General features: G+C 70.9%; 45 protein-coding genes (1 of these 45 only partly in view). 19 read left to right on the top strand and 26 right to left on the bottom strand.

The genetic code is table 11. The features are described from left to right. Nucleotides 1–166: 166 nt before the first annotated feature. The 3 genes from AHOG_RS27615 to AHOG_RS27600 all read right to left on the bottom strand — a co-directional run bounded on the left by AHOG_RS27615 (nt 167) and on the right by AHOG_RS27600 (nt 6,862). Nucleotides 167–2,458, bottom strand: coding sequence for a (Fe-S)-binding protein (locus AHOG_RS27615; protein ID WP_093943918.1), 2,292 nt, complete (start codon nt 2,456–2,458; stop codon nt 167–169). A 412-nt stretch (nt 2,459–2,870) separates the two neighbouring features. Then, nucleotides 2,871–4,916, bottom strand: a complete 2,046-nt coding sequence (locus tag AHOG_RS27610; RefSeq protein ID WP_157737076.1) for an Ig-like domain-containing protein — start codon at nt 4,914–4,916, stop codon at nt 2,871–2,873. Between the two features lie 1,403 nt (nt 4,917–6,319). Further along, the gene (locus AHOG_RS27600; protein WP_093943915.1) at nt 6,320–6,862 is read right to left on the bottom strand and encodes a TetR/AcrR family transcriptional regulator; all 543 of its coding nucleotides are present in this window, start codon (nt 6,860–6,862) and stop codon (nt 6,320–6,322) included. A 134-nt stretch (nt 6,863–6,996) separates the two neighbouring features. Between AHOG_RS27600 and AHOG_RS27595 the strand changes: the two genes are divergently transcribed. Both AHOG_RS27595 and AHOG_RS27590 read left to right on the top strand, forming a co-directional pair. Then, a complete protein-coding gene (locus tag AHOG_RS27595; RefSeq protein WP_245856484.1) occupies nt 6,997–8,211 on the top strand; it encodes an MFS transporter in 1,215 nt (404 codons plus the stop codon). A 319-nt stretch (nt 8,212–8,530) separates the two neighbouring features. Beyond that, complete coding sequence (locus AHOG_RS27590; protein ID WP_093943914.1) at nt 8,531–9,175, top strand: HNH endonuclease family protein; 645 nt, start codon at nt 8,531–8,533, stop codon at nt 9,173–9,175. 239 nt (nt 9,176–9,414) lie between these two features. Here the strand turns inward: AHOG_RS27590 and AHOG_RS27585 are convergent, their stop codons facing one another. The 8 genes from AHOG_RS27585 to AHOG_RS27550 all read right to left on the bottom strand — a co-directional run bounded on the left by AHOG_RS27585 (nt 9,415) and on the right by AHOG_RS27550 (nt 15,464). Then, nucleotides 9,415–9,666: a hypothetical protein gene (locus AHOG_RS27585; protein ID WP_093943913.1), complete on the bottom strand. Its 252-nt coding sequence runs from the start codon at nt 9,664–9,666 to the stop codon at nt 9,415–9,417. A 274-nt stretch (nt 9,667–9,940) separates the two neighbouring features. After that, entirely contained in the window at nt 9,941–11,035 is a 1,095-nt protein-coding gene (locus AHOG_RS27580; protein ID WP_245856483.1) for an FUSC family protein, read from the bottom strand. Between the two features lie 39 nt (nt 11,036–11,074). Next, the gene (locus AHOG_RS27575) at nt 11,075–11,695 is read right to left on the bottom strand and encodes an SRPBCC family protein (protein WP_184451052.1); all 621 of its coding nucleotides are present in this window, start codon (nt 11,693–11,695) and stop codon (nt 11,075–11,077) included. A 4-nt stretch (nt 11,696–11,699) separates the two neighbouring features. Then, nucleotides 11,700–12,113 carry a DUF3151 domain-containing protein gene (locus AHOG_RS27570; RefSeq protein ID WP_093943912.1) on the bottom strand — a complete coding sequence of 138 codons (414 nt, stop codon included), beginning with the start codon at nt 12,111–12,113 and terminating at the stop codon, nt 11,700–11,702. Between the two features lie 151 nt (nt 12,114–12,264). After that, nucleotides 12,265–13,299: a class II fructose-bisphosphate aldolase gene (gene fbaA, locus AHOG_RS27565; protein ID WP_093943911.1), complete on the bottom strand. Its 1,035-nt coding sequence runs from the start codon at nt 13,297–13,299 to the stop codon at nt 12,265–12,267. 77 nt (nt 13,300–13,376) lie between these two features. Beyond that, nucleotides 13,377–14,336 (bottom strand): DUF998 domain-containing protein, encoded by a 960-nt coding sequence (locus tag AHOG_RS27560; protein WP_093943910.1) that lies wholly within the window; start codon nt 14,334–14,336, stop codon nt 13,377–13,379. A gap of 100 nt (nt 14,337–14,436) precedes the next feature. Continuing rightward, the gene (locus AHOG_RS27555) at nt 14,437–14,724 is read right to left on the bottom strand and encodes a YciI family protein (RefSeq protein ID WP_093943909.1); all 288 of its coding nucleotides are present in this window, start codon (nt 14,722–14,724) and stop codon (nt 14,437–14,439) included. 479 nt (nt 14,725–15,203) lie between these two features. After that, nucleotides 15,204–15,464 (bottom strand): hypothetical protein, encoded by a 261-nt coding sequence (locus AHOG_RS27550; RefSeq protein WP_157737075.1) that lies wholly within the window; start codon nt 15,462–15,464, stop codon nt 15,204–15,206. Nucleotides 15,465–15,951: 487 nt separating this feature from the next. Between AHOG_RS27550 and AHOG_RS27545 the strand changes: the two genes are divergently transcribed. From AHOG_RS27545 to AHOG_RS27530, 4 genes are all read left to right on the top strand, one after another. After that, nucleotides 15,952–16,551 (top strand): SigE family RNA polymerase sigma factor, encoded by a 600-nt coding sequence (locus AHOG_RS27545; RefSeq protein ID WP_093943907.1) that lies wholly within the window; start codon nt 15,952–15,954, stop codon nt 16,549–16,551. A 276-nt stretch (nt 16,552–16,827) separates the two neighbouring features. Then, nucleotides 16,828–17,808: an ROK family protein gene (locus AHOG_RS27540; protein ID WP_245856482.1), complete on the top strand. Its 981-nt coding sequence runs from the start codon at nt 16,828–16,830 to the stop codon at nt 17,806–17,808. After that, nucleotides 17,805–18,977 (top strand): N-acetylglucosamine-6-phosphate deacetylase, encoded by a 1,173-nt coding sequence (gene nagA, locus AHOG_RS27535; protein WP_093943905.1) that lies wholly within the window; start codon nt 17,805–17,807, stop codon nt 18,975–18,977. The genes AHOG_RS27540 and nagA overlap by 4 nt, the downstream gene beginning before the upstream one ends. A 393-nt stretch (nt 18,978–19,370) precedes the next feature. Next, a complete protein-coding gene (locus tag AHOG_RS27530; protein ID WP_093943904.1) occupies nt 19,371–19,577 on the top strand; it encodes a hypothetical protein in 207 nt (68 codons plus the stop codon). A gap of 367 nt (nt 19,578–19,944) precedes the next feature. On the opposite strand, the gene AHOG_RS27525 is transcribed toward AHOG_RS27530, so the two are convergent. The 4 genes from AHOG_RS27525 to AHOG_RS27510 all read right to left on the bottom strand — a co-directional run bounded on the left by AHOG_RS27525 (nt 19,945) and on the right by AHOG_RS27510 (nt 25,401). Continuing rightward, a complete protein-coding gene (locus AHOG_RS27525) occupies nt 19,945–21,354 on the bottom strand; it encodes an FAD-binding oxidoreductase (RefSeq protein ID WP_245856481.1) in 1,410 nt (469 codons plus the stop codon). Nucleotides 21,355–21,619: 265 nt separating this feature from the next. Beyond that, entirely contained in the window at nt 21,620–23,026 is a 1,407-nt protein-coding gene (locus AHOG_RS27520) for a serine hydrolase domain-containing protein (protein WP_093943903.1), read from the bottom strand. Nucleotides 23,027–23,512: 486 nt separating this feature from the next. Then, nucleotides 23,513–24,169 carry a response regulator gene (locus tag AHOG_RS27515; protein WP_093943902.1) on the bottom strand — a complete coding sequence of 219 codons (657 nt, stop codon included), beginning with the start codon at nt 24,167–24,169 and terminating at the stop codon, nt 23,513–23,515. Further along, nucleotides 24,166–25,401, bottom strand: a complete 1,236-nt coding sequence (locus AHOG_RS27510) for a sensor histidine kinase (RefSeq protein ID WP_093943901.1) — start codon at nt 25,399–25,401, stop codon at nt 24,166–24,168. Before AHOG_RS27510 ends, AHOG_RS27515 begins: the two co-directional genes overlap by 4 nt. Nucleotides 25,402–25,635: 234 nt before the next feature. Here AHOG_RS27510 and AHOG_RS27505 point away from each other — a divergent pair, with 234 nt between their 5' ends. The 3 genes from AHOG_RS27505 to AHOG_RS27495 all read left to right on the top strand — a co-directional run bounded on the left by AHOG_RS27505 (nt 25,636) and on the right by AHOG_RS27495 (nt 29,416). Continuing rightward, nucleotides 25,636–26,364, top strand: a complete 729-nt coding sequence (locus AHOG_RS27505) for an ABC transporter ATP-binding protein (protein WP_093943900.1) — start codon at nt 25,636–25,638, stop codon at nt 26,362–26,364. Then, nucleotides 26,361–28,688: an FtsX-like permease family protein gene (locus AHOG_RS27500; RefSeq protein WP_093943899.1), complete on the top strand. Its 2,328-nt coding sequence runs from the start codon at nt 26,361–26,363 to the stop codon at nt 28,686–28,688. Before AHOG_RS27505 ends, AHOG_RS27500 begins: the two co-directional genes overlap by 4 nt. Nucleotides 28,689–29,197: 509 nt before the next feature. After that, nucleotides 29,198–29,416 carry a hypothetical protein gene (locus AHOG_RS27495; protein WP_093943898.1) on the top strand — a complete coding sequence of 73 codons (219 nt, stop codon included), beginning with the start codon at nt 29,198–29,200 and terminating at the stop codon, nt 29,414–29,416. A gap of 239 nt (nt 29,417–29,655) precedes the next feature. On the opposite strand, the gene AHOG_RS27490 is transcribed toward AHOG_RS27495, so the two are convergent. From AHOG_RS27490 to AHOG_RS27455, 7 genes are all read right to left on the bottom strand, one after another. Continuing rightward, on the bottom strand, nt 29,656–30,672 hold the full coding sequence (locus AHOG_RS27490; protein ID WP_245857113.1) for a nitric oxide synthase oxygenase: 1,017 nt from the start codon (nt 30,670–30,672) through the stop codon (nt 29,656–29,658). 225 nt (nt 30,673–30,897) lie between these two features. Next, a complete protein-coding gene (gene trmB / locus AHOG_RS27480) occupies nt 30,898–31,611 on the bottom strand; it encodes a tRNA (guanosine(46)-N7)-methyltransferase TrmB (RefSeq protein WP_093943895.1) in 714 nt (237 codons plus the stop codon). A gap of 146 nt (nt 31,612–31,757) precedes the next feature. Beyond that, nucleotides 31,758–33,773, bottom strand: a complete 2,016-nt coding sequence (locus tag AHOG_RS27475) for an Hsp70 family protein (RefSeq protein ID WP_093943894.1) — start codon at nt 33,771–33,773, stop codon at nt 31,758–31,760. A 353-nt stretch (nt 33,774–34,126) separates the two neighbouring features. Beyond that, nucleotides 34,127–34,819, bottom strand: coding sequence for a hypothetical protein (locus AHOG_RS27470; RefSeq protein ID WP_093943893.1), 693 nt, complete (start codon nt 34,817–34,819; stop codon nt 34,127–34,129). Between the two features lie 262 nt (nt 34,820–35,081). Beyond that, entirely contained in the window at nt 35,082–35,849 is a 768-nt protein-coding gene (locus tag AHOG_RS27465) for a hypothetical protein (RefSeq protein ID WP_221438869.1), read from the bottom strand. Then, a complete protein-coding gene (locus AHOG_RS27460) occupies nt 35,846–36,817 on the bottom strand; it encodes an ABC transporter ATP-binding protein (protein WP_093943892.1) in 972 nt (323 codons plus the stop codon). Before AHOG_RS27460 ends, AHOG_RS27465 begins: the two co-directional genes overlap by 4 nt. Nucleotides 36,818–37,248: 431 nt before the next feature. After that, on the bottom strand, nt 37,249–38,112 hold the full coding sequence (locus AHOG_RS27455) for a TetR/AcrR family transcriptional regulator (RefSeq protein WP_169725913.1): 864 nt from the start codon (nt 38,110–38,112) through the stop codon (nt 37,249–37,251). 226 nt (nt 38,113–38,338) lie between these two features. Here AHOG_RS27455 and AHOG_RS27450 point away from each other — a divergent pair, with 226 nt between their 5' ends. After that, complete coding sequence (locus tag AHOG_RS27450) at nt 38,339–39,532, top strand: DUF418 domain-containing protein (protein WP_093943890.1); 1,194 nt, start codon at nt 38,339–38,341, stop codon at nt 39,530–39,532. Here the strand turns inward: AHOG_RS27450 and AHOG_RS27445 are convergent. Beyond that, on the bottom strand, nt 39,507–40,547 hold the full coding sequence (locus AHOG_RS27445; protein ID WP_093943889.1) for an ABC transporter ATP-binding protein: 1,041 nt from the start codon (nt 40,545–40,547) through the stop codon (nt 39,507–39,509). The genes AHOG_RS27450 and AHOG_RS27445 overlap by 26 nt on opposite strands. 367 nt (nt 40,548–40,914) lie before the next feature. Further along, nucleotides 40,915–42,087 carry an FAD-binding oxidoreductase gene (locus AHOG_RS27440; protein ID WP_093943888.1) on the bottom strand — a complete coding sequence of 391 codons (1,173 nt, stop codon included), beginning with the start codon at nt 42,085–42,087 and terminating at the stop codon, nt 40,915–40,917. A 172-nt stretch (nt 42,088–42,259) separates the two neighbouring features. Here AHOG_RS27440 and AHOG_RS27435 point away from each other — a divergent pair, with 172 nt between their 5' ends. From AHOG_RS27435 to AHOG_RS27420, 3 genes are all read left to right on the top strand, one after another. Further along, nucleotides 42,260–43,261, top strand: a complete 1,002-nt coding sequence (locus AHOG_RS27435; protein WP_093943887.1) for a pyridoxamine 5'-phosphate oxidase family protein — start codon at nt 42,260–42,262, stop codon at nt 43,259–43,261. A 53-nt stretch (nt 43,262–43,314) separates the two neighbouring features. Beyond that, nucleotides 43,315–43,821, top strand: a complete 507-nt coding sequence (locus AHOG_RS27430; protein WP_245856480.1) for a MarR family winged helix-turn-helix transcriptional regulator — start codon at nt 43,315–43,317, stop codon at nt 43,819–43,821. Between the two features lie 1,057 nt (nt 43,822–44,878). Then, nucleotides 44,879–46,351 (top strand): MFS transporter, encoded by a 1,473-nt coding sequence (locus tag AHOG_RS27420; RefSeq protein ID WP_093943885.1) that lies wholly within the window; start codon nt 44,879–44,881, stop codon nt 46,349–46,351. A gap of 291 nt (nt 46,352–46,642) precedes the next feature. On the opposite strand, the gene AHOG_RS27415 is transcribed toward AHOG_RS27420, so the two are convergent. Beyond that, on the bottom strand, nt 46,643–48,292 hold the full coding sequence (locus tag AHOG_RS27415) for an alanine/glycine:cation symporter family protein (RefSeq protein ID WP_093943884.1): 1,650 nt from the start codon (nt 48,290–48,292) through the stop codon (nt 46,643–46,645). A gap of 286 nt (nt 48,293–48,578) precedes the next feature. Here AHOG_RS27415 and AHOG_RS27410 point away from each other — a divergent pair, with 286 nt between their 5' ends. Next, nucleotides 48,579–50,135, top strand: coding sequence for an SLC13 family permease (locus tag AHOG_RS27410; protein ID WP_093943883.1), 1,557 nt, complete (start codon nt 48,579–48,581; stop codon nt 50,133–50,135). Nucleotides 50,136–50,327: 192 nt separating this feature from the next. Here the strand turns inward: AHOG_RS27410 and AHOG_RS27405 are convergent, their stop codons facing one another. Then, on the bottom strand, nt 50,328–51,194 hold the full coding sequence (locus AHOG_RS27405; protein WP_093943882.1) for an alpha/beta fold hydrolase: 867 nt from the start codon (nt 51,192–51,194) through the stop codon (nt 50,328–50,330). Between the two features lie 646 nt (nt 51,195–51,840). Here AHOG_RS27405 and clpB point away from each other — a divergent pair. From clpB to pyrE, 5 genes are all read left to right on the top strand, one after another. Beyond that, nucleotides 51,841–54,438 (top strand): ATP-dependent chaperone ClpB, encoded by a 2,598-nt coding sequence (clpB, locus tag AHOG_RS27395; RefSeq protein WP_093943880.1) that lies wholly within the window; start codon nt 51,841–51,843, stop codon nt 54,436–54,438. Between the two features lie 325 nt (nt 54,439–54,763). After that, on the top strand, nt 54,764–55,495 hold the full coding sequence (locus AHOG_RS27390; protein WP_245856479.1) for a type III secretion system chaperone family protein: 732 nt from the start codon (nt 54,764–54,766) through the stop codon (nt 55,493–55,495). Nucleotides 55,496–55,767: 272 nt separating this feature from the next. Beyond that, nucleotides 55,768–56,541: an SDR family NAD(P)-dependent oxidoreductase gene (locus AHOG_RS27385; protein ID WP_093943879.1), complete on the top strand. Its 774-nt coding sequence runs from the start codon at nt 55,768–55,770 to the stop codon at nt 56,539–56,541. A 24-nt stretch (nt 56,542–56,565) separates the two neighbouring features. Next, nucleotides 56,566–57,249 (top strand): hypothetical protein, encoded by a 684-nt coding sequence (locus tag AHOG_RS27380; protein WP_093943878.1) that lies wholly within the window; start codon nt 56,566–56,568, stop codon nt 57,247–57,249. Between the two features lie 185 nt (nt 57,250–57,434). Further along, on the top strand, nt 57,435–57,671 hold the 5' end (the start) of the coding sequence (pyrE, locus tag AHOG_RS27375; protein WP_245856478.1) for an orotate phosphoribosyltransferase. Its footprint extends 333 nt past the window's final position; 237 of the gene's 570 nt are visible here — the first part of the coding sequence; its start codon is at nt 57,435–57,437; the stop codon falls past the right edge of the window.

Below are 57,671 nucleotides of genomic sequence, written 5' to 3'. Positions count from 1 at the left end.
TGGCGACGGTCGCCTGTCTGCGACGGTCGGCGGCTGCCGAAGCGGAGCCGCCCGCGGCTCACTCGGCGTGAGCCGGGCTCTGTCGCCTCCCGCCGCGGGCATCCCGTAAGGACGAACGCCCTCCGCCGTAGGTCGGCGAAGGGCGTCTGGGTCGGTGGGACGGCCGTCAGCGAGCCGCATCCTGCTCGGGCAACGGGGTCCCGGTGCCGACCTCGTCGGTCGGTACGTCCGCCCTGGCGTCCGCGCCGACCCCGCCGACCTCGCCCTCCGACCGTGCCGTGCCGCGTCGGACCGCGCTGAGCAGCAGCTGCGCGACGTCCACGACCTCGACGTTCTCGCCCTGTCCCTCGCTCTGCTTCGCGGTGACGCCGTCGGTGAGCATCACCCGGCAGAACGGGCAGCCGGTCGCGATCTTCGTCGGGGCGGTGCCCAGCGCCTCGTCGACCCGTTCCACGTTGATCCGCTTGCCGACCCGCTCCTCCATCCACATCCGCGCACCGCCCGCGCCGCAGCACATCGAGCGGTCGCCGTGGCGGGGCATCTCCCGCATCGCGGCCCCGGAGGCGCCGATCAACTCGCGCGGCGGCGTGTAGACCTGGTTGTGCCTGCCCAGATAGCAGGGGTCGTGGTACGTGACGTCCTCGGCGACCGCGGCGACCGGGACCAGCCTGCGTTCGCGGACGAGCCGGTTCAGCAGCTGGGTGTGGTGGACGACCTCGTACTCCCCGCCGAGCTGCGCGTACTCGTTGGCCAGGCTGTTGAAGCAGTGCGCGCAGGTCGCGACGATCTTGCGCTTGTGCTTCTCCCGGCCCTCGAAGACGGCGTTGAGCGTCTCCACGTTCTGCTGCGCCAGCATCTGGAACAGGAACTCGTTGCCCGCCCGGCGAGCCGGGTCGCCGGTGCAGGTCTCGTCCGGTCCCAGCACCGTGTACTTGACGTCGGCCAGGTGGAGCAGCTCGGCGACGGCCTGCGTGGTCTTGCGGGCCCGATCCTCGAAGGCGCCCGCGCAGCCGACCCAGTAGAGGTACTCGACGTCCTCAGCCAGTTCGCCGTCGAAGACGGGGACCTCGAAGTCCAGTTCCTGGGTCCAGGCCAGCCGGTCCTTGGCGTTCTGGCCCCAGGGATTGCCCTTGTTCTCCAGGTTCTTGAACATCCCGCCGAGTTCACTCGGGAAGTTCGACTCGATGAGCACCTGGTAGCGCCGCATGTCGACGATGTGATCGACGTGCTCGATGTCCACCGGGCACTGCTCGACGCAGGCGCCGCAGGTGGTGCAGGACCACAGGACCTCGGGATCGATGACGCCGAGTTCGTCGACCCCGCCCACCAGCGGGCGCTCCGCCTCGGCGAGCACGTCGCGGTGGATCGCGGCGATCCTCGCCTCCGCGTCGTCGCCGACGATGCCGACCTCGTCGCCCGCCATGTCCTTGCTGCCGCCCGCGAGCAGGTACGGGGCCTTGGCGTAGGCATGGTCGCGCAACGAGGTGATCAGCAACTTCGGGGAGAGCGGCTTGGCGGTGTTCCACGCGGGGCACTGCGACTGGCAGCGGCCGCACTCGGTGCAGGTGGAGAAGTCCAGCCAGCCCTTCCAGCTGAAGTCCTCGACCTTGCCCGCGCCGAAGACGTCCTTGTCGGGGTCGGCCTCCTCGAAGTCGAGCGGCTTGCCCCCGCTCATCATCGGCTTCAGCGCGCCCAGGGCGACGGCGCCGTCGGCCTCGCGCTTGAAGTAGATGTTGAAGAAGGCGCTGAAGCGGTGCCAGGCGACGCCCATGGTCAGGTTTCTGGCGATGACGATCGCCCAGGCCATCGAGATGAGGACCTTGATCGTCGCGACGATCGAGATGCCGATCGCGGAGGCGGGCAGCACCGCTCCGAGCGCGTGGGAGATCGGCGCGGCCCACACGGGATAGGGGAGGTGGTCGGTGGCGGCCTTGAAGCCCCTGATGAGCAGGATGCACAGGCCGACGCCGAGGATGACGCCCTCGACGAAGTATGCCTGCCAGAAGCTGGAGCCGGCGAACCGTGACTGCAGGTCGGCGCGGCGGGGATGACTGCGTTGGCGGATGACGATCAGAACGAGGATGCCCAGCACCGTCGTGGTGGCCATGAACTCGACGAACAGGCCCCACAGGCTCCAACCGCCCACGATGGGCAGGCTGAAGTACGGGTTCCACGTCTCGCCGTAGGCCTCGATGAGCATCGGGATCAGCGTCAGGAAGCCGACCATCACGAACCAGTGCGCGGCCCCGACGACTCCCCATTTGAGCATCCGGGTGTGCCCGACGATCTCGATCAGCATCGTCCGCAGCCTGCGGGGCAGCGGGCCGTTACGGGTCGGGTCCGGCTGACCCAGCCGAACGGTGCGCACGATGCTCACGACCGCCCTGATCAACAGGACGAGCGCGACCGCGGTCACCGCATAGCTGATCGTCGCCAGGGCCAGGTGCAGGACGTCCATCCCCGAAGCCTCCAGTCCGAACTTTCGAGTGTGGGCAGCGTACGTCAAGTTACCGGTCGGTAACCACCGTAGGGGTCAGCGGTACGACGAGTGTCCCCTGCCGGGGTCGCCTGAGGTCGACCGCATCGACATCCGAGACCGTCTCGCCTGACTCTCGCGGGCCGAGCGACGTGCGGGCGAGCGCGGACTCCCTCGGCGATCCTGCCTCGGCCGTCGCCACCGGTCGGAATCCAGCGGCGAGCGGCCAGGTCCCCGGGGCGGGACCCGGCTCGACAGGAGGGTCAGGTGCGATCCGCCGCCTGTGGTCCGATCCGAGGGCGACGACCGGGACGCGAAAGGGCGGCCACTCCGATCTGGAGTGGCCGCCCTGTTCGTCGTCGATCAGCGGTTCATCGAACCGGTGTCACCTGGATCAGGCGACGCCGTCCGTGCCCGCGGCGTTGCGACGCCGGAACTTCAGCGCCAGGAAGGTGCCGCCCGCGAGCGCCACGCCGCCGATGATGATCAGCGGGAGGATGAAGTTCGCACCGGTGTCTGCCAGGTCGTCCTCATCCTGGTCGGGGGCACCGGCGTCCGGGCCCTCGCCCTCACCGTCGCCGGGCGGCGTGGTGGGGGGAGGAACCTCGCCGTCTCCGTCCAGCACGATGTAGGTCACACTGGCGGCCGCGGACTCGGCACCGTCGATGACCTGCACGGCCGTGATGGTGTGCGAGCCTGCGGGCAGCTCGTCGACCAGGTTGACGGCCCAGTTGCCGTCGGCGTCGGCGTCGGCGCTGCTCGCCTCCTTGTCGTCGACCGAGACGGTGACGATCGCACCGGGCTCAGCGGTACCGCTGACGGTCGGCGTGGCGTTGTCGCTCTCGGTGCCGTCGGCGGGCTCGAGGATGCTCGGAGCCGCCGGGGCGACGTAGAAGGTGAGGCTGGTGTCCTCGGAGCTGTAGGTCTGGCCGCCCACCGTCAGCGACTGCGAGGCGGTGACGGAGTACTCGCCCACCGGCAGCGCGGAGGCGGGACGAAGCTCCCAGGCGCCGTCCGCGTCGGCCTGGACCTCGGCGGACTGGTCGTTGATCTGAGCGCTGACCGTGGCGAACGGGTTCGCGGTGCCACGGATGACCTGCTCGTCCTCGCCGATGCGCTGGCCGTCCTCGGGGGACTCGATGACCGGCGCGTTGACCTCGGTCAGCACGGCGACGTCGTTCAGGTGGGGGAGCACGTCGGCGGTCAGGGAGACGCCGAGCGAGATCGGGTCGATCGGGTTGCCCTGACCGTCCGTGATCTCACAGCCGCCGTCGGCGTTGCCCGCGGCGGCGGAGGTGATGCCCACGGCGAGCGAGCCCGCGACGATGGCACCGCCACTGTCACCGCCCTCGGTGCAGGCGCTGTGCTCGAAGCCGTCGATGTCGACCAGGTTGCCCTGGCCGTCGTTCACGCCCTCCCAGGTCGTCGCGGCGTGCGTGATCTCGCCACAGGTGTACTGGGTGGTACGGCCCGACTTGCAGACCTCCATGCCCTCCAGCGGCGCGACGACGCCGGTGAGGGTGGTCGTGTCGCCGTTCCAGGTGTTGACGGCGGGCGCGATGGAGTCGCCGGTGATGTTGATGGTGGCGAAGTCGTTGTTGTCCTCGCCGAAGGACACGGTGCCGAAGTCGCCGAGGCGCTCCAGCGGCAGGGACGGCTGCTCGTTGGGGATCTCCCGGTAGGCGACGCTGTTGTCCTCGTCGCCGTAGCAGTGTCCTGCGGTCAGGTACAAGGGGCTGCCCGCGGCGTCGTACGCCGGGAAGCCGAAGGAGCAGACGCCGATGATGGCGTCCTCGGCCTGGTTGCCGGTGAAGTAGCCGTCGCCACCGTTGATGTCGACGAGCCTGCGCTCGGCGGTCTGCTGCTGGGTGGTGACCTCGACGCCGACGTTCGGGACCTGGCCCGCGAGGCTTGCGGCCTCTTCGCCGTTGACGAGGGTCACGACGACCGAGCTGCTCTGGACGTCGACCGAGACGCCTGCGACGAGGCCGTTCTGGTTGGACGCCCACGAGGCGAGCTCGGCGCTAGCCGCGTCGAGCTGGCCGAGGCTGGGCCCGCCCACCTCGACCTCGGCACCGAGGTCGACGGCGACCTGTGCCGCCACGTTGTCGGTGACCTTGACGTGGAGAGAGTTCGTGTCCGAGTTGAACCACGCGCCGCCGAAGCTGTCACCCAGCTCGCCCGCGAGGCGGGTGCTGGTGATCGAGGCGTTTCCTGCCGCAGTGGCCTGCTCCGCGTACGCCTCGGCGCTGATGCCGAGGTCGCGCTCGATGGCGACCCGCATCTCGGAGGGGATCGACTCGACGTTCACGTCGGCACTGTTCAGCGGGGACGCTTCCTCGGTCTGGGCGCTTGCGACGCCCCCGAAGGCCCCCAGGGTGACAACGCCTGCGGACAACGCCGCGGCGAGCAGCCCCCGACTGGGACTTGCCTTGCTCATTTAGCTCCTTCCCCAGTGCCCCAGCCCCCCGGTTGGGGTCACACGTTCAGGTGACGAGGGGACCGTAACCTCACGGAAGGTCGACTCGGGTCGGGCTCGTGAAAATAGGTACTAAGTTGACCTCTTCGTTATATGCGCAGCGTGCGGGATCGTTGACCCTGTGTCGACCTCGGGGCGATGCGTCCGAAATGTGCGCGTATCCTGCACGTTTATCCACAGGCCGCTCATTTTGACTCCATAGAGTTAGCATGTCGGTGCCGGTAGTGAGCGCCGGGTGCGGCCGGGGCCTCTGCGGCCTCCGGGTCGGAAGGGGCAGGTCGACTGCGTGGGGCGGCCGGGGCGCCCCGTCGAACGCTCGGCATGATCTGCCCGCTCGTCGTCCGGCGAGGGAGCGCGCCGGTCGGCGGCCGCGGCGGGGAGCCGCGCGGGTGCCCACGTCCGTGAGGCCGAACCCGAGCCGTGCGGTCCGTCGATGGCGGGTGGACCGTGGGCAGCGGCGATCTCGGACGGACCGAGCTTGGGCTGTCGAGGCTGTGCGGACATCGGCACGCGGCGCCGACGGTCGCCGAAGCCGATACCCGTACCGATGTGGACGGCCGGGCTCCGCTCGGACGATCTACGCCCGCGGGACGGGCTCTGCTTGACGTCGCGACGAGGATCACGGGCCGCCGGGCGCGCAGGCCTGTGGCCTGCGTCGTGGAGCCTGTCGACCAGCGCATCGCTTGACGGGCGGCGCGATCCTCAACGCGGAGGAGATCGTCCGTTCGCGATCGCGGGCCGCTCGTCGCCGCACCGACCGGATGCCGTGGACAGGCAGGGAGCAGGGATTCGGGGAGGGATGACGCCCTCGACCGGCACACGGGAGACGGTCCCCCGTGCCGTGGCGCGCGAACGCCGCCGAAGTCCGGCGGGCGACGGAACGGACGTCCTCGGCGCCGCGCCCCGCATCGAGTCGACCAGGCCTGCGCCCGACCGCTCTCGCGATCCGGCAGGTCGACACCGACCGCACCGTCTACGAGTTCGGCGCCGTCGGGCACGGCCACCAGGCGCACGCGACGGCCGATCGCCTGAGTTCCGAGATCGACGCCTGGCATCGACGACACCGAGGACATCGAGCCGAGTTCCGCGCCCACCCGGCCGGCGCATGCCCGGACCGAAGCTCGGGTCTGGTCTTGGACACGTCGGTCCCGGTCACCATCTCCTGGCCCGCGACGTGAGCGAACAGCCAGGCGGCACCACCCGACAGGAGGAATCGCAATGGAGATCGACGGAGATCACCCGACCGCATTCGATGACTTCGACCTGGATCTGTCCTTCGCGCCGAAGGGGACAGCCATCGCAGCGCTCATGAACACCACGTCTGACCCTTGCGTCCACAGTGGACCGACCCGGTGCGGTGGCGTTCACCGCTCCAGGATCGCCAGGGCCATGGTCTTGGCCTGCCGGGCGGCTCGATCGGATCGTTCATAGAGTTCGGTGACTGCGGCGCCGTCCATCAGGAGCAGGAGCTGCCGGGCCAGGTCGGTGTCGTCGGGGTATCCGGCCTCGGCCAGCAGCAGGCGTAGGTAGTCGACGACGGCCTCCTTGTGCTGATTGGCCATGGCGCGGATCTGACTGTCCGGTTCGGCGACCTCGGCGATGGCGTTGATGAAGGCACAGCCTCGGAAGCCAGAGGTCTCGGCATATTCGATCAGCGCGTCGAAGGCCGCGATCGGGGTGCCGCCGAGGGCCGTGGTTCGTTCGGCCAGCCACGTTCGGTAAGCCTCGTCGTAGTTGCTCAGCATGGCCACGACCAGGTCGTCCTTACTGGCGAAGTGACGGTAGAACGAGGCGCGCCCGACTTCGGATTCGGCGAGTAGCCGCTCCAGGCCAACGGCCTGGATTCCTTCGGCATAGAAGAGCTTCTCCGCAGCGTCCAACAGTCGCTGACGAGCGTTGGTGGCCATCGTTCGACTCCTTCAGGATGCATCCTTGACACAGATGGTACCGGTCGGTACCGTCCAAAACGGCACCGATCAGTACCATTTTAGCAGTGCGGATGGTCGTGTCGACCCACTCCGCGCAGGGAAGGACGCAGCACATGACGCACCCGCCGCAGGCTCCGAGCGAGCAGACCTCTACCGGAGGAATGGGACGGGTGGCGGTCCTGGCCCTGGGTGTGTTCGCGGTCGGCACCGGCGAGTTCGTGTTGGCCGGGCTGCTGCCGATGTTGGTCGAGGCATTCGAGATCTCCGTGGCAGGCGCGGGGCAGATCGTGACGGTGTTCGCGCTGACGTGCGCGGTGAGCGCGCCGGTGCTGACGGCGCTGACGGCGGTGTGGCGGCGTCGCACCGTCTTGGTGATGGCGACGGTCATCTATCTACTCGGAGCGGTCGGCACGGCGTTGGCCGGTTCATACGGTCAGATCCTCGCCGCCCAGATCGTGGCCGCAGCCGGGGTGGGGTTGTTCATCCCGAACGCCTCGGTGACCGCCGCGACCTTGGTCGCGCCGCGCTTGCAGGGCCGGGCGATTGCGTTGGTGGTGACCGGCTTCACTGCCGCGGTGGCTTTCGGTGCTCCGATCGGGACCGCGTTGGGCGGTCTGTTGGACTGGCGGGCGACCATGTGGTTCACCGCCGCCCTGGCGGTCATCGGCCTGGTCGGTGTCTGGGTGCTCGTGCCCGAGCACCTGCACGTTCCCTCGGCCGGTGGGCTTCGTGCGCAACTCCGCCCGTTAGGAGACCGTCGTGTCTTGCTGCTTCTGGTGACGACATTGGTGGCCTTCACGGCCGTGTTCGTCCCCTACACCTACATCGGTGTCATCTACGCTCCGGCAACCGGCGGCAGCGGTGTGGCACTGGCGGTGCTGATGCTCACCGGCGGCATCGCCGGTGCGGTCGGCAATCTCGCCGCCGGATTCCTGACCGATCGTCTCGGCGGGGCTCGCGTGGTCACTATCGCGCTCAGCTGGTTGACGGCGGGGCTGCTCGTAGTGCCCTTGGCGGTCGGGCATTTCGGCGCCGCGCTCGCGGTCGTCGGGTTCTACGTGGTGGGCGCCTTCGCGATCACCACCCCTCAGCAGCATCGGCTGATCGGCCTACGGCCCGATGCCACACCGATCGTGATCTCGTTGAACCAGAGCGTGCTGTACCTGGCAATCGCGATGTCCGGGCTCGTCGGAGGGGCCGGGATCGAACTCCTCGGCAGCCGGTATGTCAGTCTCGTCGCCGCCGCTCTCGCACTGCTCGCCTTGGGAGCGTCCCTCTGCGCGCAACGCCTGATGCGACCGACGAGTGCGAGCGGCGCCGGAGTGTGAACGAACAATACGCCCGTGCCGGCGCGAAGCAGTTCGGTGATCCACGCGCAGTAGCGGCGCTCGGCGCCCCCGAGCCCCGCGTCGGCACCCGAGCAGCCTCACCGGAGCCGGCGGCGAGGTTCCCGGGGTCCTCGACGGTGCGCTCGACATCGACGCTGCCCGGCAGGCGACCGCCGCGAGATCCGGCGCGTCGGCTGCCGACCACCCCGGCGCGACTCTTCCGCACGCGGTGATCCGTTGTTCATTCACGGGTCTTGCCAGATCAATGTGGACAGGTAACGGTGGGCGGGTCTTCCCACGACGGGGATAGGAGCGCCCGATGACGTCTCGCCGTTCGACCCGGTTACGCAGGCTGAGCCTGCTCGCCCTACTGACCTCTCTGCTGTCGCTGGCCCTGCAGGGGCCCGCCTCCGCCGCCCCGCCCGGCATCCCGAGCGAGACGACCGCCCGAAGCCTGCTCGCGTCGCTGACCGTGGCCCCGGAGGGGTCGATGGACGGCTACTCCCGAGACCTCTTCCCGCACTGGAACGCGGTGGAGGGCAACTGCAACGCCCGCGAGATGGTGCTGCGTCGCGACGGCGACGACGTGCAGGTGGGCAACGACTGCTATCCCACCTCCGGCAGCTGGTACAGCGAGTACGACGGCCAGACGCGCACCGTCCCCTCCGAGATCAGCATCGACCACGTCGTGCCGCTGGCCGCCGCCTGGCGTTCCGGCGCGTCATCGTGGAGCGCCTCCCGCCGGACCGCCTTCGCCAACGACCTGACCAACCCGCAGCTCATCGCCGTCACCGGCAGCGTGAACAGCTCGAAGGGCGATCAGACACCCGACGAGTGGGTTCCGCCGCGCACGGCATACCACTGCACCTACGCCCGGATCTGGATCGGCAGCAAGCATGCCTGGGATCTGACCGTCACCTCCGCTGAGCGCGCCGCGCTGACCCGGCTGCTCGACACCTGCTGAGCACCCGTCGACTTCGCAGCCGGCCGGCGGTCCGCCTGGGCACCCGCGCCGTGTCCAGCGCGCCGTGTCCGAGGTGCCGTGTCCGGGGTGCCGTGTCCGGGGCACCGTGTCCCGGTGACTCCGTGTTCCAGGGCGTCGTGTTCAACGCTGTGTCCCGGCGGCTCCGTGTCGTGTGCCGACAGGACAGGACGTGTGCCGACAGGGACGTGTGCCGACAGGGACGTGCGGAGCGCCGGGGCTCAGCCCGCCGGCCGGTTCAGCACGCCGACGAGCGACTGATGCAGCGCCTGGTGATCGCGGGCGTCGTGCAACGTGCAGTCCGCCGCCGAGAGCGAGTACAGCTCGTCCGCACCGAGGTAACGCACGGAGACCCGCACGCGGCCGTCCTCATCACAGGAGGTGCACAGTTCCAGTTCGCCGGTGATGACGCCCACCTCGTCGGTCATCACGCCGCCCCGAGCGACGGTGATCTTCGTGCACAGTTCCGCCATGGGAGCCTCCCCGCCTCGGATGCCTCGGGCCGCCTCGCCGGGCCGCGCGAGACGTCGAGAGCCACGGTAACGGCCGATGCGCGGAGCAGGAGCGGTTCACGGGCCCGCGCCCTGGCGTGTCGCGGGATGACCTCGGTCGGCGCCGACGTCGTGCGGCTCGCGTGAGCACCGCCGGACCCGGCCGCCGGCATCGGTCCAGGGCGGGCCCGACCACGGGCGGCGGCCATTGGAGTTGATCAGTCGCGATGGTCCCGCCTCGGCGCACTCGCCGGGGTCACTCGTCGGAGCGACCGCTGCGCAGCGGCGGCAGCGCGGCCACCGCCTCGTCACGGGTGAGGCCTCCTGCCTGCAGCAGGTCCACCGAGATCGACCGCAGCTGGGCGACGACGACCCGCATCGAGAAGCCGCTGCCGCCGATCAGGTCCGCCGCCGACAGTCGGGCGACCGCCCGCGTGGCCGCCCTGGCCTGGACCGGGTCGCGGCCCGCCGACAACTCGTCTCGGAGCAGGACGACGGCGCCCGCCAGCTGTTCGAGCAGGATGGGCAGCCGCTCGGGCACCCGTTCGCCGTCCCGCAGCGCGGCCTGCGCCCGCCGCGCCAGCACCCTGGTGTTGCGCAGTGCGTGATCCAGGCGCACCGCCGCGTTCTCATAGCGGTCGAGGTCCGTGCGACTCCGCCAGCGCAGCGGCGAGATCCTGGCGATCTCGGTGCCCGCCGCCAGCGCGGTGGTGAACTCCTCGATGGAGTCCTGAGCGTCGCGCGCGTCGGACAGCACCGCGCCTGCTCGTGCCGGGTCTCCGATGGAGACCGCCACCGCCGTGGCCCGCAGCGCGTCGGCGAGCACACCGAGGACCACCCGGCCCTTCTGATGGACCACGACCAGCGGATTGGCGGGCAGCAGGGCCGCGACCGCCAGCCCGACCAGCCCGCCCACCAGCGCGTCGATGAAGCGGTCGAAGCCGCCGACGGCGCCGGGGGGCAGCAGGGTGGCGATCAACACGGCGGAGGAGCCTGCCTGCAGGGCGATGACCGTGCCGCTGTCCAGCAGCACGGCCACCGACATCGCCAGCGCGACGACGAGGGCGATCTGCCAGGTGCCCGAACCGATCACCGAGATCAGCAGGTCGCCGACGAGGATGCCGACGCTGACGCCGACGACGAGTTCCGCCACCCGGCGCAGCCGTTCGCCCAGCGACACGCCCAGGCTGATCACCGCCGCGATGGGGGCGAAGAACGGCCGTTGGTGTCCGATGACGTGAACGGCGATGAACCAGGCGAGTCCGGCGGCCACGGAACACTGCAGGACGGGGATCAGGTTGCGCAGCAGTCTGCGCAACCGCCGTGTCGCCTCCACACTCACCCGGTTCACGCATCGATTGTGCGCTCCCCCGGAAGATCCGCAGGATGACTAGCCGTCCGAGCGAGGGCGGCGTGCCCTGCGCCTGTCTCCCGCGCGTCCGATCAGGACCGCCGCGCCCGCCGTCAGCGCGACGGCGCCGCCGGCCGCGAGCAGGACCGATGAGGTCGGAGTCGGCGGGCGAGGCGGCGGGACGGCGTCGCCCGCCCGGCGGCGGAGTTCGAGCATGAGGCTCTCCTCGCCCATCCGCATCGCCCAGTCGTGATTGGCCTCGAAGACCGGCCGCAGCCAGTTAGGGCTGCTCCGTAACAGGGGTTTGTCCGCGCGGATCTTCCAGGTGAAGTCCACCTGAGTGCGGTCGGCGCCGAGCTCGGACAGGTGCCACACGCCCCGCCCGACGAAGTCGCCGGTGGCGGTGAAGGAGCAGCCGAGTTCGGCGACCGACTCGACATGGAGCTGCCACCGCAGGGTGTACGGGAGCCTGCCGGTGGTGAACAGCTCGTAGGACGAGCCGACGCCGCCGTCCTCGGCGCGGCGCAGCGTCCGCACGTCCAGATAGACCGACGGCCACCAGCGGGACAGATCGGCCGGGTCGAACAGGGTGTCCGCCACCTCCGCAGGCGATGCGGGGATCAGCCAGCGGGTGTGGAAGTCGTAGGCGCTGTCCGCCATGGGTTCAGGCCAGTCCGACGGCGGCAGGCGCCTTCGGGTCGGAGTCCGCGAGGAACGTCCGGCAGCGTTCGTGCTCGTCGGTCTCGCCGATCGCGCCCGCGGCCCTGGCCAGGGCGCCGAGGCAGCGGAGGAAACCCTGGTTGGGTCGGTGCTCCCACGGCACCGGGCCGTGGCCCTTCCATCCGGCGCGACGCAGCGCGTCGAGTCCTCGGTGGTAGCCGGTGCGGGCGTACGCATAACCGGCCACCGTCTGTTCCTCGGCCAGCGCCGTCTCGGCCAGCGCGGCCCAGGCCTCGCTGAAGGACGGATACCGGGCGGCCACCGTCGCGGGATCGGTGCCCGCGTCCAACTCCTGCTGCGGCCCCGGCAGATCGGGCAGCAGTGTGGGCTCCGGGCCGAGCAGGTTCGCGTGGGTCATGCCCTCATTCTGCCAACGTCCGCGCGGTCGGTCCCGTCGCCTCCGCGGTCACCGCGGTAGAACAGCTCCACCCCGCGAGAACGCGGGAGGGGCGCCTCGGCGGTATGCCGAGACGCCCCCTTCGTGCGGCCGTGCGGACTCGTGGTGCGGTTCAGCCCGCGAGCATGCGGCCCGAGGACCGCAGGTTCTCGCATGCGTGCGCCACCCGAGCCGCCATGCCCTGCTCGGCGGCCTTCAGGTAGCTGCGCGGGTCGTAGACCTTCTTGTTCCCGACCTCGCCGTCGATCTTCAGCACGCCGTCGTAGTTGGAGAACATGTGACTGACGACCGGACGGGTGAAGGCGTACTGCGTGTCGGTGTCGATGTTCATCTTGATCACGCCGTAGCTCAGCGACTCGTGGATCTCCGAGAGCAGCGAGCCGGAGCCGCCGTGGAAGACCAGGTCGAAGGGCTTCGATCCCGCGGGAAGACCGAGCTTCTCGGAGACGACGTCCTGACCCTGCTTGAGGATCTCCGGACGAAGCTTCACGTTGCCCGGCTTGTAGACGCCGTGCACGTTGCCGAAGGTCGCCGCGAGCAGGTAGCGGCCTCGCTCACCGCTGCCCAGCGCGTCGAGCGTCTTGAGGTAGTCCTCCGGCGAGGTGTACAGCTTGTCGTTGATCTCGTTGTCGACGCCGTCCTCTTCGCCGCCGACGACGCCGACCTCGATCTCCAGGATGACCCTGGCCTTCGCCGAGACGGCGAGCAGCTCGGCGGCGATCTCGAGGTTCTCGTCGACCGGCACGGCGGAGCCGTCCCACATGTGCGACTGGAACAACGGGTTCTCGCCCCGGTCGACGCGCTCCTGGCTGATCGCCAGCAGCGGCCGGACGAAGCCGTCGAGCTTGTCCTTCGGGCAGTGGTCGGTGTGCAACGCGACGTTCACCGGGTACTTCGCTGCGACGACGTGAGCGAACTCGGCAAGGGCGGTGGCCCCGGTGACCATGTCCTTGACCTTGGTGCCGGAGGCGAACTCCGCGCCGCCGGTCGACACCTGGATGATGCCGTCGCTCTCGGCTTCCGCGAGTCCGCGCAATGCCGCGTTGAGGGTCTCAGACGAGGTGACGTTGATGGCCGGGTAGGCGAACTCGTTCGCCTTGGCCCGGTCGAGCATCTCCGCGTAGACCTCGGGGGTTGCGATGGGCATCGTCTTCCTCCTGTGGTGCCCGGCGCAGCGTGTCCGCGCTGATGGCTGTCGTTCGGCTACCGGTGAGCATCCTACGATCAGACCCGCTCGCGGTCTGCTGCCGGCTGAGGATCATCGGCCCCCGCCGCGACCAGCGACTCCCCCGCGGTGGATCGATCCAGCGTGATCTGCTCGATCCGCCTGCCCTCCGCCGGGGGTGCGCCCGGCTCCGCGCCTGCCGTCGTACCTGGGGTGACGGCGCCGACCAGGTCCCGCGCCCGGGTCGCGGACTCCGAGGTGACCACCAGGCCGAGGGCGGGCTCGACGTGATCGTCTCCGCCCGCGGACACGAACGCGGCGGGCGAGCGGCGGACCTGGGTGAGGTAGATCAGCCTGCCGATCCAGAGCACCAGCATGGCGACCTGGGTGCCGAGCATGGTGCGCTCGACGAAGCCGCGGACGAGGAAGTCGGCGAAGAGCTGTGCTCCCCACAGCCGAGGCGTGACGACCGGCATCGAGGCGAGCAGGAAGACGATGAACTGAACGAGGGTCACGGCGCCGAGCACGCGAGTCCAGCCTGCGACCAGCCGCCAGAGCGTGTGGTCGCGGAAGCGCTCCGACATGATCAGGCCGGCCACGGCCAGGCTCAGGAACGCGACACAGGCCGAGATCCGGTGCGTCCAGCCGGAGAAGGTGAGTGCCGCGTCGGGCAGGTCGGCGGGGAAGAACGCGCAGAGGACGAGGCCGACGCCCCAGAGGCCGATCAGCACCGGGAGCAGCCTGCCGTCGAGCGCGCCGCTGCCGCGTAGCAGCGGCAGCAGCACGAGCGAGCCGAGACCGAGGGTGACCATGCTGATAGGGATCAGCGAGGCGCCCCCCTCGACGTAGACGAGTTCGCTGAGTGTCTGGCTGACGGCGTCGAAGCCGTCACCGAAGCCGACGTGCATCGCGGTGAAGGCGATGGCGGAGAGCAGGATTCCCAGTAAGGAGAGCCCGGCCACCGCACGCACGGCAGGAGCCGGCCAGTGTTCCGTGTCGGCCACGGTCGCGTCACGCATGCCGACGATTGTTGACGCTGAGACCACCGGTCGGCTCAGGGTTTGTCCTGATTCCAGCCCTGACTCGCCGCACCTCCGGCGCGTCGTGGCCGACACGCCGTCAGTCGGTCGTTAACCAGGACCCGATCAGCGGAGTCCACTCGGTGATGATCACCTCCGCCACCACCTCGGCGGGCCAGTAAGGGTCGTTGTCGAGCAGTCGTCGCAGCTCGGCCTCGTCCGCCACGTCGTACACGAGCAGTGCGCCGGTGTCGTCGGCCCAGGGCCCCGCCGCCAGCAGCGAGCCCTTCTCCGCGAGCGTGGTGAGGTAGTCCCGATGCGCCGGTCGGACGGCGAGTCGCCGCTCGGTGTCCGAGGTGAAGACGAGCTGGACTGCGAATCTGGCCATGCCGTTGCCGCTCCCCGCTAGGTCGACGGTGTGTCCTGTCGGCGTCGACGCTACCGCCGATCCCGAGGCTCGGACGCCGCCGCGGCGGCGCCGCCCAGGCCCGCTGGAGCGTGTCGGGACCGGTCGCCGTCGCACCCGTGCGGACGGGGTTCTCGGCAGGAGTCGGGGGGTTCGTCCGGGCGTTCGCCGAATGGCGCGGCGGAGAACGCGGATCGCCCCGGACGGCGGCGCAGGGAGGGGGCGCGGCCGATCCGGGGAATGACGATCAATTGCCGGCGAAGGCCCTGGACATGCCGCGAGAAGCGGATTTCGAGCAGCGGACGTCGACTGGCGGCTCCTCCCCGGAACACGCCGTCGGAGTCGATCAAAGAAAGATCGAGACGGTCGGAGACCGTTATCTTGAATCAGGGTGGAAAAAACGATCTCGGCGAATCAGAGAATCGATTCGCCGAGATCGTCTCAGTGCTCTATGGGATTGATCAGAAGTCGATCGAGGCGAACGCGAAGTCGCCGCCTTCGAACTCGAAGCCGGTCTTGAAGTCGACCTTGACCTCAAGGTCGCTGTAGATCTTGTAGGTGTTCCACTCGCCCACGTCGAGGCGGAACTCCTGCCCGTTGTCCTTGCTGTGGCCGTGGCCCTTGTCGTGCTCGCCCGCCATCGCGGGAGTCGCGGCAAGAACGGGGGCCACCACGATGGCGCCTGCAACGAGAGTCTTGGCGAGCATCTTACGAATCTGCACGGTCTGACCTCCGTATTGATTTTCTCCGACCGGCTGGTCCCGAATCCCAACCGAGCACAATGTTGGGCCCGTCCCGGGGTCGTCGCCACAGCATCGAAGCCGGTTCCCTCCAGAAGGTGAATCTGACTCGAAGTTGCGCGAATTCGCGGAAATGGCAGGATGAACCGCCGGAAGAAATGATCTCGACCGCCGATGGGTCGAACTCCAGGTCAGGGGGCGGGCGGCCGGATCGCGGTGGCCGACGCCGCCGGACGGCTGAGATCCAGACCTCCATGCTACTGCGCAGTAGTGCCCCGAAAGAGACCTCTTCGGCGCGGCGAACCTCGGCCCGCGCGGCCCCGAAAGGGCCGAGATCCTGTTGACAGCTCCGACGCCGTGTGTCCGTTCGATCACGGAGAGCTGACGAAGGCATGACGAAGCCCGGCGGCCCGGCGCCGGAGCTCACACTGCCTACGAACGGGGGCCGTCTCCTCGGTACCTTGCTCCAGTGGCGGCGGACAGATTCCACCCAGGAGTCGGCGATGGGAGCAACAACCCGGTCGAACGGACGTTCGGCCATCTGAGAACACTCGACTCGCCCCTGCCGCGCTCGGGCGGTCAGCAGCCGTTGACGCTCGAAGACCTCTACCGCCGGCACCGGATGCGGATGGTGCGCCTGGCGATCCTCCTCGTCGACGACATCTCCACGGCGGAGGACGTGGTTCAGGAGGCCTTCACCGGCCTGCATCGCAACTGGTCCGGGCTGCGCGACGCCACCGCGGCGGTGGGCTATCTGCGCACCGCCGTGGTCAACGGCAGCCGTTCGGTCCTGCGCAGGCGCAAGACCGCGCGGGAGTACACGCCGCCCCACAGCCCGAACGCCCGTTCCGCCGAGTCGCTGGCCATGCTGACGGCCGAGCATCAGACCGTCGTGCGAGCACTCGCGCAGCTCCCGCCCAGGCAGCGTGAGGTGCTCGTCCTGCGCTACTACGGGGACCTGTCCGAGGCCGAGATCGCCGAGGCGACCGGGATCTCGCGAGGAACTGTCAAGTCCACCGCCTCCCGCGCGCTGGACGCCCTCCAGTCGATCATCAGCTCGGGCCGCTGAGCCGGACACGCCGGGATCGTCCTTGCTCATCCGCCGCGAGCCGTCCAAGGTCCGCGCCGGACGGCATTCGTGCTGCGGCTCCGCAGGCTTCCAGCGTCGAGTCATCCAACACCGCGCTGGTCAGGGCGCCGGGTGAGCCCCGGCCTCCGGCATCGTCGAGACCGAAGGAGAATCCGGCGTCCCGCCGGGTCGCCGTGCGCTTCGATCCGATGACGAATCCAGATCTTTCGCGGGTTGTATAGACCAATGCGGGGTGCGTGGCGCAGGATCTCGCTCGTGGGCATCACCGTGGAAGACACCCGTCAGGTGGTCGCCGTCGACGTGGGCGGCACCGAGATCAAGGCCGCGCTCGTCTCCGTCGGCCCCGCGGACGCCGTCCCGCTCCGCCGTCGCCGCCGACACACCCCGCGAGCCGCGATCGCCGAGGGCGCCTCGGCCGAGGAACAGGCCGCCGCCGGGACGCGGACGGTCGAACTGGTCGTCGACGCGGTGCACGAGCTGATCGACGAGCTGCGTGCCGAAGCCACCGGTCCGGTCCACGCGGCGGGCGTCGCGGTGCCGGGAGTCGTCGACGAGGATCGGGGCATCGCGGTCTACTCGGCGAATCTGGGCTGGCGCGACGCGCCGCTGCGCGCTCTGCTGGCTGCCAGGACCGATCTCCCGGTCGTCCTCGGTCAGGACATCCGAGCGAGCGGCCTCGCCGAGGCCCGGCTCGGCGCCGCCCGAGGCTGCCGCGACGCCGTGGTGCTGCCGATCGGCACCGGCATCGCGGCGGCACTGCTGGTGGACGGCAGGATGCTGCGCGGCGGCGGCTTCGCGGGCGAGATCGGCCACGTCGACATCGGCCACCAGGAGCGCTGTGCCTGCGGCGCCGTCGGCTGCGTCGAGGCGGTGGCGTCCTCCGCCGCGCTGGCCCGCCGTTACGCCGCGCGCATCGGCCGACCGGTGTCGGGGGCCGCCGAGGTGGCCGCCGCGGTGCAGACGGGCGACCCGGTCGCGATCGCGGTGTGGGAGGACGCGCTGGACGGCCTGACCAGGGCGATCCTGCTGCTCGTCACGCTGCTCGCTCCGGAGGTGATCGTGCTGGGCGGCGGGCTCGCGCTGTCGGGCGATCTCCTCGTCGCCCCGCTCCGCGACAGACTCGCCGCGTTGATCTCGTTCCAGCGCGTCCCCGTGCTCCGCACCGCGGAATTCGGGGACGAGGCGGGATGCCTCGGCGCGGCACTACTGGCAGTCGGCATTCAGGAGGACCGATGACTCACGCCCACACCACCGCCCCGCGTACCGAGGTCGACCTGGTGCTCGCGGGTGGTCGCGTCGTCACCGCCGACGGAGTGCTCGTCGATGCCTGGGTCGGCATCGACGGGGGGCGGGTCTCGGCGGTCGGCGTCGGTCCGGCACCCTCCGCCGCACGCACGGAGGAGCTGGCCGGGGCCTGGGTCGTCCCCGGCTTCGTCGACATCCACTGCCACGGCGGCGGCGGCGAGTCCTTCAGCGGCGGATCGGCCGAGCGGATCGCGACGGCGGTCCGCACACACCGGGCGCGCGGCACCACCACGATGCTCGGCAGCCTCGTCTCCGCCTCGGTACCGGAGTTGACGCGCCAGGTGAGCGGCCTCGCGGAGCTGGTCGAGGACGATCTGTTCGCGGGCATCCACCTGGAGGGCCCGTTCCTGTCCGCCGCCCGCTGCGGGGCACACGCGCCGGAGCTGTTGCTGCCGCCGGACCACGACTCGGTGGCCCGGCTGCTGGCGGCGGGCCGAGGTTCGGTGCGGATGGTCACGCTGGCCCCGGAACTGGAGGGTGCCGTCCGGGCGGTCGGTCAGCTCGTCGACGGCGGCGCGATCGCCGCGATCGGGCACACCGATGCGATCGAGGAGCAGGTCCTGCCCGCCGTCGCCGCGGGCGCCACCGTCGCCACCCATCTGTTCAACGCGATGCGACCGTTGCATCACCGCGAGCCCGGCCCGATCGGGGCGCTGCTCGACGACGAGCGGATCACCGTGGAGCTGATCTGCGACCTGGTGCATCTCCATCCCACCACCGTTCGGCTGGCCGCCCGTCATGCGGGCCCGGCGCGAACGGTGCTGGTCACGGACGCGATCTCGGCGACGGGCATGGGCGACGGACGGTATGAGCTGGGCGGTCTGCGGGTGACGGTGACCGACGGCGTTCCGCTGCTGGACGGCGGCACGCTCGCAGGCAGCAGCCTGACCATGGACGTCGCGTTCCGCAACCTCGTGGAGGCCTGCGGACTGACCGTCGAGGAGGCCGTGGCCGCGACCGCCACCCGCCCCGCCGCGGTGTTGGGCATGGAGAAGGAGGTCGGGCGGATCGCGCCCGGGCTGCGTGCCGACCTGGTGATCCTGGACGAGCGGCTGCATGTCCGCGACGTCCTGCGGCGCGGCGAGGTGGTCGAGGGCTGACGCCGTCGGGCCGCGGGCAACCGGTGCGTGCGGGGCACCGACGGCGGGGCGGCTGCTGTGCGGAAAGCGGGGACCGGTCACCGCGATCCGGTGACACTGTGGTGTTCACGTACTCCGACGGGTCCGGAACCCGCTGGTCCGACGCCACCCGATCGCGCCCGTCCGGATCTCGCCGGTCCGCCGGTTCCGCGTCGGTCCGGGTGCGTCGGCCCCGGGGGTGGCCAGATCCTGGGGTGGCCAGATCCTGTGTCGGTCCGGCCGCAGGGCGGTTCGGCCGCCCCTGTCCGAGGTGCGGCGCGTCGCAGTACCGCACCGGCTCGGGACCCGCCGGCCGGCTCGCGGCGCCGGTCGGCGGTCGCATCGGCGCCGCCGGGGGTCGGCTACGGTGCCACGATGAGCACCGCCCGCGACCCGGAACAGCTGCTGTCTCAGGCACTGCGTGCCCAGGCGGTCAGCGGCGGCGCGGGCAGGCAGCCCGCCGTGGGTGTCCCGCCGCGCCGTCCGTCCGGGCCGCGACCGCTCCGCTGGACCGGCTGGGCGTTGATCCTCCTGGTCGGGCTGCTGGCGGGAACACTCGCCGGGCTGGCCTCGCTGCTGTGAACGTCGGGTGATCCGGGCGCCCGGCCGCGCGCGCTCAGCGCGTCTGCGCCTGCTCTCACCACCGACCCGCCGCCACTGGTGTCCGCCGCCGTCCCCTTGCCGCCGGCGTCCGCGGGCGGAGCGACGAGCCCGCGTGCCATGACCGGCGAGCGGGGTCGACGCCGGGGCCCGACCGGTTCCGCCGACGCCGTTCGCCGGTCATGGCACGTCAGCGTCGACACCTCGCCGTCGGCGCCCCGTCCCCGCCGTCGGCACCCTGGTGACGGCGACGCCGTGCCCCGCTGGACAGTCGGCTCGATTCGGGGTCCCTCCCGGAGCCCGTGCTTGGGGCGCGACCGCCGTCGGAACCGCAGGACGAGAGCAGCGGTCAGTCCATCGAGAACATCGAGCCGGGATTGAAGAGGTTCTCCGGGTCCAGCGCCCGTTTCACCACCCGATGGGTCCGCAATCCGACGGGTCCCAGCTCCTTCGCCAGCCAGTCCTGCTTGATCCGGCCCACGCCGTGCTCGCCGGTGATCGTGCCGCCCAGGGACAGGCCCAGGGCGAGGATCTCGTCGAAGGCGACGCGGGCCGCCTCCTCCTGCGCCGGCGAATCGGGGTCGTAGACGATCGTCGGATGCATGTTGCCGTCACCGGCGTGCCCGACGACGGCGACGGTGAGTCCGGCCCGATCGGCGATGGCCGCGCAGCCGCTGATCAGCTCGCCGATGCGGGTGCGCGGCACGCACACGTCGTCGGTGAGTCCTCGCCCGAGCAGTTCGAGGGCCGGCAGCACCGCGCGGCGGGCCGCGAGCAGCATCCGTCCCTCGGCCAGGTCGGTCGTGCTGTAGGTGAAGTCCGCTCCGAGGTCGGTGCAGACCTGTTCGAGTGTCTCGATCTCGGCGCGGCCCGCGTCGCCGCCGACGTCCGACTGGGCCAGCAACAGCGCGGCGCTGCCCGCCGCCGCGCCGAGTTCGGTGTTCAGATGTCGCTCCACCGCGTCGATCGACACGGCGTCCATGATCTCCAGCAGGGACGGCACCATGCCCTCCCGGACGATACGGCTGACCGCCGAGGCCGCCGCCTCGGTGGCGGCGAAGGTCGCGACCAGCGTCGCGGGCGCCTGCGGCAGCGGGCGGAGGGCGAGGGTGGCCCTGGTGATGACGCCGAGCGTGCCCTCGCTGCCGACGAACAGGCTCGTGAGGTCGTACCCGGCGACGCCCTTCATGGTGCGGCGGCCCGTGCGCAGCAGTTCGCCGTCGGCGAGCACCACCTCCAGGCCCAGCACGGAGTCGGTGGTGACGCCGTACTTGACGCAGCACAGGCCACCGGCATTGGTCGCGAGGTTGCCGCCGATGGTGCACCAGTCGTAGCTGGACGGGTCGGGGGGATAGAAGAGGCCGTGCTTCTCGACGGCGGTCCGCAGATCACGATTGATCACGCCGGGCTCCACGACGGCCAGCCGGTTGTCCGTGTCGATCTCCAGAATCGATCGCATCCGGGCGGTGGACAGCACGAGACAGCCGTCGATCGCGTTGGCGGCGCCCGACAGTCCGCTGCCCGCGCCGCGCGGCACGATCGGGACCCCGGCCGCGCCCGCGGCACGAACGACGCGCTGCACGTCGGGCCTGGTGGCAGGCAGCACCACGGCCAACGGCCTGCCCGCCGAGGCCAGCGGCATCATGTCGTGTCGGTAGCCCTCGACGACGTCGGGATCGGTCAGGACGGCGTCGCGTCCGAGGACGGCACGCAATTCCGCCAGTAACGCCGCGTGTCCGGTGACCTTCACACCTGTCACGGTAGACCTCCGTGCGGCCTCCGTGCGAGACCTGCTCGGCGTGCTCGCACGCCGTCACCCGCGCCGCGGTCGTCGGGCGACCCGGCGCGGGTGCTTCCTCCCCAGACGCGAGGCCCGGTCTCGCGGTGTTCCGAAGACCCTCGTCCGGCCGGTGGGCGGAGGGCCGGGACTGCGGCGCGGCCCGTCGATGATCGGCGGGCAGGGCACCGATCGACGGCGTTCGATCGACCGGCGGTGTCCGGATCCGACGGCGGTGCGATTCGGGTCAGTAGGTCGCGGAACCTCGCCAGCCGCCCGGGTCGACGTCACCGGGGATCGGTGCCGTCGGCTCGTAGGGCTTCCTGGCGAAGACGAACGTGTTCAGGTCCAGGTGACCGACCTCGCCGTCGGCGCGACGGACCACCCGCAGCCGTTCCCCCGCGTAGTAGCCGTCCAGTCCGATCCACCCGTCGTCGTCGGCGGCGGCGCGGAACCGGGAGGTGCGGCCCCGACCGCCCATCGGCGTCAGATTGAGCATTCCGTCGGGCAGCAGCCGAAGCACGTACGGCGCGGTGCCCCAGTACCACTCGCCGGTCAACGCCAGCAGTTCCGGATCCGGCTGTGTCGCCTGGGGGCGCCACTCGGCGGGCAGCCTCGGCTCCTGCTCCACGAGGATGTCGAGCAGACCGACGGCCAGGGCACCGCCGATGCCGGAGGTGGCGTTCGCCAGGAACACGACGCCGCTGTCGTCGGTGCGGTCCGCCCACACCGTCGCGAGGAAGCCCGGCATCGATCCGCCGTGTCCGACGAGCCGCCTGCCCTGGTGGCGCAGCAGTTGCAGGCCGAGTCCCTGGCCGCTCCGCCAGCCGTCGCCGTCCTCGACGACCACGGGGTCGGACATCTCGGCGAGGGTGTCCGGATGCAGGACGTCGCCCGTGTCACCGCCCAGGAAGGTCGACCAGCGCAGCATGTCCGTCACCGTCGACCAGAGCTGGCCGGCCGGACCCATCGCACCGCCGTCGTGCGCGGGCTCCGGCAGCAGCACGTCCGCCCACGGGTGCACGGCCCAGCCGCGCGCATGAGGGGCGACGGGCATCGCCGTGGTCCGGGTCAGCTCCAGCGGCACGAGAATCTCGCGATCCAGCACGGTCAGCCAGTCCTCGCCCCGGATCCGGGCCACGATCTCACCGAGTGCCGCGAAGCCGAGATTCGAGTAGTGGTGCCTGCGTCCCGCGCGGTGCGGCGTGGTCTCGGGGCTGAAGCGGTCGGCCAGCTCACTCCAGGACGTGCCTCGGGTCCGCTCCCACCACGGTCCGGGAGGCTCGGCGGTCAGGCCGCCCGCGTGTGCGAGCAGGGCCGCCACGGTGCGATCGCCGAACGTGGTTCCGGGCAGATGCCTCTCGACCGGATCGGACAGCTCCAGCAGTCCCTCATCGCGCAGCCGCAGGATCAGCACGGCGATGAAGGTCTTGGTGATCGATCCGATCCGATACTGGGTGTGCGGGGTCGGCGCCGAGTCGTTCACCCGACCTCGGGCGCCGGTCCAGACCGTGGCCCTGTCCCGCACCAGCCCGGCGACCACCGACGGCACCCGGCCGTCCCGCTGATCGACGGCCAGCCTGCGGGTCAGCGCGCGAACGGTGGACGCGGCGGGGGCCTGTTCTCGATTCAGGTCCTGCACGGGGTCGATCATGTGGTGCTCACTCTCGGTATCAGGCCACCGATCAGGGTGGCGGGGCCGAATGGTCGGCTGCCCGCGCGACACGGCCTGCCCGGTCTCCAGGCGGCCGTCGGGCCCACCAGTTCTGATCATCGCTCATGCTTCGATGATCGCTACCGTATGTCGAGAACAGGCGTGCTGACCGGGAATTCCACCGAGGGCGGCGAGAACCCGTGCGACGGCGGAAGACCGGGCGAATCGGCGGGCATCGAAAGCCGCGGCGGCCCTGAAGGCCGAGCCGTCGTCCGCGATCGACCCCCGGTCGCACAGCGCTGCGCGCTGCGGGATCGCTTGCGCTCAGTGAGCAAGCGCCTGGTGCGCAAGCGCCCGGTGAGTACGAGCCCGGTGAGTACGAGCCCGGCTGAGACGTCGACCCGCTGAGAGTGCCGACGGCGCGCCTCTCACGCCGAGCGCCGACCGCCGCGGACCGAACGGCGGCCCGGCGGCGTCGAGACGGGCTCAGCCGTCCGCCATCATCCCGGAGCGCCACGCCCAGGCGGCGATCTCCACACGGTTGCGGGCGCCGATCTTCTGCTGCACGGCCGCGAGGTGAGTCTTCACGGTGGACAGCGACATGAACAGCTCGGCGCCGATCTCGGTGTTCGTGCAGCCGCGGGCCACCTCACGCACCACGTCGACCTCGCGTTCGGTCAGTGCGTCGACGGGCTGCCGGACCGGGGACTTCGCCGGTGCGCTGAAGTGCTTGAGCAGCCGCACGGTGATCTGCGGCGACACCAGCGCGTCTCCTCGGTCGGCGGCCTTGATCGCCTCCACCAGCAGCGCGGGGCCCGCGTCCTTCAACAGGAAGCCGCTCGCCCCGCCCGCCAGCGCCGTGGCGACGTACTCGTCGAGATCGAAGGTCGTCACGATCACGACCTTCAGCGGGTCGGCGACGTCCGGACCCGCCAGTCTGCGGGTGACCTCCAGACCGTCCAGCCCCGGCATCCGGATGTCCAGCAGACAGACGTCCGGCCGCAGCTCGGTGGCCCGGCGCAGGGCCTCGACGCCGTTGGGGACGTCCGCGACCACCTCGATGTCGGGCTGTGCCTCCAGGATCATCCGGAAACCGGCCCGGACCATCTCCTGGTCGTCGGCGATCAGGACTCTGATCGTCATGTCTGCTCCGCCTCAACATCCTGCACGGGCAGCAGGACCTCCACCCGCCATCCGTGGTGAGGGCCCGGCCCCGCGCTGAACTCGCCGCCGAGCAGATCGACCCGCTCGCGCATCCCGATGAGACCGTAGCCACCCGAGCCGCCGACCGGATCCTGCACCCCGCCGTCGCCGTCGTCGGTCACCAGGATGCGCAGCCCCGTGGCCGTCCGATAGACCGCGACCAGCACCAGAGACAGATTCCTCGCGTGCTTGCCGGAGTTGGTCAGCGCCTCCTGCACGAGCCGCAGCACCGAACGCCCCACCTCCGGTGGAACGTCCCCGCCGGGCACCGCGTCGAGTCGGGCCGGGATGCCGCTGCGCTCCGCGCGGTCGACGAGGGTGCGCAGGTCGGCGTCGAGATCCATGGTCGCCTGCGAGGCGGCGGACTCGGCGTCGGGGGCGGAGCCCTCCCGCATCGTCCCCACCAGCCTGCGCATCGCCGTGAGGGCCTCGGTCCCGCTGTGCTCGATCAGCTCCAGCGCCTTGGCCACGGCCTCCGGGTTGTTCGCCGCCACGATCCGGGCGGCCTGCGACTGCACCACGATGCCGGTCACGTGGTGCGCGACCACGTCGTGCAGCTCCCGCGCCAACGCCATCCGCTCCGCCTGCTGGGCGGCGACGATCTCCCGGCTGGTGCGTTGCTCGCGCTCACGGTCGGCGCCTCGGAAGTACAGGCCCGCGATCAGTGCGGGAACCACCATCAACGCGGTGAGGAACTGCAGTGCAACCAAGGCCTGTAGGAGGTCCCCGAGCCCTGCCACGTTGCGTGCCATCTCCGGCGACAGGCTCATCTCGATGGTGATGATCAGCGCCACCACGCTGACGCGAGCCTGCCCCTTGTCCAGATAGCGCACCGCGTAGGCGAGGATCGCCATCGCCGCGCACAGCCCGGTGAAGCTGTACTGCATGGACGTCTGGCCGCCGAGGACCGCCATGAAGATCCCGGAGCCGCCCAACAACAGTGCGGCGGCCAGCGCGGCGCGGAAGGGACGCAACGGCGCGAGCACCGCGATGGTCACCAGCAGTATCGAGAGCAGCACGCCGAACTGCGCGGCCGCGCCCATGCCGATTGCCCCGAGCTGGCCGAGCTGTAGCAGCCCCAGCACCAGTATCAGCGGCCACTGCTGCCGGAGCAGCGCGCGGTATCGCGCCGGCACACGTTCCATCCAGCCTGCGGAGGACCCCCGAGTCATGCCGTGACGGTACGGCCTGCCCTCCGGCGGGGACCTCGGCCGTTCGGCTCGTGCTCGCCGACCGAACGGCCGAGGCCGCGCCGAGATCACCGACCGTTGGACCGAAGCGTTCCCCACGCGGGCGCGGGCACTCTGAGACCCGGCCCGACGAAGGCCGTGCGGACCCGCCCGGCGATCGCCGCAGGCCGGGTCCGCCGCCCGAGGAGAACCCGAGGAGAGTCGACCGTGTCACCGATGACCGCTGCCCCCAGACCCGCAGATCAGGACAGGCTCGCTCCGGAAGACCGGGCGTCGCCGCTGCTCACGGGCAACGGACTGACGAAGCGTTATGGCGAACAGCATGCCCTGTCCGGCGTCGACCTGGCCGTGGGCCGAGCCGAGGTCGTCGCGATCGTCGGGCCTTCCGGGTCCGGCAAGACCACGCTGCTTCACGTGCTGGCGGGCATCCTGCCGCCGGACGGCGGCGAGGTCCTGCTGGACGGCCAGCGGATCGACCGGCTGTCCGAGCGCAGGCGCAGCGAGCTGCGGCGCGGCGCCTTCGGCTTCGTGTTCCAGGCCGGAATGCTGGTATCGGAACTGACCTGTCTGGAAAACGTGGCGCTGCCGCTGCTGCTCGCCGGCTCGAGCCGGGCGACGGCGATGGCGACGGCCGAGAGCTGGCTGGATCGGCTCGGGCTCGCCGGGCTCCGGCAGCGCCGACCCGGCGAGGTGTCCGGCGGTCAGGCGCAGCGGGTCGCCATCGCCAGGGCGCTGGCGCACGAGCCTTCGGTGATCTTCGCGGACGAGCCGACCGGCGCGTTGGACACCCACACCGGTCAGGAGACGATCAGCGTCCTGCTCGACGCCGCGAACAGCACCGGGGCCGCCGTCGTCATCGTCACTCACGATCCCGCCGTGGCCGAGCGCGCCGGACGTCGGGTGGAGATCCGGGACGGCCTGGTCGCCGGGCGGTCCGCGGCATGAATCCGCTCGCGCTCGCGCTGCGCATCCTACGTGCCGACCGACGGAGCAGGCTCTCCGCCGTCCTCACGTCGGCGGGCGTGGCGATCGGGACCGTGCTCGTCGTCCTGCTGCTGACGCTGCCCGACGCGGCCGCGGCTCGCGGGGAGCGATTCGCCTGGCAGTACGTGGGTTCCCACGGCACGCCGGCGGAGGCGGTCGCGCTGGTCGATCGGTCCTCGGACGTCGTCGGCTCGCAGCCGATCACCCGGCTCGACGTGGCGGCCTCCGGCGATGCCTCGCCGGAGGCCGTTCCGGTCGCACCCGGCATTCCCGAGTTTCCCGCTTCCGGCGAGGTGCTGCTCTCCCCGGCGCTCGCCGACCTGGTGGCCCGGCTGCCGCCCGCGGAACTGGGCGACCGATTCCCCGGCGCCGTCATCGGGGTGCTCGGACAGGAGGCGCTGTCCTACCCGGAACAGCTGGTGGCCGTCGTCGGTCACCACGAGGCCGAGCTGAGCGCGGAGGCGAGCCCGGTCGCCGGGCTGATCGGCGACCGGTTCATGTCGGACATCTTCCTGATCACGTTGTCGATGGTGGGGCTGGCGGTGCTGGCGGTGCCGAGCCTGGTGCTGGTCGCCTCCTCCGCCCGGCTCACCGCCGCTCGCCGAGAACGCCGACTGGCGTCGATGCGGCTGGCGGGGGCCACACCCGGCCAGGTGCTGCTGCTGACGGCCGTCGAGGCGGGGATCGCCGCGGCCGCGGGCACCGTCGTCGGGCTGTCGCTGACCATCCCGGTGTCGGGCCTGATGTCTCGAATCCCGTGGCAGGGCGGCACCTGGCTGGCCGGCGACTTCGTCCCCGAGGTATCGACGCTGCTCCTCGTCGGCCTGGGCGTCCCGCTGCTGGTGATCCTCGCGGCCGTCCTCGGCCTCCGCCGGGTGGTGTCGAGTCCGCTCGGCGTGGTGATCGCCCGACGGCGCCGAGGACCGAGTGCCTGGCGGCTGGTGGTCCTGGTCTCGGTGGGCGCCCTGTTCGCGGCGGGTCTCATCGTCGCCCAGAACGGCGGCGGGATCGGGCTGCTGATCTTCTCGATGGCGGCGATCGTGCTGTCGGCCTCGGTGGTGGGCCCGTGGCTGACCTCGGTGATCGGCGTGCTCTTCACGACGGTGTGGCGTCGGCCGTCGACGCTGCTCGCGGGCAGACGACTGCGTGACGCGCCCCAGGCCGCTTATCGGTCGGCCTCGGGCGTGGTGCTCGCCGTGTTCGTCGGCGCCCTGGCCTTGACCGTGCTGCCCGGCATGTCGACAGCCGGGACGGTCGGACGTTCATTCCAGGCCGACGTCCTGTATGGCGACGTGCCCACCTCCGAGGCCGAGGCGATCGCCGAGCGAATCCGCGTCGGCCTCACCGAGAACGAGGTCGCGGGCGCGGTGGCCACCGCAGGCCGGGCGCGGTTGATCACGGGTGACGGGCGGCACGAGTACCCCGCGCTGGTGTTGGACTGCCCGAGGGCGGTGGAGCTGACCCGGCTCCCGATCGGCCGCTGCTCCGAGGAGCCGGGGGTATGGGTGGGCAGTGAGCTGTTCCTGCCCGACACCGGTCTGCGTCTCCGGGACGTCCGGAGCCCCCGGCCGGCAGGCCCCAGCGGCCCTGACACGGGCTCGAACGGCGCCATGACGAGTCCCGGCGGGTCGGCGGACGCTGCGTCGGCGCCGGGAGTGCCGCTGGCCGACGGAGGGCCGGTCACCGTGCACACCATGGCGGGATCGACGGCGGAACTGGCCGGATCGGTGCTCGTCGAACCCGCGCTCGTCCCGGACCGCGACTCCATCGCCGAGTCGTCGATCCTGGTCAGCGCGCCGGCCGACCAGACCGAGGTGGTGCGCACCGTGCTCAGCCGGGCGGCCCCTGGAGTGGCGGTGAACAGCCTCGCTCTGACCGCGATCGAGAACGGCGTCCTGCTGGACGACCTGCGCCGCGTGACGATCCTCGGCCTGAGCATCGCGGCGCTGCTGGCCTGCGCCAGCACCATCGTCACTTCGGCGGGCTCGGTGCTGGATCGGCGTCAAACCCTGGGCGCGCTGACGGCCGCCGGGGCCTCGGTGTCGGTGCTGGCACGGGCCCTGCGGACCGAGGCAGCGCTGCCCGCGCTGGCGGCATCCCTCGGAGCAGCGGTGGTGGGCTTCGGCGTGGGTGCCGGGGTTCTGTGGCTGCTGGGCCTGGAGATCGAGGTCCACCCCTCGTTGGCCGTCCCGGTCGCCGTGGCCGTCGCCGTGTCCGTGTCGGCGGCGTGGGCGGCCGGGCGAGTGCTGCGCAACGTGAGCGGCGAGCCGTTCGCCACGGAATGACGCCGGTGGCGGCGGCGCACGGCGTGCCCTGTCGGCCGCGCCGGGTGCGGCGGGCTCCGGCCGGGTTGGGTGCTCGGCCGTGCCTGCCGCCTCGGCCGTGCCTGCCTCGGCCGCGTCCGCGAACACGGCCGCAGGCGTGCGTGGCCGCGTCCGCTGCCTCCCCGGTGGTCATGGCGTCGCACAGCCCGCGACGGACATACGGCACACGGGAATCGGCCGGATCGCGCCCGTGCCCGCCGGTCCGGCTGGATTCCCCGGTCCAGGCGAACCCGCAGACCCGCCCGGACTTGACGGGCCGGTCTCGCCCGCGGGTCTGCCGGTGCTCGGCGGTCGCCGACGCGCTGATCACCGTCGGCCTCGATGCGGGCCGTCGGCGACGCCGGCCGATCGGTCGGCCATGAACCAGCCGAACGGCTCGCCGATCTCGGCCGTCCGACCGATCCGGACAGATCGCCTCGGAGACCAGACTGGAGACACGACGACAGCCCGACGAACTCGAGGAGCCGAAGATGATGAGCATCGTGTTGACCTGGACCGCAGGCGTGCTGGCCATGACCATGCTGCTGCTGATGGCGTTGAGCACCCTGCTGCCCGACCTGGCCGAACGCCGTGACGCGAGCCCGCGCGCCACGAAGCGCGCCGCCGAGGCCGCACAGGACGCACCGAGCCGCACCGCCCGCCGGGCGAGCCTCTTCGAGCCCCGCCTCGCCGCCGTCCGTCACCAGTGAGGCTCGGCGGTGGCACGGAGGTCGCCGAGGCCGAGAAGCCTCCGGCGGGCTCTGGCCGGGAACGGGGCGGACGGCCGTCGGCACGGTATCGGCCGAACCATGAACCACCCTGCCCCGCCGCGCCGGCACCGCGGTCGTGCGCCCCGGCGGCACCGCCACGCCCGTCACGACGCCGTCCGCTCCGCCGGGCCGAACCGGCCCGAGTGACCGCGACGGCCCGTATGACCGCGCCAGCCCCGTCAGCCGCCCGGGACATAGCAGGCATGGCCTCCACCCGGCCGGTGCCAGGCCCGCAGCCAGGCCATCCGCTGCGCGGCCGCCGCGTCCTGATCGAACAGCGGGATGCCCGCGGCTCCGAAGGAGTGCAGTACGGCCCGATCCAGCTCGGCGCAGGCCCGTTCGTACCAGGCCGTCCGCTCGGTCGTGGTGTCCAGTCCCATTCGCCGAGCCACCGGCAGGGCCATGGCGTAGGCGTCGTCGGCGCCGAGATCGCGACTGCCGACCGTTCCGCCGATGAACCAGGTGTTGAACGGCGCGGCGGGATACTCGATGCCGCCGATGCACAGCCGCATGTCGCCCACGACCGGGACCGCGTACCAACGCAGTCCGAGTTCCACGAACCACGGCAGCTCCGGATGCTCTAACGGGATCTCCGCCACGACGTCTCGCGGCAGCGAGAACAGCCGAGGCCCCTCCCGCTCGGTCGCCACCACCAGGGGAAGCTGATCGAACCGCGACCGGCCGACCGGCGGTTGCCAGCCGCGTTCACGGACGGCGGCGGTGAAGCCGACCTGCCGTGGATCGCCGAGCACCCTGCCGTCGCCGTCGACGTATCCCGCGTATGCGACGAGCTGGTGATTCCAGATCCTGGGTCCGCGTCCGGCAGGCGAGTCCGGCGCGAAGATCGTGACCATCGGAGTGACTCCGGTCTGGTTGACGACGAGCCGCAGGTGCTCGAAGCACTGCGCCGCCACCGCCGAGGCCGTGTGCACCTCGCGCAGATCACGCACCTTCGCCGCCCACCAGGGCACGCCGCTGCCGCACCAGCCGCTGTCCCGCAGAGCGATCCTGGCCCCGTAGGCCAGTTCGGCGGGGAGATGCCGATAGGTGCCGGTCGCCTCGATCTCGGCGCGCACGCTCGCCAGCCGGTCCGCCGCGGAACCCGCCCTCGGGTGTGCCTCATGGAAGGCACGGACGAACTCCTCGGCGGCGACGTGATCGGTCGCCCGCGCCGCGCCGTGCTGCCTCTGCTCGATCGAGATGGGATCACCCCGCTACTTCACCGGTCGTCACGGATCGAGAAGGTCGCCTCCGAGGGCGTCGCGCCGGTCGTCGACCGCCGACCGCTTCGGGCGGAGGCCTGCACGCGAGTCGGATGCACCCGTCGGCCGCCCGACCTCGATGCTCCGTGATCGGAGCTCGGCCGGTCTCGACGCGGTCGCGCGGCCGTGCCCGGCCAATCTACTGTCCCCGCGGCGCGATCAGTCGCGACGCTCGAAGATCAGGTCTCGGGAGATCCGCCCCTCCACCCTCGCGCGCTGTTCGAACTTCGTGACCGGTCGCCAGTCCGGTCTCGGCGCCCAGCCACCGGGCTCGTCGGCATACCGATTGCGCAGGCTGGGCTCCGCCGAGCACACCTCGGCCATCTGGTCGGCGTAGTCGGCCCAGTCCGTGGCCAGATGCAGGGTCGCGCCGGGGGCCAGCCGAGAGGCGAGCAGCGCCACGAACGCGGGCTGGACGAGCCGCCGCTTGTGGTGACGCTTCTTGGGCCAGGGATCGGGGAAGAAGATCCGGGCGCCCGCGAGCGAGGCGGCGGGCAGGCGATCGCTCAGCAGCTCGACGGCGTCGCCGCGCACCGCACGCAGGTTGGTCGCGCCGAGTTCGACGCCCCGCATCAGCAACTGAGCCAGACCCGGCTTGTAGACCTCGACCGCCAGGTAGTTCACCTCGGGCTCCGCTGCGGCCAGGCGTGCGGTGGTCTCGCCCATTCCGGAGCCGATCTCCAGCATCAGCGGGGCCTGCCTGCCGAACCAGTCCTCGACGCCCGACTCGCCCGCGTCCAGTGCCGCGAGGTCGCGTCCCAGGGTGCCCCAGTGCTGTCGCCAGGCACGTTCCTGGCCCGCGGTCAGCCGATCGCCTCGACGCACATAGCTGACCACCGTGCGGTGGTGCGCCTGCTGATCAGTGGATGACATGACTGGTCACACTCCTCTCCCGAGGAGGAGACTGTGCCATCCGACCCGGGCATGCCGTGCACCCGCCCGAACCACGGGGCGTGTCGCGTCCCGTCGACAGTGCCGTCCCGGTGACCGTGTGGGGACGGCGGCGTCGCGAGCGGCCGTCAGCTTCCCGGTCGGGTCGTCGACTCCCAGAAGGCCCGCACCTCGTCCGCCGAGCGCGGGTCGCCCTCCGCGTGAGTGGCCTCGCCGCAGCGGGTGCCCCCGTCGGCCGGCCGGTAGAGCAGGTGCTCGCTGCCGTCCGTCGGGACTCGCTGCGACACCCAGTCGCCGGACATCCCCGCACCGGACCACTCGCCGGCCTCCCCCGAGGTACCCAGCAGGGGGCTGAACAGGAGATCGCAGGCCGAGCCGTCGTAGAAGTAGGCCTCGAAGTCGCCGTCGGCCGTCGCGTAGTCGCAGCGTACGGCGACGTCGACCATGAAGGAGTACGTCCGGCCGTCGCTGACGTCGGTGCAGGCGTCCGCCCGCTCCACCGCGACGCCTGCGAACTCGCGCAGCTCGTCGGCGTCGCCGAACGCCGCGGCGGCCGGATCGCCGCCTGGCGTAGGCGTCGAGTCGGGGGCCGAGGGGTCCCCGGACGGCTGCCCGGTGGAAGCCCCCGCCTGCCGGTCGCCGGTGCCGTTCGTCGGCTCGCCGCCCGTAGCCCGACCGTCCGGGCTGTTCCACCACCACAGGCCGACGGCGGCCGAGGTGACCACGGCGACGGCGGCGAGCGTGACCAGGACGGTCCGCGGCGTCGTCGGCGCGGACCGATCGCCCTTCGGCGCGGACATGACGTGGGTGGGTCCGTCCGGAACCCTCGGGACCGCGGCTCCGCCCGGGAACGGTCCCGGAGGCGCCGGTGACGACGGGGGACGCGACGGCGCGCCGAATCCGCCGGTGGGCGGCCGCTCACCGACCCGGTCGTACTGGCCCGGCGGCGAGACGGCGGCGGACCCGGTGAGGACCGCGGCAGGCAAGGCCGCCCCTGCCGGAGCGGGCCCGTGACCGCCCACCGGCCGCGCGCCTGCGGGCGTCCGTTCCCTGGGGTCGGTGAAGTCGCGGGCGGGCGGCGCGGCCAGGGCACCGACGACCACGCTGCTCTCCGGAGACTCCACCACCATCGGGATCAGCCCGAGACGCTCGGAGATCAGCTGCGCCACCGAGGGCATCCGGGACGCGCCGCCGACCAGATAGACGCCCGCGAGCCGGTCCGGCGGCAGGGCGGCGCCGCGGATCGTGCTGGCGAGCATCGCGACGGCCCGTTCGAGCTGCGGCCGGACCAGCGCTGTCAGCTCCTCGCGGGTCACATGCGCGTCCGGGAGCGGGGCGGGCAGCGGGATGTCGGTCTGCGCGTAGCGCGACAGGGCCTCCTTGCCCTCGCGCACGTCGTCGATCATGGCGCGTGCCGCTCGACGGCTCGCCGCCGTCGTCGGGCGCAGCAGCTCCGGCCACTCGGGCCGGTCGTGGCCCACCGAGCGCCGCACGTGGTCCAGGAGCAGGTGGTCGATGTCGGTTCCACCGACGTCGGGCAGCCCGGCCTCGGCGAGGATCTGCCAGCCGCCCTCGTCGGTGTGCAGCACTAACGCGGCGTCGGTGGTGCCGCCGCCCATGTCGAAGACGGCCAGTGCCCGGCCCGGTGCCGGCCGGTGCCGTACGTCCGGCAGGCCTGCGAAGTGCGCTGCCGCCGCCGTGGGCTCGGCGATCAGTCGCACCGAGTCCGTCCACCCCGCCGCCCGCGCGGCGGAACGCAGGGTGTTGCACCGGATGCGATGCCAGTCCGCCGGGTGCGTGAGCAGGACGAGGTCGGGGCTCGCGCCCAGTTGCCGACGCGCCTCCTCGGCCACCCGGCGCAGCACGGCGGCGATCAGCTCGACGACGGGGACGACCGTGTCCCCGAGCAGCACCTCCACGTCGTCGATCCGGCGCTTCGGGTTCGGCTCGTATCTGCTGGGGTCGAGTCGCGCCTGCCGTTCGGCGTCGCGACCGACGATCAGAGTTCCGTCGGGGGACAGCCAGACGGCGGAGGACAGCGATTGTCTGCCGTCGACGCCGAGCAGCCGGACCGGGGCGTCGGGACCGCCGCGCACGGCGGCGACGGTGTTCGAGGTGCCGAAGTCGACGGCGAGCTCTCGCACCCGATCTGCCTCCCTGGACTCCGCCGCGGCTCACGCCGGGCTCGTCCGGTGGGACGTGGCAGGGCTTTCGTTCGGCTCCGCCCGCCGGACGCGATGTCCGAGACTGCCTGAGGACTCATCCGCGCGTCCAGCCGGGACGGTCGTTCGGCCGGTGACCGAAGAGCGCCTCAGAGGCGTGAACGGGGACGACCTTGTCGAGTCGGGGACGGGTGCGGCAAGATCACGACGCGGAGGCGGCGCATGCGCTCGCCCCCCGACGCATTCGACGCCTCCGCCTCGACAGACGGGCGAGGCAGCGAGATCTGCCGCACCCGCCTGTCGAGACCACCGTCGTACGCGCCCCCGGCCATGGCTCAGGCCACCCGCCAGCTTCCGATCTCGGTGAGTCGGTCGCGCAGCTCGTCCACTCCGGTCAGGGGGACCGGCGGGACCGGGGTCATGCCCTGTGCGGGCAGCACGAGGACGAACCCGCGGTGGTTCTCACTCAGGATGATCGTGGTCGGGAGCTGAGCGCGGCCGTCATCGGACGGCGTGTACTCCCAATAGCAGCTGCGGCCGTTGCCTGCCCAGGGCACGAAGACCCAGCCGGGGCGCTCGGCCAGCACGGCGTGCAGGGCGTCTTCGACCGCATAGCCTGCCGATCTGGACGCCAGGAGGCCGTGGTGCACGGCGCGCAGCCACCATGGCGCGGGCGGGTCGGCGCCTGCGGCCAGCGCCTGTCGGTAGAGGTCGAGGACGTCCTGTTCCGCGCCGAAGTGCACCCATGAGCTGCGGGCGTCCGCGGGGGAGTCGGCGACGCTGGGTCCGCTGCCCTCCAAGGCGAGGGACCATTCGAGCTCGGGAAGCGGTTGCAACCAGGACAGGGCGTCCGCGGTCGGTCTGGCCTGGGGGAGTGTCAGGCGGGTCGATCCGTCGGCGGAGGGAAGCGGGATTCGGTCGGCCAGTCCGGTGCTCGACGCGATGCCGGCGGCCGCGGCACGTTCTGCGGGGTTGAGGTCCGGCCGGTCGGATTCGCTCGGCTCAGGCCTGCTACGGAGTGCTGGCATCCATGCCTCCTAGGGGTAGGTAGGACTATCAGCATCACCAACGTTAACGTCCGAGCCGGGACCCCTCTTTCCAATTAACAGTATTATTATAGAGTTGTGTTGGAGATCACGACTTTGGCTACTCACCGTGATCTTGTCGCCTGAACGTGGAGTGAAAAAATCCGGGCAGGCTCGCTGTGAGCCTGCCCGGACCTCCCCCATGCTCCGGCCGGACATGTCCCCGAAACATTCGCCGACCGGTCGTCATCGCACGGCGGCGACCTCAGGCATCGCGCCGCTTCGTCACGATCACCGCCGCCGCCAGCAGGACGGCCGCCACGCCCGCGAACCAGGCGAGAGCGCCCCAGGGCCCGAAGGGCATGTCGCCGTTGCTCAGCACCCCGGCCGCGTTGACGCTCACCGCCGCGTCGTCCAGCTCGCCGAACAGAAAGTGGTTGGCCGCGTAGAACGGCAGCCACGGCTCCACGGCGGGCCCGACCCTCGGGATCAACGGGATCAGAGACTCCAACGCGAGCGGCCACATCAGCACCGCGGTCGTGGCGGCGGCCGGCTGCCGGACGAGCGTGGCCACGGCGAGGGCGAAGACACCCGCGAGCGCGTAGACCAGTCCCGTGCCCGCGATGGTGCGCCACTGCCCTGGCTCGGTGACGGCGAGCTGCGCCTCCGGCGAGAGCAGCACCGCGAGCCCCCACGAGCCGAAGGCCGTGACGAGGCCGGCGGCTCCGGTCAGCGCGGCGATCACGACGCTCTTGGCCAGCAGGACCGCGCCTCGGTCGGGCGCCGCCTGGAAGGTCGCCCGAATCGTGCCGAAGCGGTACTCGGTGGTGATGCTGAGGGCGGCCGTCGCCATGACGAGGATCAGGCCGAACTGGCTCGTCGTCTGCGTGAGCCCGATCGACAGCATCTCGGGCTCGGCGAAGTTCGCGATCAGACCCGCCAGGGCCACCGACACCACGATCGCGGTGGCCAGACACCACCAGGGCGAGCGGATGGAGAGGAGCTTGATGCGCTCGACGGCAAGCAGGGTCATCGGTTCGCCTCCTGTCGTGCGGCGGAGCCGGTGCCCGCGCCGATGAGTTCGGGCCTGCGTTCGCCCTGAGCCTGGAATTCGACCGACTCGTTGGTCAGGGCGAGGAACGCCTCCTCCAGCGATGCGCGCTGCGAGGTGAGCTCGTGCAGCACCACGCCGGCCGCCGCGGCGATCTCGCCGATCCGCGCGCTGCTGCCGCTCACGATCAGCTCGTCGGCGGCGGAGCTGGACACGGCCGTCTTGATCCGTTCGCCGCGCAGCGCGGATCGCAGTCGCTCGCGCTGCGGAGTACGCACCAGGACGGTCGCGTCGCTCGCCTGATCGACGAACTCGGCGGTGCTGCACTGGGCGATCAGCCTGCCGCGGCCGATCACCACCAGCTCCTTCGCGGTCAGCGCCATCTCGGAGAGCAGATGACTGGAGACCAGCACCGTGCGTCCCTCGCCCGCCATCCGCTGCATGAGCTGCCTGATCCAGAGAATGCCCTCGGGGTCGAGCCCGTTGACCGGCTCGTCGAAGAGCAGGATCTCCGGGTCGCCGAGCAACGCGGCCGCGATGCCGAGGCGCTGGGCCATCCCGAGCGAGAAGCCGCCCGCCCGCCGCCGGGCGACGGCGCTGAGTCCCACGAGCTCCAACACCTCGTCCACCCGCCTGGCGGGAAGCCGGTTGGACTTGGCGAGCCACCGCAGATGCGCCCGGGCCGAGCGGTTCGGGTGGACCCACTTCGCGTCGAGCATCGCCCCCACCTTGGTCAGGGGCCGCTTCAGTTCGCGGTAGTGCCTGCCGTCGATGCGGACGTCGCCCTCGGTCGGCCGGTCCAGGCCCAGGATCATCCGCATCGTCGTGGACTTGCCGGAGCCGTTGGGACCGAGGAAGCCCGTCACCGTGCCGGGACGAATGCTGAAGCTGAGGTCGTCCACCGCAAGGGTCTTGTCGTATCGCTTGGTCAAACCGCTCGCTTCGATCATCGTCCCCTCCAGGTCTCTTGGACATCAGAAGACTAGCAAAGTGATATCACTTATTGCTAGCATGGGTCTCTGACATGCGGTTTCCGAGAGCGGAGTGCTGTATGAGTGCGGAAAATCCGATCGAGTCGCGTGGCACGTGCGGCCGGATCGAGGCTGGGCGAGGCGCCTCGCGAGACCACTGTCGAGCCGGGCGCACAGGATCCGCCGCGGTCACCGAGCCGGCGGCCCGTCGGGTGGCACCGTGTTCCCGCGACGCGGCGAGCCGCGACGGCGGACATCGTCCGGAGTGGACGTCCGGACACGGTGGGTCGATCGAGCGGCGGCGGCCCGCGACGGCCGCCGCGGGACTCGTGAGCGGGCGCGGGGCGCGGATCGGCGCCGGACGCGGTACCGCGAACAGCAGGCGCCCGTTCCCCGGCGCGCGACGTCCGCTAGGTGGCCCGCGCCCGGTAGGCGCGCTGCCTGCACGCGGCCGAACAGTAGGCCCTCGGGCGACCGGTGGCGCCGCTGACGACGGGAGCGTCGCAGGACGGGCAGCGCCTGTCGTTCCGATCGTCGACGGGAGCGGAGTCGATGAGCGCCTGGATGCCGTCGCAGATGCGCTCCATACCGAAGACCAGGCCGTCCTGAGGAGGCGGGAAGTCCTTCTCGGTGAGCAGTCGCCCGAGCGCGACGTGCCGCCCGCTCACCGCATGTCGCCGGATCTCGGGATGGCGCTCGGCCCACCACTGCTCGGCGTCCAGGCCGGACTCGGTCCGCGTCCGCAGCTCCTCGATCGAGTCGCTCGCCGCCCCGCGCACGAAATGGTTGATCAGCTGAAGGGTCGAGGTCCGCTGCGAGCCGTTGAGTCCGCTGCCGTCGAGTGCCGCGAGGGCCGCGTCGAACGAGGCGATCACGCGCGGGCCGAGCATCGGCCTGGTCTCCGGTACCCGGAGCAGCCAGGGATGACGGTGATAGGTACGCCAGTCGGCGCGCGCCAGCTCCCAGACCCGCTCCCGCCAATGGGTTCCGGCGAAGGTAGGAGCGTCGGCGTACGCGGCGTCGACCATGCGGCCGACCAGTTCGGCCTTGGTGTGGACGTAGCGGTACAGCGACATGGTCGTCACGCCGAGCCGGTCGGCGATCTCGCGCATGGTGAGAGCGTCGAGCCCCTCGGCATCGGCGAGGGCGACGGCGGTGGCGACGATCCGGTCCGTGGTGAGGCGCCGACCCGGCCTCCCGTGCTGACGTCCTTCGCCCGGCTCCGGCTCGGTCGCCGCCGATGCGCCGGGGTCGTCTCCGTCAGGACTCGTCACCGCGTCTACTCCGGATCTAGGTATGCTACGTACACTTTTCAGCTTCGGGGCGTGGTGGACCCCGACTGGGCAAGTGCTTGTTCTACTTGCAAGAATCGACCGTCTTCCCTCGCTTCTGCTGTGGACCGGCGACGCTCCATTCCTGGTTACGTAACAGGAAGGATAGTTACGTAACGGCGGCTGGTCAAGCGAGCCGAGACGAGGGAACCTGCCGGAAGGACTCGTCATGACGTCTTCCCCTCCCGACACCCGGCACGGCGCGGATCAGCCGACCCCCGTGCCGCCGCGCTATCTGGCACCCGACCTCGCGCGCGGATTCATGCTGCTGCTCATCGCCATGGCCTACGCGCCGTTCTACGTGTCCGCCGCGGAGTACGGGCTCAACTACCACCCCGACGACGGCAGCACGGCCGACGCGGTCACCAACCTCCTGCGCATCGTTCTGCTCGACAACCGCTCCTACACGATGTTCGCGGCCCTGTTCGGCTATGGCCTGGCCACCGTGGTGGCGCGCAGGCAGGCGGCGGGAGCCGCCCCCGTCGAGACACGCCGGGTGCTGCGACGGCGAGGGCTCTTCCTGCTGCTGTTCGGCTTCGTGCACGGGACGCTCGTCTTCCCCGGCGAGATCCTGGGTGCCTACGGGATCGCGACGCTGCTCGTGGCCTCGCTGCTGTTCCGGCCGGACCGCGCGCTGCTCCGGGTCGTCGGCATGCTGATCCCGGTCTTTCTGCTCGTGGTGCCGGTGTTGACGCTGATCGCCTCCAGTGCGATGTACGCCGAGGGCGCCACCGTGGTGCCGGGGTACTCGCCGCCCGAACTGCTGGAACGACTCGTCACCTACCCCGTGACGCCCGTGTACAACCTGCTGACCTACCCCGTCGTCCTCACCATGCTGCTCGGGGTGTGGGCGGGCCGGCGCGCCGTGCTGGCCGATCCGGCCGCGCATCGCGGACTGCTGCGGCGGACCGCGGTGATCGGCATCGCGGTGTCCGTGGCCGGTGCGCTGCCCGCCGGCCTGGTGGCCGCAGGCCTGTGGCAGAGCAGCACGACGCTCGACGGCGTGCTGATGACGGTGCAGATCCTCACCGGCGTGGCGGGCGGACTCGGCTACGCGGCGGTGTTCGGGCTCATCAGCGCCCGAGCGGGCGATCGACCCGGTCCGATCGCCCGCGCGCTCGCCGCGGCGGGGTCCCGATCGCTGAGCTGCTACCTGTTCAACTCGGTGCTGCTGGCGCTGCTGCTCTCCCCGTCGCTGCTGGGGCTCGGCGACTCGATGAACAGCACCGGGGCGCTGTTCGCCGCCGCGGGCGTCTGGGCCGTCGGAGTGACGCTCGCCGTGCTGCTGGGCCGGTCGGGGCGTGGCGGGCCGGCCGACGTCCTCCTCCGACGGCTGGTCAACGGCCCCGCACGCGGTCGCTGACGCCCGCCGAGGCACGTGACCCGGCTGCCGCGGCTCGGATGCGCGGCCCCGCGGCCGGGTGCGGCGCGACGGCCGGGTCTCCCGCGGCGACGGCCGCGTCGTGTTCGATGCCGGAGGGCGACGACGTTCGGTCGGCGATCAGGGCGAACGTCTGATCCAGGGAAGCGCGTCGGAGCGACAGCTCGTGCACCACCACCGACAGCGCGGCGGCCAGTTCGCCGATCTCCTGGCTCGTCGACCCGGTGATCAGCAGCGCCGGATGCTCGCCGTCGATCTCCTCGGCGACGGCGAGCCCTCTGCGCCGCAGCTCGCGGGCGAAAAGCATCCACTGTGGACTGCGGACGCGGATGGTCGCCGCGCCCGCGGTGTCGAGGAACTCCTCGGTGGGGCAGCTGGTGATCAGGCGTCCCCTGCCGATGACCACGAGTTCGTCGGCGACGTCGGACGTGGTGGACAGCCGGTGTCCCGAGACCAGCACGGTGCGGCCCTCGGAGGCGAGCCGCCGCAGCAGGGTGCGCAGCCAGCCGACGCCATCGGGATCGAGGCCGACGCTCGGCTCGTCGAGCACGAGGATCTCCGGATCCCCGAGCAGCGCGCCGGCCAGACCGAGTCGGCGGGTGTCCCGAGGCGAGAGCCGGCCGGAGCCGTGTGCCCGAAGGTCACCGAGTTCGACCAGATCGAGCACCTCGTCGATGCGCCGGGCAGGCAGCCCGTTACGCCTGGCGAGTCTGCCGAGCCGCGCCCGGGCCGCGTTCCTGGAGCGGATTCGGCTCGTGTCGAGCAGGCCGCCGATCTTGCGCAGCGGCCGGTCCAGTTCCCGATAGGGCCTGCCGTCGACGAGTGCCTGCCCCGCCGTGGGCCGCTCCCGGCCGAGGAACATCCGCATGATGGTCGACTTGCCCGCGCCGCGCGGCCCCAGCAGAGCGGTGACCCGTCCGGCCCGTACCCGGAAAGACACGTCGTCGACCGCGAGGACGCGGCCATGGCGCCGAGTGAGACCGACGGCCTCGATCACCGTCGCTCCTCGTCCGAAGACGACCTGCGGAAGAAGGCCGCGGCGTGCACAGCCTGGGGCGCAAGGGATCGGCTCACCTGTCCACCGTCTCCCATCGGGCGACGCCGGTGATCGGTGATGCCCCTGAACCCGCCCCCGATACGTCCCTCCAGCCATCCGGGGCCGCCTACGGGTCATCCCCGGGCCGCAGATCGAACGGCGCGGGGGTCGAACGGCGCGGGCAAGGCACCCACCGGATGCCGCCGGACGCCGCATGGACCGGCGTGTCCGGCGCGGGCACGCGGCAGGCCCCTTCCGTGTCGGAGGCCGCGGCAGGCGCCGTGTCCGGCGACGGGCCGAGCAGCCCGACGGGCACGGAAGATCCTGATCAGTCCAGCGTGAAGGGGTCGTAGCGGATGCGCTCCAACGGCGTGCCCGCCACCAGCATCCGGGAGACCGTCGCCCGGATCATCGACGGCGAGCCGCAGACCAGGACCTCCCGCTCGGTCCAGGCGCCGTACCGAGTGACCACGTCCGCCAGGGTGCCCTGCTCCATGCCCGAGCGCAGGGGTCCGGACTCCACGACCGGGACGACGGTCAACCACGGGTTGGTGACGCTCAGCCTGTGCAGGTTGTCCAGATCGTAGAGGTCGTCCATGCTCCGCCCGCCGATGAACAGGTGCACTCGCGGGTTCTCGCCGAACCGGGCCAGTTCGTCGATGACGGCACGCATCGGAGCGAGGCCGGTGCCGCCCGCCACCATCAGGACGTCCCGTCCCTGCTCGCGATCCACCGACATCCGACCCATGGGCGGGCCGATGCGCCAGTGGTCGCCGTACTGCGTGTGACCGACGATCGAGCGGCTGACCCAGCCGCCGTCGACCGCCCGGACGTGGAACTCGATGGAGCCGTCGGGGCTCGGCGCGTTCGCGGGGGTCATGTACCGCCACAGCCGAGGACGTTGCGGCACCTCGACGCTGACGTACTGTCCGGCGCGGTAGGGCACCGGATGCTGCGGCTGCACACGCACCAGGGCGAGATCCCAGCTCAGCCGCTGGTGATCGACCACCTGGGCGTTCCACCAGGCCGGGTTCTCGTCCGCGTCGGCCGCCTGCTGCATGGTCGTGGCCATGATCGTGTAGGCCTCGGCCCAGGCCAGTTCCGTCTTGGCGTCCCAGGAGTCGCCTGCGAACTTCTTGATCGCGGAGAGCAGCGCGGTGCCGACGGCCTCGTAGTGCGAGACCACCACGCCGAACTTGCGGTGGTCGCGGCCGAGCTGACGCAGGAAGGGCAGCAGGTCGTCGGGTCTGTCGACCATCTGGACGAAGTGCACCAGCGCTCGAAGCAGCCTGCTTCGCTGCACCTCCATGTTGACCGGGAACAGCTCCCTGGTCTGCGGGGCGAGACTGAAGAGCATCCCGTAGAAGAATCTGGCGACCTCGTCGGCCTGCGGCTCGATGCGCGCGTAGCTGTCTCGGATCAGGCGCACGGTGGCACTGATGCCCGATGACGACGTGCGTCGTGAGGGAGGCTCAGGGCTAAGCACGGCGTTGGCTGTCATGGTCCGGGTGCAGTCTTCTCCAGTAAGTTCGCCGCGCCCGGTCAGACGCGCCGTTCCTCTTCACAGTCCCTGCCGAGAAGGACACTAACTCCTCATTGGACGGAATGGTTCCTTGATGCCACCTCTGGGCGGATCTCGGTGACTCACCGTTGATGATGCCTGTGGCAGGAGGATGAAGGTAGAGGGCCAGGCGTGGAACTTGGACGTGGGGCATGACACGGTGGAGAACGTGATCCAGCAGACCCTGGTACCGAGCGGCACCGCGGCGGCCGAACTTCTCGAACTCGAGCTCGCCGATCCCGTCTCCAGCACGGGCCCCCGGCGTGTCGAGCCCTTCGGGCCGCCGCCCGCCGGATTCCGTCCGGCGCAGGCCCCGGCGTACACGCCCGCCAGGCCGCCCGCCCCACCGCAGGGCCCTCCGCCACAGGTCGCACCGCCCCAGGTCGCACCGCCGCAGCCGCCGCCCGCCCAGGCCACGCCCGTCCCGACCCCGCACCTGGTGCCGGGTTCGGCGGGCGAACGCAGACTCCAGGCAGCCGTCGGCAGCGAGCAGCGCGCGCAGCGCTTCTACCGCGACCAGGTGCTGGACCGACTCAACGAGATGATGATCGAGTTCATCGGCCGGATGGACATGGCCTTCGTCGCCTCGGCCGACTCCGGCGGCGAGTGCGACGCCTCGCTGCGGGCAGGCCCCGCCGGCTTCATCCGGGTGCTCGACCCGTACACGCTGGCCTACCCCGAGTACCGAGGCAACGGGGTGATGGCCAGTCTCGGCAACATCAGCGAGAACCCTCACGTCGGCATCCTCATGGTCGATTTCGTCCAGGACCTCATCGGGCTGCACGTCAACGGTAAGGCCAAGGTCGTGGAGGACGCCGATCTGCGTGCCGAGCACTCGGGCCTGCCGACCGACTTCGACCGTGGCCGGACCCCGGAACGATGGGTCGTGGTGGCCGTCGAGGAGGCCTACATCCACTGTCGCAAGCACATCCCTCGATTGATGCCGATCGCCAGGGACCGACCTTGGGGCACGGACGACACCCGACGCAAGGGTGGGGACTACTTCGCCGCCAAGGGCATGCCCCGGCCGTGGAACCCGGTCGAAGAGCCGCCCGCGCTCTCCGGCGGGCTGCCCCTGCCCGGCGGCGACGCGCCGTCGGAGGGCGGTCGGTGATCGGGACCGACAGTGCGACACTGGAGGCTGCCGGCGGGTGATGAGAGTTTCGGGTGGGAGCCTCGGTGGGAGCGGAGTCGGGGAATGACTCGATCGCGGTGATCGACGCCTCGGAGGGCGCGGAGCACCCTCGGCGGCGAGTGGCCGCCGAGGCGGTGGAACGCGAGCTGTCGATGCTGTTCCGTCGGGCCAGGCGGATCTCGCTGAGCCTGGCCGCCGAGATCGACCCCGCGCTGGAGCCCGCCGCCTACGGGACGCTCGCGCTGATCGCCGACGCCGGGCCGCTGCGCGGCACCGAACTGGTGGAGCTTCTCGGGCTGGACAAGTCCACGGTGAGCAGACAGATCGCCCAGCTCGTCGAACTGGAGCTCGTGGCTCGGGTCGCCGACCCCACGGACGGCCGGGCGCGACTCGTGCGGATCACCGAGGTCGGCGCGGATCGACTACGCGGCTTGCGGGAACGCCGACGGCAACGACTGCACGAGCACTTCAGCACCTGGTCGACGCAGGATCTCGGTGAGCTGGCCCGGCTCCTGCCTCGGCTCAACGAGATGCTCTGAGAGCGACCGCCCGGCTACGAACGGATGCCGACCGGGGGCCGGGACTCCGGCCGGTGGTCGATCGGCGAGGCGAGCGGGTGCGGAGTCGTGGCCTCCGGCCGGCCACGCCGGTTCGCGCGGTATCGGGCTCCGTCCGGGGGTTCCGGTCGCTTCGGCTCCTCGGCCCCTCGGCTCCTCGGCCCCTCCGGCGTGTGACGGCGGCCACGCCGGCCCGCGCGGGCGACGAGGCCGTGTTCGCACCGAAGGACCCGTCCGTGTTCCGGGTCCGTCCTCCGTCGGTTCGGCCGCCCATCGGAGTTCGTCGCGCACCCGGGTTCGTGGCCGCACCGAATCGGTGTCCCCGGTGAGTCGTCCTGCCGTCGAGTTCGCCCTCGCATCGGCGCGTCGTCCGGTGTCTGTCGAGCCGGTGTTCGTGCGCGACCCGCCCCCCGTGACACGAGGCCCGCTGAGCAGCCGGTGTCCGACCACCGGGCGTGCCGACGACGTCGAGGTCGGCCGCGCGGGCGTGGCGCGCGGCCTCCGCGAGACGGCGCCGCAGGCAACGGCCCGCCCGTCCACGGGCCGGCGGACGGACGAACCGCATGGTGCGGCGCGCCTCTCTGCAACGGCCCGCCCGCTCGTGCGGGACAGCGCCGGTCGGTCGGCCGTGGGGACCGCACGCCACGGCGCGTACGCCGTTCGTCACGGCCGGTCCGCCGCCGAGTGAGAGCGTCGACCGCGCGCTGGGCGGGAGCGCCGGCCGGTCACCGAGCCGGTGTGTGTTCGGGCCGGCGGGTCGGCGTACTCCATGCCGTGATGCGGAGAGATGCCCGGTGTGAGGGAGGACTCCGCGCGGGCTCCGTGACGGACGACCTCCCTCGGACGTAAAGTTGTGTACGGCAACTAAATAGACAGGTCGAAGGAGGATGCGATGCGGTCGCGGTCCGCGCTGCGCGAGACGACGGGTTCCACTCACGTCGGGCGGTCGACGACCGCCGGAGCGCTCGCGCCGTCGACCAAGGCCCCGCCAGTGCCGCCCTCGTCGCCTGAGCCGCCCGTTTCGGCGGGTGGTGATCAGATGACTCGCCGACAGATCCTCAAGGCGCTCTCCGGGCTTCTCCTGGCTCTGCTGGTCGCCATCCTCAGCTCGACCATCGTCACCAACGCGCTGCCGACCATCCTGGCCGAGCTGCACGGCACCCAGTCCCAGTACACCTGGGTGGTCACCGCGACGCTCCTGTCCGCCACCGCGACCACCCCCGTCTGGGGCAAACTGGCCGACCTGTTCAGCAAGAAGGCGCTGATGCAGGCCTCGATCAGCCTGTTCGCCCTCGGCTCCGTCCTGTGCGGTCTCGCCACGTCGGTCCCGATGCTGATCGGCTTCCGCGCGGTGCAGGGCCTCGGGCTCGGCGGGGTGCAGGCCCTGGCCGCGGTGATCATCGCCGCGATGCTGAGCCCGAGGGAGCGGGGTCGCTACAGCGGATACCTCGGCGCGGCCTTCGCGGTGGGCACGGTGAGCGGGCCGCTGGTCGGCGGGCTGATCGTCGACACGCCGTGGCTGGGCTGGCGATGGTGCTTCTTCGTGGTGGTTCCGGTGGCGGTCGCCGCCTTCCTCGTGTTGGGCCGGACGCTGCGGCTGCCACTGGTCAGACGCGAGGTCGGCATCGACTGGCTGGGCGCCACGCTGATCGTGGGCGGTGTCTGCCTGCTGCTGGTCTGGGTGTCCTTCGCGGGCGGCGCCTTCCCCTGGCTCTCGACGACGAGCCTGCTCCTGCTGGGCGCCGCGCTGCTCTGTCTCATGGGAGCCGTCCTCGTGGAACGGCGGGTGCCCGAGCCGGTGGTGCCGTTGCGCCTGTTCCGGGATCGCACCTTCACCCTGGCCACCGTCGCGGGCATCGGGCTGGGCATCGCGATGTTCGGCGGGTCGTTGTTCATCGGGCAGTATTTCCAGCTGGGCCGGGGGCACTCGCCCACCGAGGCGGGCCTGCTGACGCTCCCGCTGGTGCTCTCGCTGTTCATGACCTCGACCGCGTCGGGCTGGCTGATCTCGCACTGGGGCCGGTGGAAGGGCTTCCTGACAGCGGGCGCCATCAGTCTGTTCGCGGGGCTCTGTCTCCTGGCGACGATCGACCATGCCACGCCGTTGTGGCTGGTCGGCGGCTATCTCGCGCTGTTGGGCTCGGGCGTGGGCCTGAGCATGCAGAACCTCGTGCTGGCCGTGCAGAACAACACGCGGGCCGAGGATCTGGGAGCGGCCACCGCGACCGTCACCTTCTTCCGTTCGCTCGGCGGCGCGACCGGGGTGTCGGTGCTGGGAGCGGTGCTCTCCGGGCAGGTGGCGACGCGGGTCGCGGCGGCGACCGGCGGCACGGCGGCGGACGCAGGCGCCTCACTGGACCTCGCGACGCTGCCCGAACCGCTCCAAGACGTGGTGCACACCGCCTACGGCGACGCGACCGGCCTGGTCTTCGGGCTCTCCGCAGCCGCCGCCGTCGTCACGCTGTTGTGCGTGCTGTTCATCCGAGAGGTGCCGCTCCGCACCACGGTGTGAACAAGCCATGACCGCCTGTGCAGCGGAGGCACCGGCATCGACCGCCCGACGGGATGTCGAGCCCAGCGCAGCGGAAGATCGACTAGGCGGTCCACAGCCTGTGGACAACTCGAGCCCAGAACGAGGGATTCCCCGAGTTATCCACAGGCTGTGTGGACAACTCGGGGAACAGTTGGGGACAACCGGTGGACTAGTCGCTTCCGCTTCGGGACAGCTTGATCGACGCTGTGGACATCGGCCTGCGGCCCGGCCGGTCGCCCGGCGATCCCCGTCTCCTCGGTGCCGTCGGCGTCAGTCGTTCACCTTCGTCGGCTCCACGTCACCCGTGCCACCCGCTCCGGTGTCGCCACTCTTACCGGTGATGCGCACGATCTCGCCCGACCGCAGGCGGCTCAGATAGTCCTTGACCTCGCGCTTCACGATCGGCGCCAGGAAGTACAGGCCGGCGATGTTGAAGAGGGCCGCGACGAAAAGTGTCGCGTCGGCGAAGTTCAGCACCGGTCCCAGGGTGAGCACGGTGCCGACGATGATGAAGAAGCAGTACACGGCCTTGTAGGTGATCTCACTGCCCCGGCTCTTGCCGAACAGGAACGTCCAGGCCTTCTGACCGTAGTAGGCCCAGGTGATCATCGTGGAGACGGCGAACAGGATCACCGCGATGGTCAGGACGTACGGGAACCACGGCAGCACGGTCTCGAAGGAGGCCGAGGTGATCGTGACGCCGTCCGGGGCATCGCCGCCCGCCATCACGGTGGCCTGACCGTCCCGCCAGAGCTGCGTGTTGGCGATGATGATGGTCAGCGCGGTCATGGTGCAGACGATCACCGTGTCGACGAAGGGCTCCAGCAGCGCGACGAAGCCCTCGGTGACCGGGTGCTTCGTCTTGACGGCGGCGTGTGCGATGGGAGAGGAGCCCACGCCTGCCTCGTTGGAGAACGCGGCACGCTGGAAGCCGACGATCAGGACCCCGACGACTCCGCCCGCGACGCCCTGCGGGTTGAAGGCACCGGAGATGATGGCATTGACCGCGCTGGGAACCTGATCGATGTTGACCAGGATGACGGTCAGACAGGCCAGCACGTACACGATCCCCATCGCGGGGACCAGCTTCTCGGTGACGCGGCCGATCGACTTGATGCCGCCGATGATCACCAGCGCCACCACGCTTGCCAGCACCAGGCCGAAGATCAGCGCGGCGCCGTCGCCGCCGAAGAGCCCGTCGGCACCGCCGGTCACCGACTGGACCTGCGCGAAGGTCTGGTTCGCTTGGAACATGTTGCCGCCCGCGAGGGCGAAGAACAGCAGGAAGACCGAGGCGCCCACCGCCATGACCTTGCCCGCCGCGCGTCCGACGCCGTTCGGGAACCGCTCCGCCATGCCCTTGCGCAGGTAGTACATCGGGCCGCCGGAGACGGTGCCGTCCGCATGGATCTCGCGGTACTTCACCCCGAGCGTGCACTCGACGAACTTCGTACACATGCCGAGCAGACCCGCGATGATCATCCAGAAGGTCGCACCCGCACCGCCGATGACCATCGCGACGCCCACGCCCGCGATGTTGCCCAGCCCCACCGTCCCCGACAGGGCCGAGGACAGCGCCTGGAAGTGCGTGATCTCGCCGGGTTCGTCGTCTCGGGTGTACTGACCTCGCGCGATGCGCAGCGCCAGGCGGAACTTCCCGAACTGGATGAGCCCGAAGTAGATGGTGAAGATCCCCGCCGCGATGACCAGCCACGCGACGATCCATGGGAAGGAGATGCCGAAGAGGGTCCATTCGGCGAAGATCAGGCCGTCGGCGGCCTCCTCGATGGGGGCGAAGACGCTGTTGATGCCCTCCTCGATGCCGGAGAGCGCTCCGCCCTCCGCGGCGAGCGGTGGTGGTTGGGTCGAGTCGGCTGCCCACGGCGCGTGAGCCGGTGGCGCAAGTGTGTCCCAAGACATGACCCCGTAGTGGAATGGGTCTGGACCTCCGAGACAAGTGCCGGAGCCGGAAAACTACCTTCCGTAGCCGAATAGACATCTTCTCCCGTCCTGGCCGCCTTGTCGGTGAACGCCCGTCCGCCCAGGTCACCTGAATGTCAAGATCATGAAAACTTTTCGTAGTGAGGTGCGTGACTCATGAGATAGCTTCTGCTCCCCAGGGCCGTGTCGACGCCCGCGTTCGCCGAGGCAGACGGCCACGGCGCCGGTCCGACACGGCCGACCATCACGGGAGGGAAGCGAAGCGGTGACTCAAGCGGACGAGCAGCCTGCGAACGGCGGCCAGGCCGGGGCGGGCGATGCCGCACGGCCGGACGGACCGCAGGCCTCGAACGAGAAGTCCGGGGGTTCCCGTCGGTGGATCGGGCTCGGGGCCGGGCCGGTGGTGTTCCTGGCCGCGCTCCTCCTGCTGCCCGACACCCTCGCTCCCGAAGGGAAGGCGACGGCGGCCATCGCGCTGCTGATGGCGATCTGGTGGATGACCGAGGCGATCCCGATCCCCGCCACGGCGCTGCTGCCCCTGGTGCTCTTCCCGGTGCTCGACGTCGCCCCGTTGGCCGACGTCGCGCCCCCGTACGCGAACGACATCATCTTCCTCTTCATGGGCGGCTTCATGCTGGCCCTGGCGATGCAGCGGTGGAACCTGCACAAGCGCATCGCGCTGCGCACGGTGCTCGCCGTCGGGACGAGCCCGAGGATGCTGGTCGCGGGATTCATGGTCGCCACCGGCTTCGTCAGCATGTGGGTGTCCAACACGGCGACGGCGGTGATGATGCTGCCGATCGGCCTCTCCGTGCTGGGACTGGTCAAGCAGCTCGGCGACGGCAAGGGCGATCCCAACTTCGGCAGCGCGCTGATGCTGGGCATCGCCTACGCGGCGTCCATCGGCTCGCTGGGCACCATCATCGGCACGCCGCCGAACACCCTGCTCGTCGGCTATCTCGCCGACAATCACGACATCAACATCGGCTTCGGGCAGTGGATGCTCTTCGGCGTTCCGATCGCCGTCGTCTTCCTGCTCCTCACGTGGCTCGTGTTGACCCGATTCGTCTACCCGCCCCGTATGAAGGAGCTGCCCGGCGGCCGGGAGCTCATCCAGGAGCAGCTCGCCAAGCTCGGCCCGCTGAGTCGAGGGGAGAAGCTGACCCTGCTGGTCTTCGTCCTGGCGGCGGTCTCCTGGATCAGCGTCCCGCTGCTCGCCGACGTCGAGGCGATCGCCACCGCACTGCCCTTCCTGGCGAACGTCAGTGACGGAGTGATCGCGATGGTCGTCGCGGTGCTCCTCTTCCTGCTGCCCGTGGAGCCGCGCAAGGGCGTCAACGTGCTCGACTGGGAGACGGCCAAGGAACTGCCGTGGGGCGTGCTGCTGCTCTTCGGCGGCGGGCTGAGCCTCTCCGGGCAGTTCACCACGACCGGCCTGAGCACCTGGATCGGCGAGCGGGTCACCGCACTCGGCGTGCTCCCGCTGGTGGTGCTCATCGCGCTGGTCGCGGTGCTGGTGCTGTTCCTGACCGAACTGACCAGCAACACCGCCACCGCCGCCACCTTCCTGCCCATCCTCGGCGGGGTCGCCCTGGGTCTCGGCCTCGATCCGATGCTGTTGGCGATCCCCGTGGCACTGGCGGCGACCTGTGCCTTCATGCTGCCGGTCGCCACCCCGCCGAACGCCATCGCGTACGGCTCCGGCTACGTGACCATCAACCAGATGGTGCGGGCAGGCGTCTGGTTGAACCTCATAGCCGTCGCCCTGATCACCATCGCGATGTACGCGCTGGCGGGCCTGGTCTTCGGGCTCACGCTCTAGCCGGAGTCGAGGTTCCGGGGCCGATCCGCACGGCGAACGTGATCTCGCGATCACGCCGTCGCCGGGGTCGGCCCCTTCTCGTCCCGGCCGTCACACCCGGCGTCGAGCCGCCGCCTCGGTCCGTGGGCCTCGGCAGTCGTGGGCCTCGGCAGTCGTGGGCCTCGGCAGTCGCGGGCGGCCCGCGACGCCCGCTCAGCGCAGCACCCGGCCGAGGAAGCCGCGAAGGTAGCCCGCCACGACGTCCAGATGGCTCTCCAACAGGAAGTGACCGCCGTCGATCAGGTGCACCTCGACGTCCGCGGCGTCGCGGGCGAAGGCGCGGGCGCCCGCCGGGCCGAAGATCTCGTCGTTGCGGCCCCAGACGGCGAGCACCGGGACCTCGCCGGTGCGTAGGAACTCGTGCAGCCGAGGGTAGAGCGGGCGGTTGTTCCGATAGTCGCGGAACAGCGCGAGCTGGATCTCGTCGTTGCCAGGGCGTGAGACGAGGGCGACGTCGTGCGCCCAGGTGTCCGGGCTGACCACGCTCGGATCGGGCACGCCGTGCAGATACTGCCAGCGGATCCCGTCGAGGCTCAGCACGGTGCGCACGGCGCGTTCGGTCTCGGGACCGGGGTCGGCCGCGTAGGCCCACACGCCGGCCCAGAACGACTCGACGAAGCCGTCCTCGTAGCCGTTGCCGTTCTGGGTCACGACGGCGGAGATCCGCTCGGGATGCCACAGGGCCAGCTGCCAGCCGATCGGCGCGCCGTAGTCCTGCACGTAGAGGGCGTAGCGGTCGAGGCCGAGCTGGTCGAGCAGGCCTGCGGTGAGCTTGGCGAGGGCGTCGAAGGTGTAGTCGAACTCGTCGACGCCCGGAGCAGCGGAGTGGCCGAAACCGAGGTGGTCCGGCGCGATGACGCGGTAGTCGTCGGCCAGCAGTGGGATCAGCTCACGGAACATGAACGAGCTGGTCGGGTAACCGTGCAGGAGCACGATCGCGGGAGCGTCGGCGGCGCCCGCCTCGCGATAGAAGATCTCGTGGCCGTCGACGACGGCGGTCCGGTACCGCACCGAGCCCATATCTAACCCCTCCAGAAGGTTTAGCTGGTTAGCTGATCGCCAGGCAAGCATGCACTCCATGACCGCCAAATGCAACCAAGGGGGTTAGCTCGCTTTCGTGTGCGCCCTTCGGTGCACCCCGCCGGGCGTCAGTGGGCTGCACACTCGCTCGTTGCGGCGATCTCGCGGAACCCGCGCCGCCGTCGCGGACGGCTCGGACGAGCCTCGGGTGGCGGCTGCCTGCATGCCGCGTCGGATCGCCGTCCGATCGAGCAGGGCGCGGGCGGCGCGTTCGGGCTCGATCGGCCCGACGGGGGCGGCCGCCGCCCGGCCCGCCCGGCCGTCCTCGTCGCCCATCGGCTCCGACGCGGCGGGCTCTGCCGCATGGATCGGGAGCGGCCCCGCTCGCCGGCCTGTCCGATGTCGCCGGCGCGTCGATGAATTCACACCCCTGCGCCGACATCGCGCTGGAGATCCGGGTAAGTTGAGTGCGGTAGGCTCAACTTATCTGACGTCGTCGTGTGTGTGAGGACGACGTCCGATGCGGCCGAGCCCGGCCTGCGGGAGTCTCGAGAGGGTCGGCGAAGCCGGGGCAGGCGGAGGCGGAGATGCCTGCGAGCTCGCTGTCCGACCGGAACGACGTGCGAAGACTGCGATGAGGTGAGGGATGGACGCTTTCAACCCGACCACGAAGGTGCAACAGGCGATCTCGTCGGCGGCACAGGCCGCCACCGTGGCGGGCAACCCGAACGTGGCGCCCGCGCACCTGCTCGGAGCGCTGCTGTCGCAGACCGACGGGGTGGCCGTCCCGCTGCTCTCGGCCGTCGGTTCCGACGTGACGACGCTGCGGGCCGGGCTCGACAAGCTCAGTGCCGCCCTGCCCTCCGCGGTGGGTGCCACGGTCAACGCCCCGCAGTTCGACGGCGAGGCACTCAAGACCATGACCCATGCGCAACGGCTGGCCACCGAGATGGGCGACGAGTACGTCTCCACCGAACACCTGCTGGTGGGGCTCGCCGTCGCAGGTGGCCGCGTCGCCGATCTGCTGCGCGAGCAGGGGGCGAGCCCCGAGGCGCTGCGCGAGGCGTTCGACCAGGTGCGGGGATCGGCGCGGATCACCACCCCAGACCCGGAGGGCACCTTCAAAGCATTGGAGAAGTACGGCGTCGACCTCACCGAGCGGGCCAGAGGCGGTGAACTCGACCCGGTCATCGGCCGCGACGCCGAGATCCGCCGTGTCGTGCAGGTGCTGTCCCGCCGGACCAAGAACAACCCGGTCCTCATCGGCGAGCCGGGTGTCGGCAAGACCGCCATCGTGGAGGGCCTCGCGCAGCGGATCGTGGCGGGCGACGTGCCGGAGTCCCTGCGCGGCAAGCGCGTCGTCAGCCTCGACCTCGGTTCGATGGTCGCGGGCGCCAAGTATCGGGGCGAATTCGAGGAACGACTCAAGGCGGTGCTCAAGGAGATCACCGACTCGGCCGGTCAGGTCGTCACCTTCATCGACGAGCTGCACACCATCGTCGGGGCGGGCGCCACCGGAGAGGGCGCCATGGATGCGGGCAACATGATCAAGCCCATGCTCGCCAGGGGCGAGCTGCGGATGGTGGGCGCCACCACGCTCGACGAGTATCGCGGTCACATCGAGTCCGACGCCGCGCTGGAACGGCGCTTCCAGCAGGTGCTTGTCGGCGAGCCGACCGAGGAGGACACGATCGCCATCCTCCGCGGCCTCAAGGAGCGCTACGAGGTCCATCACGGCGTGCGGATCACCGACGGCGCGCTCGTCGCCGCCGCGACGCTGTCCAGCCGGTACATCACCGCGCGCTTCCTCCCGGACAAGGCCATCGACCTGGTGGACGAGGCGGCGTCGCGGCTGCGCATGGAGATCGACTCGCGGCCGGTGGAGGTCGACGAGGTCGAGCGCGCGGTGCGTCGCCTGGAGATCGAGGAGATGGCGCTGGCCAAGGAGGACGACGCCGCCTCGCTGGAGCGGCTGGCCGCGCTGCGCGCCGAACTCGCGGAACGACGGGAGCTGTTGGCGGGCCTCACCGCCCGTTGGCAGAACGAGAAGGGCTCCATCGACCGGACCCGTGAGCTCAAGGAGCAGCTCGAACAGCTGCGCGGCGAGTCGGAGCGCGCGGAACGCGACGGTGACCTCGGGCGGGCCGCCGAGCTGCGCTACGGCCGGATTCCGACGCTGGAGAAGGAACTGGCCGCAGCCGCCGAGGCGGGCGCGGAATCACAGGTGATGCTGAAGGAGGAGGTCACGCCGGACGACGTCGCCGACGTGGTCAGCGCGTGGACGGGCATCCCCGCGGGCAGGCTGCTGGAAGGCGAGACCGCGAAGCTGCTCCGGATGGAGGAGATGCTCGCCGGGCGGGTCGTCGGTCAACCCGAGGCCGTCCGGGTGGTGTCGGACGCCGTCCGCCGGGCCAGGGCGGGCGTCGCCGACCCGGACCGCCCCACCGGCTCCTTTCTGTTCCTCGGCCCCACCGGCGTCGGCAAGACGGAGCTGGCCAAGGCGCTGGCCGAGTTCCTCTTCGACGACGAACGCGCCATGATCCGCATCGACATGAGCGAGTACGCCGAGAAGCACTCGGTGGCGCGGCTCGTCGGCGCACCGCCCGGATACGTCGGCTACGACCAGGGCGGCCAGCTCACCGAGTCGGTCCGCAGGCGGCCGTACTCGGTGGTGCTCCTCGACGAGGTGGAGAAGGCGCATCCCGACGTCTTCGACGTGCTGCTCCAGGTGCTCGACGACGGCAGGCTCACCGACGGCCAGGGCCGCACGGTCGACTTCCGCAACACCATCCTGGTGCTGACCTCGAACCTCGGCTCGCAGTTCATCGCCGATGCCACCCTGGACGAACGCGACCGGCGGGACGCGGTGCTCGCGGAGGTGCGCAGGCGGTTCAAGCCGGAGTTCGTGAACCGGCTCGACGACCTCGTCGTCTTCCACTCGCTGGCCACCGAGGAGCTGACCGGGATCGTCGAGATCCAGGTAGCTCGGCTGGCACGCAGGCTGGCGCAGCGCAGGCTGGAGCTGGCGGTCGACGAGGCCGCCAAGGAGTGGTTGGCGCTCAACGGCTTCGATCCGGTCTACGGCGCCCGCCCGCTGCGCAGGCTCGTCCAGTCCGCGATCGGCGATCAGCTCGCGCGGCAGCTGCTCGCGGGCGAGATCCGCGACGGGGACCGCGCGGTGGTCGAACTGGCCGAGGACGCCGACGGGCTGACGGTGCGGCGCGGGGAGCCCGCCGGCGAGTGAGGCGCGAGCATCGCGGGTGGCGCAGACCGCATCGGATATCCGGCCGGGGGCGATCGCTCCCGGCCGGGAGCGGGGGCGACGGCGGACCGTCGCGATCTCGTCCACAGCGGACGGAGCGCGGATGCTCGACGTCCGCCGTATCGGGGTGCCGCGGGCCGACCGGCGCGGCGCCCGCCGATCCGGCGTCACCGGCCGTGATCGTCATGCGGGCGGATTCCGCGTGACCACCGAACTCTAGGCCGAGAGGCGTCACTTTGAGTCAGATAGGACTTTATCGGTACCGCGATCTTCGCCAACCGCCGAGCACGTCGCTACCCTTCGCACTGTGAACGTGCCTACTTGGGTCTGGTTCACGGTGGCCGTGCTCTTCGCCGTGGGTGGTTTCGTCCTGTTGGCTGCCGATCGTGCCCAGCGCACGGCGCGCAACCGGGAGCGTCGTCGGTGGGCGGCGCTGCGTGGCTGGCAGTTCGCCGAGGTCGACCAGGTCCTGCCGACTCGGTGGGAACACGGTGCTCTCGCTCCCCACGGCAGCGGGCTCGCCAAGGACGTGGTCGCCGGTTCCACCTTCACCGCCGACGGCAGGCGTCAGGTCTACGTCTTCGATCACGAGACCGGCGGTCGGATCAGCTCGGTGCTGATCGCGGTCCGCTGTCGCCGCAAGCACGACGTCGTGGTGGAGTTGTGGCTGCCCAGCGTTCCCGTGCCGCAGGAGTCCGGACTCGACCTGCTCGGTCCGGTCGGCTCCCGCTACGCCTTCGTCACCAACCTGAACGCCGCTCGCGCCCTGATGACGCCCGACCTCGTCGAGGCCGCCGAGGAGATCGGCGAGGACGTCGTGGTGGTGTGGCTGGAGAACGAGTGGGTGGTGGCCGCCGCGCCGCCCAGCGCCGCGCCCGCCCGGCTCGAACAACTGCTGCGGGACGTCGGCGAGATCGCCGACCTGGTCGATCCCTTCGATCCCGACGCCGAGGACGTCGTGGACGACGAGATCCCGGCGTTGGAGGCCGCACCCTCGGACAAGCGCGAACAGGACGAGGTCTACCGGCCGTCGTCCTGACGGGGCGATCGGCTCGGCCGGGCCGCCGGTCGGGCGCGGAGTCGTCGGCGCGGCGGTGTCCGGGGCGACGGCCGATCACCTTCGCCGTCGACAGGCATGACGCCCTCGTGCGGACGTGAGGGAGACGGCCGCGCGGCGGGCCATCGGTCCGCGGGTACGCTGCCTGCCGACTCGCCTGCCGCCATGGGCGGGGTGGGCGTTCGACCAGGGCGCCGCGTATCCGGACGCGGATTCCGGTGACACGGTCCGTGTCGGCCGTTACCGTGCCAGACATGACGACCGCGCTCATCACCGGCCCGACCGCGGGCATCGGCCGCTCCTTCGCGCGACGGCTCGCGGCCGAGGGCCACGATCTGGTGCTGGTCGCCCGCGATGAGACCCGCCTGACCGAGCTGGCCGCCGTCCTACGGGACCGACACGGCATCACCGTGGAGGTGCTGCCCGCCGATCTGGCGAAGGACGCCGATCGGGACCGGGTGGCCGACCGCCTTCGCGCCGAGGACCGGCCGGTGGACCTCCTGGTCAACAACGCCGGATTCACCGCGTCCGAGGACTTCCTCGAGCTGGACTTCGATCGGCTGCGCGCACAGCTCGACGTGAACGTCACCGCCGTGCTCCAGTTCAGCCATGCCGCGCTGCCGCCGATGCTCGCCAGGAATCGCGGCGCGGTGATCAACGTGTCCAGTGTCGCGGGCTTCTTCCCCGGCCGCGGCTCGACCTACACCGCGAGCAAGGCGTGGGTCACGATGTTCACGGAGGGACTGGCGCGGATGACGACGGGCAGCGCGGTGCGCGTCCTCGCCCTGTGCCCCGGCTTCACCCGGACCGAGTTCCATGACCGCGCGGGCATCGACATGAGCGGTGTGCCCGCCCCGCTGTACCTGGACGCCGATCGGGTCGTCCACGACTGTCTGCGTGACCTGCGGCGCGATCGGGTGCTGTCGATCCCGGCCCTGCCGTACAAGGCCGCGGCGGCGTTGTCCGGTCTGCTGCCTCGGGCACTGGTGCGGCGACTCGCGTCCCGCGTCAACGCCCGGTCGAACTGACGGGCGAGACGGAGCGGGGGAATCGTGGAGGCGCTGGGAATCCTGGCGGTCCTGGCCTTCGGGCTGCTGATCGTCGGCACCTTACTGATCGCCCGGCATCTCCGGCGCAAGAGGCGCGCGGAGTTCCAGGCCTGGGCCGACGCGCACGGCTGGTCGTATCGGCCTCGCGACGATCGATGGGTCGGTCACTTCCAGGCACCCATGTTCCGCCGGGGTCATCGGCGGGGTGCCCAACACGTCGTGGAGGGCGCGCATCGCGGCAGACGGCTGGTGGTCTTCGAGTACTTCTACGTGGAACGACAGGGATCGGGCAAGAATCGCCGGGACACCACGTATCGCTTCGCGGTGGCCTCGGTGTTCACCCCGACGCCCCGGCCCGTGTTGGAGGTGACCCGAGAGCATCTCGGGCACCGGTTGATGAGCGTCTTCGGTGTCAAGGACCTCCAGCTGGAGAGCGAGGAGTTCAACCGCGCCTTTCGCATCGACACCGAGGACGGCCGCTTCGCCTATGACATCCTGCATCCCCGGACCATGGAGTGGATGCTCGGCGACGAACGGTTCAGATCGCTGCCCTTCCGGTTCGACGGCGGCAATCTCCTGAGCTGGCGGTCGGGCAGGCTGCGCCCGGCGGACATCGCGCCGCTGGCGACCTTCGTCGTCGACATCGTGGAGCGGGTCCCCGACTACGTCTGGCAGGACCGCGCCTGAACCGATCCGTCTCCCCACGCCGCTCCGCCGGGGGCATCGGATCGTCGCGCGCCCGGCCGTGCGTTCTCGCGTCGCCGCAGCCGTCGGTCCCCGGTCGGCCGGGCGCCCGCATGCCGAGGCCTCGGATGGTGCTCGGGCCGGATGTGCCAGTCTGGGGCCTTGTGCGAGGCGAATCGAACTCTCAGGTGACACCGTCGCAGCCGTCGGTGGACGACGCGGCCCGGCGTGAACTGGCCGCGCTGGTCTCGAGGCTGGCCGTGGTGCGCGGCCGGGTGGTGCTGTCCTCCGGTGCCGAGGCCGACTACTACATCGACCTGCGCAGGGTGACGCTGCACCACGCGGCGGCGCCGCTGCTGGGCAGGCTGCTGCGGCAGTTGACCGCCGACTGGGACTACACGGCCGTGGGCGGCCTGACGTTGGGC

It is taken from the genome of Actinoalloteichus hoggarensis, from assembly GCF_002234535.1.
Classification (GTDB): Bacteria; Actinomycetota; Actinomycetes; order Mycobacteriales; family Pseudonocardiaceae; genus Actinoalloteichus_A; species Actinoalloteichus_A hoggarensis.
This window is presented reverse-complemented; position numbering and strand designations above follow the sequence as displayed.

Bases quoted from the DNA above. Each gene is read 5' to 3' on its own strand.
- AHOG_RS27615 (WP_093943918.1), bottom strand. From the start codon at position 2,458: ATGGACGTCCTGCACCTGGCCCTGGCGACGATCAGCTATGCGGTGACC.
- AHOG_RS27610 (WP_157737076.1), bottom strand. From the start codon at position 4,916: ATGAGCAAGGCAAGTCCCAGTCGGGGGCTGCTCGCCGCGGCGTTGTCC.
- AHOG_RS27600 (WP_093943915.1), bottom strand. From the start codon at position 6,862: ATGGCCACCAACGCTCGTCAGCGACTGTTGGACGCTGCGGAGAAGCTC.
- AHOG_RS27595 (WP_245856484.1), top strand. From the start codon at position 6,997: ATGACGCACCCGCCGCAGGCTCCGAGCGAGCAGACCTCTACCGGAGGA.
- AHOG_RS27590 (WP_093943914.1), top strand. From the start codon at position 8,531: ATGACGTCTCGCCGTTCGACCCGGTTACGCAGGCTGAGCCTGCTCGCC.
- AHOG_RS27585 (WP_093943913.1), bottom strand. From the start codon at position 9,666: ATGGCGGAACTGTGCACGAAGATCACCGTCGCTCGGGGCGGCGTGATG.
- AHOG_RS27575 (WP_184451052.1), bottom strand. From the start codon at position 11,695: ATGGCGGACAGCGCCTACGACTTCCACACCCGCTGGCTGATCCCCGCA.
- AHOG_RS27570 (WP_093943912.1), bottom strand. From the start codon at position 12,113: ATGACCCACGCGAACCTGCTCGGCCCGGAGCCCACACTGCTGCCCGAT.
- fbaA (WP_093943911.1), bottom strand. From the start codon at position 13,299: ATGCCCATCGCAACCCCCGAGGTCTACGCGGAGATGCTCGACCGGGCC.
- AHOG_RS27560 (WP_093943910.1), bottom strand. From the start codon at position 14,336: ATGCGTGACGCGACCGTGGCCGACACGGAACACTGGCCGGCTCCTGCC.
- AHOG_RS27555 (WP_093943909.1), bottom strand. From the start codon at position 14,724: ATGGCCAGATTCGCAGTCCAGCTCGTCTTCACCTCGGACACCGAGCGG.
- nagA (WP_093943905.1), top strand. From the start codon at position 17,805: ATGACTCACGCCCACACCACCGCCCCGCGTACCGAGGTCGACCTGGTG.
- AHOG_RS27530 (WP_093943904.1), top strand. From the start codon at position 19,371: ATGAGCACCGCCCGCGACCCGGAACAGCTGCTGTCTCAGGCACTGCGT.
- AHOG_RS27520 (WP_093943903.1), bottom strand. From the start codon at position 23,026: ATGATCGACCCCGTGCAGGACCTGAATCGAGAACAGGCCCCCGCCGCG.
- AHOG_RS27515 (WP_093943902.1), bottom strand. From the start codon at position 24,169: ATGACGATCAGAGTCCTGATCGCCGACGACCAGGAGATGGTCCGGGCC.
- AHOG_RS27510 (WP_093943901.1), bottom strand. From the start codon at position 25,401: ATGACTCGGGGGTCCTCCGCAGGCTGGATGGAACGTGTGCCGGCGCGA.
- AHOG_RS27505 (WP_093943900.1), top strand. From the start codon at position 25,636: ATGACCGCTGCCCCCAGACCCGCAGATCAGGACAGGCTCGCTCCGGAA.
- AHOG_RS27500 (WP_093943899.1), top strand. From the start codon at position 26,361: ATGAATCCGCTCGCGCTCGCGCTGCGCATCCTACGTGCCGACCGACGG.
- AHOG_RS27495 (WP_093943898.1), top strand. From the start codon at position 29,198: ATGATGAGCATCGTGTTGACCTGGACCGCAGGCGTGCTGGCCATGACC.
- trmB (WP_093943895.1), bottom strand. From the start codon at position 31,611: ATGTCATCCACTGATCAGCAGGCGCACCACCGCACGGTGGTCAGCTAT.
- AHOG_RS27470 (WP_093943893.1), bottom strand. From the start codon at position 34,819: ATGCCAGCACTCCGTAGCAGGCCTGAGCCGAGCGAATCCGACCGGCCG.
- AHOG_RS27465 (WP_221438869.1), bottom strand. From the start codon at position 35,849: ATGACCCTGCTTGCCGTCGAGCGCATCAAGCTCCTCTCCATCCGCTCG.
- AHOG_RS27460 (WP_093943892.1), bottom strand. From the start codon at position 36,817: ATGATCGAAGCGAGCGGTTTGACCAAGCGATACGACAAGACCCTTGCG.
- AHOG_RS27450 (WP_093943890.1), top strand. From the start codon at position 38,339: ATGACGTCTTCCCCTCCCGACACCCGGCACGGCGCGGATCAGCCGACC.
- AHOG_RS27440 (WP_093943888.1), bottom strand. From the start codon at position 42,087: ATGACAGCCAACGCCGTGCTTAGCCCTGAGCCTCCCTCACGACGCACG.
- AHOG_RS27435 (WP_093943887.1), top strand. From the start codon at position 42,260: ATGAAGGTAGAGGGCCAGGCGTGGAACTTGGACGTGGGGCATGACACG.
- AHOG_RS27420 (WP_093943885.1), top strand. From the start codon at position 44,879: ATGACTCGCCGACAGATCCTCAAGGCGCTCTCCGGGCTTCTCCTGGCT.
- AHOG_RS27415 (WP_093943884.1), bottom strand. From the start codon at position 48,292: ATGTCTTGGGACACACTTGCGCCACCGGCTCACGCGCCGTGGGCAGCC.
- AHOG_RS27405 (WP_093943882.1), bottom strand. From the start codon at position 51,194: ATGGGCTCGGTGCGGTACCGGACCGCCGTCGTCGACGGCCACGAGATC.
- clpB (WP_093943880.1), top strand. From the start codon at position 51,841: ATGGACGCTTTCAACCCGACCACGAAGGTGCAACAGGCGATCTCGTCG.
- AHOG_RS27385 (WP_093943879.1), top strand. From the start codon at position 55,768: ATGACGACCGCGCTCATCACCGGCCCGACCGCGGGCATCGGCCGCTCC.